Genomic DNA, 50,307 nt, shown 5'->3' with positions numbered 1-50,307 from the left:
GTGGGCCGCGGGTCCGAGAACCCGCGGCCCACCGGTGAGCCCGGAGAGGAAGGTGAGCGGCGGTCTGGTTGAGACTCGCCGCCCACCTCCGGTGACCTAGTTACGCACGCGGCTTCTCACGCATCTCGTAGGTCTCGATGACGTCGCCGATCTTGATGTCGTTGAAGCTACCGAGGTTGATACCGCACTCGTAGCCCTCGCGGACCTCGGTGACGTCGTCCTTGAACCGACGCAGACCGGTGATCTCGAGGTTCTCCGTGACGACGACGCCGTCGCGGGTGAGCCGGGCCCGGGTGCCGCGCTTGATCTCGCCGGAGCGGACCAGCGAGCCGGCCACGTTGCCGAACTTGCTCGAGCGGAACACCTCGCGCACCTCCGCGGTGCCGAGCTGGGCCTCCTCGAACTCCGGCTTGAGCATGCCCTTCAGGGCCGCCTCGATCTCCTCGATGGCCTGGTAGATCACCGAGTAGTAGCGGATCTCGACGCCCTCACGCTCGGCCACATCCGCGTTCTGGCCCTCGGCCCGCACGTTGAAGCCGATGATGATGGCGTCGGAGGCCATCGCCAGGTTGATGTTGTTGAGCGTGATCGCACCGACGCCGCGGTCGATGATGCGCAGGTCGACCTCGTCGCCCACGTCGATCTGGAGCAGGGCGTCCTCGAGCGCCTCGACCGAACCCGACACGTCACCCTTGAGGATGAGGTTGAGGGTCTCGACCTTGCCCGCCGCGAGGGCCTCGTTGAGGTCCTCGAGGCTGATGCGCTTGCGGGCCTTGGCCAGCGAGGCCTGGCGGTCGGCCGCCTCGCGCTTCTCGGCGATCTGGCGGGCCGTGCGGTCGTCGGGGGCCACCACGAAGGTGTCACCGGCGCGCGGCACGGAGGACAGACCGAGCACCTGGACCGGACGGGACGGACCCGCCTCGTCGATGTTCTTGCCGTGCTCGTCGAGCATGGCGCGAACGCGGCCGTAGGCGCTGCCGGTGACGATCGCGTCGCCGACACGCAGCGTGCCGGCCTGGACCAGCACCGTGGCGGTGGCGCCACGGCCCCGGTCGAGGTTGGCCTCGATCGCGACACCACGGGCGTCACGGTCGGGGTTGGCCCGCAGGTCGAGTGCCGCGTCGGCGGTCAGCAGGACCGCCTCGAGCAGGCCGTCGATGTTCTGGCCGGCCTTGGCCGAGACGTCGACGAACATCGTGTCGCCGCCGTACTCCTCCGCGATGAGGTTGTACTCGGTCAGCTGCTGGCGCACCTTCGAGGGGTTCGCGCCCTCGACGTCGATCTTGTTGACCGCGACCACGATCGGCACGTCGGCCGCCTGGGCGTGGTTGAGCGCCTCGATGGTCTGCGGCATCACGCCGTCGTCGGCAGCCACGACGAGGATCGCGATGTCCGTGACCTTGGCACCACGGGCACGCATGGCCGTGAAGGCTTCGTGACCCGGGGTGTCGATGAAGGTGATCGCCCGGTCGATGCCCTCGTGCTCCTTGTGCACCTGGTAGGCACCGATGTGCTGGGTGATGCCACCGGCCTCACCCGCGGCGACGTCCTCGTTGCGGATCGCGTCGAGCAGGCGGGTCTTGCCGTGGTCGACGTGACCCATGACGGTCACGACCGGCGGACGGGGCGCGAGGTCCTCGTCGTCCTCGGACGCGATACCGGTCTCGAGGTCGATGTTGAAGGAGTCGAAGAGCTCCTTCTCCTCCTCCTCCGGGGAGACGACCTGCACGTCGTAGCCGAGCTCGGCACCGAGCAGCTTGAACGTGTCCTCGTCGAGGGACTGGGTCGCCGTGGCCATCTCACCGAGGTGGAACAGCACGGTCACCAGGCTCGCCGGGTTGGCGTTGATCTTGTCCGCGAAGTCGGTCAGCGACGAGCCGCGACGCACGCGCACGACGGTCTTGCCGTCACCACGGGGGACGCTGACGCCACCGATGGTGGGCGCCTGCATCTGCTCGAACTCCTGGCGCTTCGCGCGCTTGGACTTGCGGCCACGGACCGGACGGCCGCCACCGCGACCGAACGCACCGGCGGTCGCACCGCGGCCACCGGGGCCACCACGGCCACCGCCGCCGGGACGACCGGCGAAGCCGCCGCCACCGCCACCGGGACCGCCGCCACCGGGACGACCGCCGAAGCCGCCGCCACCGGGACGACCACCCGGGCGGGCGGGACGCTCACCGGGGCGACCGACCGCAGCGCGGTCGGGCATCATGCCCGGGTTCGGGCGGGGACCACCGGGCCGCGGGGCCGCCGGACGCGGACCGCCGGGGCCGGCAGCGCCACCGGGGCGGTTGCCGCCCTGGGGACGGGGCATGCCCTGGCTGGAGGCGAAGGGGTTGTTGCCCGGACGCGGAGCGCCCTGGCCGCCACCCTCGCGACCACCGTCACGGCCACCGCGCTGGCCGCCGCTGCGGCCGTCACGCGGCATGCCCTGGCTGGGGGCGAAGGGGTTGTTGCCCGGACGCGGGGCGCCGGGACGCGGCGCCGGACGCGGGCCGGGGGTCGGCGCGCCACCCTCGCGGGCCGCCGGAGCGGCGGGAGCGGCCGGGGCCTCGGGGGCCGGGGTCGGCTTCGCGGCGGGCTTGGGGCCCGGCGTGGGCGCGGTGCGGGCCGCGGGGGCCTCGACCGGCTTGGCGGGTGCCGCCGGGGCGGACACCTCCGGCGCAGGCTTGGCCGGGGCGGCCGCAGCCGGCTTGGCCGGTGCAGCGGGAGCCGGCGCAGCCGGGGCGGGAGCAGCCGGCTTGGCAGCAGGGGCCGCCTTCTTGGCGGGGGCGGCCGGCTTGGCGGCGCCACCGCCCGCGAGCTCGGCGGGGAACGTCTCGCGAATCTTGCGCACAACAGGGGGCTCGATGGTCGACGACGCCGACCGGACGAACTCGCCCTGCTCCTTCAAATGGTTGAGCAGTGTCTTGCTCTCGACTCCGAGCTCCTTGGCGAGCTCGTAGACCCGGACCTTAGCCACGTTTCTCCTGTCCTCGGTCCGGACCATCGAGAGATCGACAGGCGCGGACCGTCGTTAAAGCTGGGGGGTGCTCATCGGTGAGTACTCATCGGGTGCTCATCAGCGTCTTACCCGCTTTCGGTTGCATGTTCCGACGGCTCCTGGGAGCCGCCGACGACGGCCTGCTGCTCCTCGAGCACGTGCGCCCTGACGCGGGAGGTGTCCAGCGGGGCCTTGACGCGCAAGGCCCGCGCGAACGCCCTGCGTCGCACGGCGAGCTCGAGACATTCGGGTGTCGGGTGCAGCCATGCGCCACGCCCGGGCAGCCGACGTCGGGGATCAGGATGGGCAACGAGCTGTTGCTCCTGCTCATTCCACACCGCGACGACTCGCAGCAGTGACGACCGGTCGTCGCGGGAACGGCAGCCCACACACGTGCGTGCCGTGGAGTGGGATCGCCGCACACGGACGTCTTGCGTCCGATCGGTCTGGACCACTCTACCGCCTAACGTCCGTCCTCCGCGCCAGCCGCCTCAGGCGTCACACTCGCACCGGCCGCCGGGGCGGTGTCGGAGCGGATGTCGATGCGCCACCCGGTCAGCTTGGCGGCCAGGCGGGCGTTCTGCCCCTCCTTGCCGATGGCGAGGGAGAGCTGGTAGTCGGGCACGACCACGCGGGCCGAGCGCAGCGTCGGGTCGACGATCTCGACCGACTGCACGCGCGAGGGTGACAGCGCCGCGGCGACGAACTCCTGCGGGTCGGCCGAGTAGTCGACGATGTCGATCTTCTCGCCGTGCAGCTCGGTCATGACCGCGCGCACCCGGGCGCCCATCGGGCCGATGCAGGCGCCCTTGGCGTTGACGCCGGGCACCTTGGAGTGGACGGCGATCTTGGTGCGGTGACCGGCCTCACGGGCCAGGGCCGCGATCTCGACGGTGCCGTCGGCGATCTCGGGCACCTCGAGGGCGAACAGCTTGCGCACCAGGTTGGGGTGGGTGCGCGACAGCCCGATCTGCGGTCCGCGCGGGCCGCGCTTGACGCTGACGACGTAGCAGCGCAGCCGCTCGCCGTGGACGTAGCGCTCCCCCGGCACCTGCTCGGCCAGCGGGAGGATGCCCTCCACGGTGCCGAAGTCGACCAGCACGTTGCGCGGGTCGCTGCTCTGCTGGATCACGCCGGCGACGACGTCGCCCTCACGCCCGCGGAAGTCCCCGAGGATCGCCTCGTCCTCGATGTCACGCAGCCGCTGGACGATGACCTGCCGCGCCGTCGAGGCGGCGATCCGGCCGAAGCCCTCGGGGGTGTCGTCGAACTCGGGCCCGGGGTCGCCGCGGGTGCCGTCCTCGGCGACCTCGCCCTCTTCGCGCGCCCACACCACGACGTGGCCGGTCTTGCGATCGAGCTCCACGCGGGCGAGGCGATAGGCGCCCTCGGTGCGGTGGTAGGCCACGAGCATCGCCTGCTCGATGGCGGGGATGATCACGGCCAGGGAGATGTCGCGCTCCCGCTCCAGCGCACGCAGCGCCGCCAGGTCGATGTCCATCAGTCGTCCTCCTCATCAGCGCCGCGGGTGAACTCCACCTGCACCAGGGCGCGCGCTATCTCGGCAAAGGCAAGCGTGTGGTCCGTGGCCGGAGCGCCCTTGGCGCCGTCCACGGACAGGGTGATCCCCTCGGGGCCGGCCGCGACCAGTCGCCCGGTCAGCACCGCGTCGTCGGTGCCGGTGACCTTGACCAGGCGGCCTACGTTGCGGCGGAAGTGCCGCGGCTCGGTGAGCGGCCGCTCGACGCCCGGGGAGGTGACCTCGAGGACGTAGGGCTGGGAACCCATCGCGTCGCTCTCGTCCAGCGCGGCGCTCACCGCACGGGTCGCGTCGGCGACCTCGTCGAGGGTGAGCGGCGGGACGGGGCTGCGGTCGTCGTCGGCCGCGAGGCCGGACAGGTCGCGGTCGAGGTAGACCCGCACGAGCCGGCGCTTGCCGGCCGGCGTCACGGCGACGTCCTCGATCACGAGCCCGAGCGCATGCAGCGGCGCCTCGATCGTGGGGCGAATCCGGTCCTTGGTGCTCAATGCCGCCTCCGCTCCCAGTGTTCTCGAGTCGTCCGACACGCGCGAGGCACCCACGCACGGCCGTCCGTGACCCCACTCTATCGGCTACGCGACGGGACGCATGCCGCCGGAGGGCGCCGGGCACCGCATGCCATGATCGGGCGCATGCCGGGGAGGGACCGTATGCCGCGTGCCTGGTCGCGACGCAGCGTCCTGGTCGCGCTGGGGGTCGCCTCCGCGACGGCGCTCACCGGCTGCGGTGTGCGTCTGGAGGACCGTGCCGGCTCGCTGCCGTTCGTGCCCGAGCGCAAGCCCGCGCCGGACGAGCGGACCCTCCTGGCGGCCCTGGCCGAAACCCGGTCGCTGGAGCGGGCCGCCGCTGCCGCGGGGGCAGCCGCCGGGCCCTGGCCTGCCCGGCTCGCCCCGGCCCACCACCAGCAGGCCGCCGTCCTGGAGCAGGTGCTGCGCCAGGCGGGGGCGCCCGTGCCCGCCGTGTCCCCGGCCGCCGGCGGCCCGTCCGGCACCGGATCCCCCACCACCTCGACCACGGCGCCCGGCCAGGCCCGGGCCGGCCTGGCGGCCCGGGAGCTGGTGGCCGTGCAGACGCCCGCGTTGATCACCCTGGCGGGGGTCAGCGCGGCGCACGTGACGCTGCTCGCGGCGCTGGCCGCCCACCACGGGGCCGCCGCGACGCTGCTCGGCGGGTCCGCGCAGTGGCCCGAGCCCAGCGCCCCCACCGGAAGCCCGGCCGCCCGGCTGCTGGCGGCCACGCGCTCGGCGGCCTACGGCTTCGAGGTGGTGCAGGCCCAGGGCGACCACGCCACGGCGGCGCTGGCGGCCGTCACCCTGGCCCAGCTGCGGCACCGCGAGACCGGGCTGGTGGCGTTGGCCGGGGACTCCGCGACGCCTCCCGCGCTCGGCTACCCGCTGCCGTTCCCGGTGACGACACCCGCCAGTGCCCGGCGCCTGGCCCGCGAGCTGGTGGCCGGGCTCCAGTCCGCCCTGGCGGCCGAGCTGCGCGGCGCCGCCGGCAACGAGCAGGCGCTCACCGGGCTGGTGCGATGGTCGGCCGAGACCGCGATGCTCGGCACCCGGTGGGGCTCGCCGCTTCCGGCCTTCCCCGGCCTGGGCACCCCGTGAGCGAGCTGGTCCCCGAGACCTTCCGCTCCGCCGTGGCCGGCCGCGCCGCCGAGGGCGACGGGGCCGGCGGGCCGGGCGAGGACGGCGACCGGTGGCTGCGCCGGCTGCCCCGGCTGGTCGCCGAGCTCCTGGAGCAGTGGCAGCTGGAGCCGGACGGCCCGAGCCGGCACGGGGTCTGCGCCCTTGTCGTCCCGGTGCGCCAGGGCGGCGCCGAGGCCGTGCTGAAGGTGATCTGGCCCCACGACGAAGCCCGGCACGAGCACCTCGCCCTGCGGGCGTGGGACGGGGACGGCGCGGTCCGCCTGCTGGCTGCCGACCCGGCCCGGTGGGGCCTGCTGCTCGAGCGGCTCGACGCCGAGCGCGACCTGCACACCCGCCCGCTGGACGAGGCCTGCGCGGTCGCCGGTGGCCTGCTCGCCCACCTCGACCGGCCCGCCCTGCCGCAGCTGCCGCGCCTCTCGGACTGGGCGAGGAACCTGGTGGCCCACCTCCCGAGCGGGCCGGAGGGCATCCCCCGCCGGTTCGTGGAGCAGGCCAGGTCGCTGGCCACCGACCTGGCCCAGGAGCCCGCCATCGACGCCCGGCTGGTGCACACCGATCTGCACTACGCCAACGTGCTCGCCGCCGGGCGCACGCCCTGGCTGGCGATCGACCCCAAGCCGATGGCCGCCGACCCCGGTTTCGCGGTGGCACCGCTGCTGTGGAACCGCTGGGACGAGGTGGTCGCCAGCCACGACGCACGCCGGCACCTGCGGCGCCGCCTGTCCCTCGTGTGCGAGCACGCCGGCCTCGACGAGGACCGCACCCGCGCGTGGACGCTGGTCCGTGAGGTCGCCCAGGCCCGGTGGGCGGCGCACTACGGCGACCATGCGGGGCTGACCACCGCGGTGACGGTCATCAAGGCCATGGCCGACTAGGCCGGTCGCGCCCCGTCTGCCAGCAGGGCGAAGGAGACGAGCCAGTGCGTTGACATGAAGTCCCCGTCGATGATCTCCTCCCCGACCGCCTTCGCCTGCGTGTCGGCGGCGGCCAACAGCCGGCTGCGACGGTCCACGTCCGCGACCAGCGGGGCGAGCTCGCGCAGCTGCCAGGCGCGCGAGAGGGACAGCCCGAAGAGGTGCACCATCTGGCCGTCCGTCCGGTCGCGCACCTCGGGCACGGTCAGCAGCGGGTCATCGGCGGCCCCCAGCCCGGGCAGAAAGGCCTCCAGCCATGCCGACCGCTCCCCCGCGGGCAGGACGCGACGCATGAGGTCTGCTTCGCACAGCGCCGGGGAGAGGAAGTCGTTGCCACTGGGCTCCCAGGACGCGGGGTATGCCGTGTCCGCACCGAACCAGTCGCTGGCCGCTGCGGTGAGCGCGGCGACGACGTCGTCGCGCCCCAGCGCCGAGTAGGCCTCGTGCATCAGCGCGCACCCGAACGCGGTGTTGCTGTGCACGCCGTGCCGGATGGGGTGGGTCAGCCGGGGCAGCCAGGCCAGGACGAGGTCCGCGACCGCGTCGGCCAGCGGCGCGGTGGCCCGCGCCCAGCTGGCGGCATGCGGGTGCGGGCAGTCACGCGTGGCGGCAGCCAGCATGGCCGCCCACGCCCAGCCGTACGGGCGCTCGAACGACGGTCGCTCCCGCAGGTAGGCGGCCTCCGCAGCACCGGCTTCGGGGGTCAGCCGGCTGTCGAGGACCGCCGCGAGGGCGTCGGCGGCGGCCGGGTCGAGCGGGCCGGCCGCCCCGGAGAGCAACCGCACCGCCGACCACTGCATGTGCGCCGAGGAGTGCCAGTCCAGGCTGCCGTGGAACGCTGGGTGCAGCCGCTGTGGGGTGACGTCCACGTCGTGCGGCCCCAACGAGCTGTGCGCGGCGTTGTAGGGCCACGGCGTGCCCAGGACGCGCATGATCGTCTGCGCCCAGTCGCCGGCGCTCATCGCGGGAAGGCGAACACGGCCATGACCGCCACGTTGCACGCCAGCAGAGGGATCGCGGTGGGCACCTGCGCCTTGATCGGGCCGTAGGTGTCCTTGAGCTCCAGCAGCGCGGCCGGGACGAGGTTGAAGTTGGCCGCCATGGGCGTGCACAGCGTGCCGCAGAAGCCGGCGAGCATGCCGACCGCGAAGACCACCGCCGGCTGGCCGTGGAACTGCTGGACCAGCAGCGGCCAGCCGACCGCCGCGGTCATCACCGGGAACGCGGCGAACGCGTTGCCCATGACCATGGTGAACAGCGCCATGCCCACGCAGTAGACGATGACGGCGGCGATGAGCGAGCCCTTGGGCAGGATGCCGTCGGTGATGCCCTTGACCGCGTCGCCGACCCCGGCCGCCTGGAACAGCAGGCCCAGGGTGGCGAGGAACTGCGGCAGGATCGCGGCCCAGCCGATGTGCCCGAGCAGGCGGTCGCCCTCCTGGAACGGCACGGCGACCGAGCCGGGGCGGAACATCAGCATCGCGACCACGAGGGCGACCACCGCGGCGACGCCGAGGCCGATGACCGTGGCCGACCCCTTCTCCAGCAACAGCCCGTCGCCGTGCTTGACGTTGGCCAGCCAGGCGCCGAACACCACCGCCACCGCCGGGACCACGAGGGCGGGGATGAACAGCTTCGGCCCGAACCGGGTGGCCAGCTGCTCGCGCTCGGCGTCGCTCGTGGTCCGCTCGGTCCCCTTGCGGGGCAGGCCGAAGCCGGCCAGGACGGCGAGGCCGATCACGGCCAGGCCCTCGACCCAGGCGGGTCCGGCCCCGGCGGTGACGGCGCTGCCGTAGACGAAGGTGAACGCCAGGAGCGCCCAGAACGCCGCACTGGCGTGCCGCCGAGGCGCCTTCCGGTCGGTGAGCCGCACGACCGCGACCACCAGGAAGAACGCGGCGACCAGCCAGTAGAACCACTCGACCTTGATCATCGACCTGCTCCCGTCGTCACGGCCTCGGCGTCGTCGGCGGGGGCGCCCGCCCCGGCCAGGCGTCCCAGGCTGCGGTCCAGCCAGAGCATCCGGGCGCCGTGGATGAGCAGCGCGCAGATGGCGGTGGGGATGGCCCACAGCGCGACCTGCAGCGCGTCGAGCTTGAGGTGGTAGGTCGTGTCGACGAAGCCGGTGATCAGCAGGATCGACCCGACCGCGACGAAGATGTCCTCCCCGAAGAACAGGCCCACGGTGTCCGCGGACGCGGCATACGAGCGGATCTTCTCCCGCATCGGCTCGCTGAGCGGGCCGTGGCGACGTTCCGCGGCCGCCTCCGACATCGGCGCGACGATCGGCCGGACCGCTTGGGCCGGGCCACCCACGGCCATCAGGCCCAGGGCGGCGGTGCCCTGCCGCACCAGCAGGTAGGCGGCGAGCAGCCGGCCCACGGTCAGGCCGGCGAGCCGCGAGATCATCCGCCGGGCCTGGTGCTGCAGGCCGTAGCGCTCGATCAGGCCGATCACCGGCAGGACCACGATGAAGACGGTCACGGAGCGGGAGCCGGCGAAGCCGGTGCCGAACGTGTCCAGGATCGTCATCGGGGTCATGCCGGAGATGAGTCCGGCCACGATGCCGGCGACGGTGACCACGAGCATCGCGTTGAGTCTGAGGGCGAAGCCGACGATGACGACGGCTACCGCGAGCAGCACCCACATGGGCAGCACCTCGGGTTTCGGGTCGGGGACGGGGCGCCCGCGACGGACACCCGTGGATGGCCCGTCACCCTAGAAGTCGTTCAACAATCACCACAAGGGGAAAGTCGACATTTCTCACGATTCGGAGAAATGGGACGCGTAGACCTCGATCAGGTGGGCCTCCGAGCCGAGCAGGTACTCCTCCAGCGCCACCGCCGCCCGGACCACCTCCCCGGCCGCCACGAGGTCGGCGATGCGCGCGTTGGCCTCCACGTAGCGCCCGTGCACCGAGCGCGGGTCGGCCACCACCACGAACAGCAGCCGCATCTCGGTGAGGATCGTGCGCAGCGTCCGGTCGAGCACCTCGTTGCCCGCCAGAGCGGCCAGGGCCAGGTGGAACCGCCCGTTAGCCGTGCCGACGGCCTCGTAGTCGCCGCGCCGCGCGGCCTCCCGGCCCTCGGCGGCGGCCTCCTCGACCTGCGTCACGGCCGTCGACCAGCGGCGTTCTGCGTCACGCCGGGAGCCCGGGTCCATCGCGGCGACGCCCCCGCGGGTCACGGCCGCCTCCCGCACGGCACCGACCTCGAGCAGCCTGCGGGTCTGGTAGAGATGGCGCGCCTCGTCCAGCGAGAGCCGGCGCACGAAGACCCCGCGGTTGGGCTGGTGCTCCACGACGTGCTCGTGCCCGAGCAGCCGGAACGCCTCCCGCAAGGTGTTGCGGCTGACCTGCAGGCGGGCGCCCAGGCCGGCCTCGTCGAGGCGCTGGCCCGGTCGCAGCTCACCTTCGAGCACGGCGGCACGCAAGCGGTCCGCGGCACGGGACGCGGCAGAGTCGGCCATCTCAGCTCCTGGGGTCGCACCTTGACACGGTCACGGGTTGTTGAACAATCTGGCGACATGGTGGACCAGAGAAGCGTGGATCTCAACGCCGACGTCGGCGAGTCGTTCGGCCGGTGGGAGCTCGGTGACGACGACGCCCTGCTGCACCTGGTCACCTCGGCCAACGTCGCCTGCGGGTTCCACGCCGGCGACCCGGCGACCCTGGTGGCCACGTGCTCGATCGCCGCCGAGCGCGGGGTGGCCGTGGGGGCGCAGGTGGGCTACGCCGACCTCGGCGGCTTCGGCCGCCGGTTCATCGACATGGCGCCCGAGGAGCTCTACGCCGACGTCCTCTACCAGCTCGGCGCCCTCGACGGCATCGCCCGCAGCCACGGGAGCGCCGTCTCCTACGTCAAGCCGCACGGGGCGCTCTACAACGCCGTCGTGCACCACGAGGAGCAGGCCGCGGCCGTGGTCCGGGCGGTCGCCGCCTACGACCCGGCCCTGCCGCTGCTCGGACTGCCCGGGTCGGTCCTGCTCGCCGCGGCCGCCGGGCGCGGGCTGCGCACCGTGCGCGAGGCGTTCGCCGACCGGGCCTACACGCCCGCCGGCACCCTGGTCTCCCGCCGCGAGCCCGGCGCGGTGATCCACGACCCCGCCGTCGTCGCCGAGCGCGTGGTGCGCATGGTCACCGCGGGTCAGGTCGAGGCGGTCGACGGCTCCGTGGTCACCCTGGAGGTCGACTCCGTCTGCGTCCACGGCGACTCCCCCGGCGCGGTCACCATCGCCCGGGCCGTCCGCGAACGCCTCGATGCCGCCGGCGTGACCGTGCGCGCGTTCACCGGCGGCTGACGTGCGCTTCCTGCCGTGCGGCCTCGGCGCCGTCCTCGTCGAGCTCGACGATTCCGCGACGCGCCGCCGCCTCGACGCGGCCCTGCGTGCCCACCCCCTGGACGGTGTGCGCGAGCACGTGCCCGCCGCCCGCACCGTGCTGCTCGTGCTCGAGCCCGGTGCCGACGCCCGGGCGGTCACGGCCCGGGTCCGGTCGCTGCCCCTGGCCGAGGACGCCGGCGCCGCCGACGGGGCCGAGCCGGTCGAGGTGCCGGTGCACTACGACGGGGAGGACCTCGCGGAGGTGGCCGCCACGCTCGGGATGACGCCCGCGGAGGTGGTCACCCGGCATACCGGGCAGGTCTGGACCGTCGAGTTCTGTGGATTCGCACCGGGATTCGGCTACCTCACCGGTGAGGCCGGTGACCTCGTCGTCCCCCGGCGGCGCGACCCCCGGCCGCGCATCCCGGCCGGCGCGGTGGCGCTGGCCGACCAGTACACCGGCGTCTACCCCCGCTCCTCCCCCGGCGGCTGGCAGCTCATCGGCACCACCACGGTGGCCATGTGGGACACCGCCCGCCCGACACCCGCCCTGCTCGCGCCCGGCACCCGGGTGCGCTTCTTCGACGAGGACCACGCATGAGCCGCCACGCCCTGACCGTCGAACGGGTCGGCCCGCTGGCCCTCCTGCAGGACCTCGGCCGCCCCGGGCACGCCCACCTCGGCGTCAGCCCCAGCGGCGCCGCCGACCGCGGGTCGCTGCGGACCGCGAACCGCCTCGTCGGCAACGCCGACGGTGCCCTGGCCGTCGAGGTGCTCGCCGGCGGCCTGGCGCTGCGCGCGTCCGCCGACGTCACCGTCGCCGTCACCGGGGCCCCGCTGCCGGTCCAGGTGGACGGGCGCGCGGTGGACTTCTGCGCCCCCGCCTTCGTCCCGGCCGGGTCGCTGCTGCGCCTCGGCACGCCGGTCACGGGCCTGCGCAGCTACCTCGCTGTCCGTGGCGGCCTGGCCGCGGAGCAGGTTTTCGGCAGCGGCAGCCGCGACACCCTCTCCGGCATCGGGCCGGAGCCGCTGGCCGTGGGCTCGGCGCTGCACGTCGCGGACGCCGATCCCGTTGCGGCGCCGCGCAGCTCGGACGTGCCGCGGCTGCACGGCGCCAGCCCGGGCGGCCTCGTGGTACGCGCCGTCCCCGGGCCGCGCGACGACTGGTTCGGGCCGGCCGGCGCCCGCGTCCTGACCGGCGTCAGCTGGACGGTCGCCGGCGACAGCGACCGCGTCGGCGTGCGCCTGTCCGGACCGGTGCTGGAGCGGCACCGGCGCGAGGAACTGGCCAGCGAGGGCGTGTTGCGCGGGGCCGTGCAGGTGCCACCATCCGGGCAGCCCCTGGTGTTCCTGGCCGACCACCCGACGACCGGCGGCTACCCGGTGGTCGCCGTGGTGGTCGAGGAGGATTGCGACCTGCTGGCCCAGGCCCGCCCCGGCGAGGGCGTCCGGGTCGAGCTCGTGCGCGGGCCCGAGCTCGGCTGAGCGGCCTCCCCACCACGCTCAGGTCAGCCGCCCCAGCGGTACTCCACCTCTGGACGACCCGGCCCCGCGTAGCGCGACCGGCGCAGCGCGAGCCCGCTGTCGCCGAGGTGCTCCAGGTAGCGGCGAGCGGTCACCCGGGAGATGCCCAGGCGCTCGGCCACCTCGCTGGCCGACGCCCCGGACGGCGACTCCCGCAGCACCCGCGCCACCTCGGCGAGCGACTCCTCGGCGATCCCCTTGGGCAGGTGGGCGGGGCCGCCGGCGCGCAGCCCGCCGAGCATCTGGTCGAGGTCGCGCTGGGTGGCCAGCGACCCGGCCGTGTCGACGTGGCTGCGGTAGTCCCGGTAGCGCTCGAGCCGCTCGCGAAGCGAGGCGAACGCGAACGGCTTGAGCAGGTACTGCACCACGCCCATCGACACGGCGCCCCGCACCGTCGGCAGGTCACGTGCGGACGTGACCGCGATGACGTCCGCCCGGTGCCCGGCGGCACGCATGGCCCGGACGACGTCCAGCCCGGCGATGTCGGGCAGGTGCATGTCGAGCAGCACGAGGTCGACCGGCCGGTCGCCCAGCACCTGCAAGGCAGCCTGGCCGGTCCGCGCGGTGCCCACCACGACGAACCCCGGCACGCGGCCAACGTAGGCGGTGTGGGCGTCGGCGGCCACCTGCTCGTCCTCGACCACCAGCACGCGCAGGTCTGCGCTCATGCGTCCTCCCCCACCCTCGCCGGGAGCCGCACGACGAACGTCGCCCCGGGCGGTCCCTCCACGGACAGGGTGCCCCCGAGGCGCAGCACGGACTGCCGGACGAGCGCCAGGCCCAGGCCCCGGCCGCCGGGGCCGCCGCCGGCCTTGGTCGACCAGCCGCGGGCGAAAGCGCGCTCGAGGTCCTCCGGCGGCAGGCCGGGCCCGGTGTCGCTGACGGTCAGCACCGCGCAGCCGTCCTGCCAGTCAGTGGCCACCCGGACGCGACGGGTGCCGGGTTGGCCGGTGACGGCCTCGAGCGCGTTGTCGACGAGGTTGCCGACGATGGTCACCAGATCCCGCGAGGGGACCACGCCCTCGGGCACGCCGCTGCCCTCGACCTCCAGCTCGATGCTCCGCTCGCTGGCCTGCGCGGCCTTGCCGAGCAGCAGCGCCGCGAGCGCCGGCTCCTGGACCGAGGCGACGACCTCGTCGGTGAGCCGCTGCGACACGGCCAGCTCGCCGGTCGCGAACGTCAGCGCCTCGTCGGCGCGGCCGAGCTCGATCAGCGACACCACGGTGTGCAGCCGGTTGGCCGACTCGTGGGCCTGCGAGCGCAGCGCCTCGGCCAGCCCCCGTGCGGAGTCCAGCTCGCCCGTCAGCGCCTCCAGGTCGGTGCGGTCGCGCAGGGTCGTCACCGTGCCGAGGTCCCGTCCCTGCCAGCTGGCGCGGGCCTGGTTGAGCACCAGCACGCGGGCGTCAGTGACGTGCAGCTCGTCCTCGCGCGGCTCCCCGGAGGCGAGCGTCCCGGTCAGGCTCGGCGTCAGCCCCGCCTCGGTGACCGGTCGCCCGACGACTGACTCGGGCAGCGAGAGCAGACGCCGCGCCTCGTCGTTGGCCAGGCGCAGCCGTCCCGCGCCGTCGATGAGCAGCAGCCCCTCGCGCACCGAGTGCAGCACGGCGTCGTAGTACTCGGCCATCTCCTGCAGCTCGGCCGCCCCCAGCCCTCCGGTCTGTCGGCGCAGCCTGCGGGCGACCAGCCAGCTGCCCGTGCCGAAGAGCACCGCGGCCAGGGCCGCCGCGCCGAGCAGCTCGGGCAGCTGGGAGGCGACGGCGGCCGCGACCGCCGTCTGCCGTATCCCCACCGACACCAGGCCGGTGACCGTGCCGGTGCTGTCACGCACCGGCACCACAGCGCGGACCGACGGGCCCAGCGTGCCGGTGTAGGTCTCGGTGAGGTCGCGCCCGCCGGCCGCAGCGGCGATGTGCCCGATGAACTGCCGCCCGATCTGCCGCGGGTCCGGGTGCGTCCAGCGCCGCCCGGCGGGGCTCATCACGACGACGAAGTCGGTGTCGGTCGAGCGTCGCACCTGCTCGGCCAGCGGCTGCAGCGTGGTCGTGGGGTCGGCGGTGCCCACCGCCTGCACGACCAGAGGCGTGGCCGCGACGGTGTGCGCCACGGCCAGCACCCGGGAGGTGGCCTGCTGCTCGCCGGCGTGCCGGGCCTGCACGTAGGCCCCGCCCAGCCCACCGGCCAGGACGAGCACGGCCACGAGCACCTGGGCGGCGAAGATCTGGCCGGCCAGGCTCCACCGGCGCGGGCTGGTCACGGCGCGGCCGGAGCGCAGCCCGCGACCCGGGCCACGAACTCAATGAACACAACGGTGACCCTAGCCACCGACCCTGCGCACCCTCGACCCCGACACGTCCGACCCCGGTGGCCACACGGCATACCGGGTCTGCCCGGGAGGAAGCATGTCCAGCACCCCCTCAGCGCCGACCGCGCCGGTCACCGGCCGGCGGCGCGACCGCACCCACTGGCTCTACGTCGCGGTGATCGTCGCCGTGGTCCTCGGCGTGGTCGTCGGGCTCGTGGCCCCCGACTTCGCGGTGGGCCTGAAGCCGATCGGCACCGGCTTCGTGAACCTGGTCAAGATGATGATCACCCCGGTCATCTTCTGCACCATCGTGCTCGGGGTCGGCTCGATCCGGAAGGCGACCCAGGTCGGCAAGGTCGGCGGCCTGGCGATCGGCTACTTCCTGGTGATGTCGACCGTCGCCCTCGCGATCGGCCTGGTCGTCGGCAACCTCATCCACCCCGGGTCGGGGCTGCACCTGACCAAGGCGCTGGCCGCGACCGGGCAGAAGCAGGTCAGCGGCGAGGCCGGCACGACCACCGACTTCGTCCTCGGGATCATCCCGACCACGCTGTTCTCCTCGCTCACCGAGGGCCAGGTGCTGCAGGCGTTGTTCGTCGCCCTGCTGGTGGGGTTCGCGATCCAGTCCCTCGGCGCCAAGGGGGCGCCCGCGCTCGCGGCGATCGAGAGCCTGCAGAAGGTCGTCTTCCGGGTGCTGGCCATGGTGATGTGGGCCGCCCCGGTCGGCGCGTTCGGCGCGATGGCCGCGCTCGTCGGCGCGACCGGCGCGAAGGCGCTGGTCTCCCTGGCCCAGGTCATGCTCGGCTTCTACGCCACCTGCGCGATCTTCGTGATCGTCGTGCTCGGCACCCTGCTGCGCCTCGTCGCCGGCGTCTCGATCTTCCGGCTGCTGCGCTACCTCGGCCGCGAGTTCCTGCTGATCCTGTCCACGTCCTCCTCGGAGACGGCGCTGCCGCGGCTGATCGCCAAGATGGAGCACCTGGGTATCTCCCGGCCCGTCGTGGGCATCACCGTGCCGACCGGCTACTCCTTCAACCTCGACGGCACCGCGATCTACCTGACCATGGCGTCACTGTTCGTCGCCGACGCGCTCGGCAAGCCCATGTCGATCGGCGAGCAGGTCTCGCTGCTGGTCTTCATGGTCATCGCGTCCAAGGGCGCGGCCGGGGTCACCGGCGCCGGGCTGGCCACGCTCGCCGGCGGCCTGCAGTCGCACCGCCCCGATCTGGTCGACGGCGTCGGGATCATCGTCGGCATCGACCGCTTCATGTCCGAGGCGCGGGCGCTGACCAACTTCGCCGGCAACGCGGTGGCCACCGTCCTCATCGGCACGTGGACCGGTGAGATCGACAAGGGCCGCACCGAGGAGGTGCTCAGCGGCCTGGTCCCGTTCGACGAGACCGCCGCCGACGACCACGGCGGTGGCCGCGAGGTCGAGCGCGAGCGGGAGCTCACCACCGTCTGAACCACCACGGCAGGTATGCCGCGCCCCTCACCGGGGGCGCGGCATACCCGCGTCCGGGGCCGGGCTGGGAGGCTGGGGGCATGCGCCTGGAGGAGTCGGAGTGCCGCGAGCGGTTCGGCGCCGCCCGCCGGGTGGTGCTGGCCACCTGCGGCGTGGACCGGCAGCCGCACCTCGTGCCGGTCACCTTTGCCCTGGTCGGCAACGTCGTGGTGAGCGCGGTGGACCACAAGCCCAAGACGACGACCCGGCTGCGCCGGCTGGCGAACATCGCCGAGAACCCTTCTGTCGCCTTGCTGCTCGACCACTACGAGGACGACTGGGACCGGCTCTGGTGGGTGCGTGCGGACGCCCATGCGACGGTCGTCACGGGCGGCCCGGAGTGGTCGCAGGCCCTCGCGTGGCTGGTGGAGCGCTACCCGGCGTACGCCACCACCCCGCCGACCGGCCCGGTGGTCCGGGCGGAGGTCACGCGCTGGTCGGGCTGGGCGGCCGCCCCCACGTCATGACGGCGGTCGCGACGGCGGATCCGTCGCGCCCGCACCCGTTCTGGCGTCCCGAGCGCCGTCACGGCAAGGTCAGCGCAGCGGGTGCGCCCGGTAGTGCCGGCGCCAGATGATCCGGTAGACCCCGAGGTACTTCGGCAGCGAGCGCAGCCCCGGGATGAACGGCAGGAGCAGCAGCCCCAGCGACAGCAGCGCCATGAGGGCCCAGACCTGGGCGTCGGCGTTGTCGGAGGTGTTGAACGGGGGCACCTGGTACCAGAAGGTGTAGAGCCACAGCCAGGGCTGGCCGGGGTAGTTGCCCGTCTCGTTCATCATGCCCCACTGGTCACCGCCGAGGTTGCGGGCACGGGCCTGGTCCTCGAGGTAGGTCCCGTCGGCCAGCAGCAGCAACGCCTTCGTGGAGTTGCCGCCGTAGAAGCCCGGTTCGGCCAACGCCCCGTCGAGGCCGCCGGCCTGGGCCTGCTGCAGGTAGGCGGTGGTCATCACGGGCACCGGCCCGTAGCTGCCCCGGGCCACCGCGGCGGGGTTGCCGTCGGGGGCCTTGCCCAGCGCGTCGGAGTACGCCGTCGCCCACTTCGTGCGCTGGTCCGGGGTGGCCGCACGCCAGGTGGCCAGGGCCAGGCTGAGCAACGGCGAGCCCTGCAGCTGGGACAACGGCTTGATGACCAGGTCGTTGGCCGAGTCCACTGGCGTGGTCACGCCGGCCCACTTCTGGAGCTTGAGCGGGCCGAGGGTCTGGCCAACCGCGTTGGTGTTGTACGGCCCGCCGTACCCGGCGCTGGTGCTCGTGCCGGCGAGCTCGGCCGCCGCGGTGGCGACGACGTCGTTGGGCGCCGACGTGGCCCAGCTCTGCAGCGTGATCGCCTTCTCGTCGGGGGAGGAGAAGACGGCGGCGAGGCCGACCGTCAGCAGGGCCACCACCGCGAGGGCGATGACGAACTCCTTGACCAGGTCGTAGGGCCGCGTGGCCTTGGTCGCGATGGCGGTCATGCGCCTTCCTCCTCACCGATCGGCGGGACGACGCCGTGACGACGCACCAGCACCAGGTGCAGCACGGTGATGATCCCGACGACGACCGGCAGCAGCACGACGTGCCACAGCAGCATTTGCGCGGGGTTGAGCACGTTGAAGAACGCGCCGACCCCGACGGAGTTCAGCCCGTCCTTGGCCTGCGTGCTGATCCACTGGGAGTCGAAGTTGCTCTGGACGAGGTAGCCGGTGAAGGCCGTGCCGATCGAACCGAGGAAGCAGACCACGCCGGTCATCCACGTCAGCGCGCGCTTGCCTCGCCAGGCCGCCATGAAGAACTTGCCCCAGAGGTGGATCACCATGAACGCGAAGAAGAGCTCGACGCTCCACAGGTGCGTCGAGTTGGTGAAGTGGCCCAGGCCTGAGGTGTGCCACCACACCGAGCCGCCGATGGCGAGCACTCCGCCGGTGACGAGGACCACGACGAACGCGGCCAGGGTCAGCACGCCGAAGACGTAGATGGCAGAGGCGACGTAGGCCGGCTGACGGTCCGGGAGCGCCTGTCCCGGCGGCACCGTGCGGGCGACCCGACCCCGGAAGCGGGCGGTCCAGCTCGGTCCGGAGGGACCACTGACGCGGGCCAGCCCGCCTTGCGCGGTGGTCACGGCTGGTCCTCGGTCTCGTAGCGCTCGGGGTGACGCCCGAGCGGCAGGAACACAGCGGCGGCGAACACGACGAGCATCAGCCCGATGACCACGAGGTTGGCCACGGAGATCTGGATCCACCCCCAGTGGACGTAGGTTCCGGCAGTGTCTGCCGCGACGGCGCTCACCATGGGACACCTCCAGTTGGTCCGGTCACCCTCAGTGGACGCCGAACCGTACGTGGCGGGACAGGGACCAAGGACACCGAGCGAAGGGCCGTGCTACCCGGTCGTGTTGGATGGCGGGATGGTGCCCCTTGACCTCGACGTCATCCGGCTGACCCTGCACGTGCTCGCCGCAACGGTGTGGGTTGGCGGGCAGATCGTGCTGGGCGCGCTCGTCGGCCCGCTGCGCCGGGCCGCTCCGGCGACGACAGCAGTCGCCGCGAACGCGTTTGCGCGCGTGGCGTGGCCGGCGTTCGCCGTCCTGCTGCTCACCGGCATGTGGAACCTGGCCGTCGAGCACACCCAGGGCAAGCACCCCGGCGCGCTGGGCGTGAAGCTCGTCCTCGTGGTCCTCTCCGGCCTCGGTGCCGCCCTGCACTCGGCGGCGAAGACCCCTGCGGCGCGGGGAGTCTGGGGCGCGGTCGGCCTGCTCGGGGCACTGGGTGCGGTGCTGATGGGTGTCGCCATCACCGAGGCCGGCTGACGGCGGCCGGCCCCGAGGCCGGGTCAGAGCAGCTGGGGCACGCTGCGGGCCGCGGTGTAGAGGGCCACGAGCACCAGCAGCACGGTGAACGCCCGCGACAGCGTCCGCGGGGGAACCCGTGAGGCGACGCGACCGCCGAGGACGCTGCCGACGATGGCGACCAGGGTGAACGTGCCCAGCAGGAGCCAGTCCGGGTGCATTCCCTGGCCGGCCCGGGCCAGCAGCGCCGAGGCGCTGTTGACGGCGATGACCAGCAGTGAGGTGCCCACGGCCACCGGCATGGCGAAGCCGAGGGAGATCACCAGCGCGGGGACGACGGCGAAGCCGCCCCCGACGCCGAAGAACCCGGTCAGCAGGCCGACCGCGGTGGCGGTGAGCAGCACCCGGGCGGCGCGGGGACAGTCGCAGGTCCAGGGCGCCAGGGTCAGGACCGGCTGCCGGCTGAGGTCCGTGGCGTCGGAGGCGTTGGCAGGCGTATGCCGGGCGGTGCGGCTGCGCGCGTACATCCCCATGGCCACGACGAGCATGAGCGCCGAGAACGCGGTGAGCAGCAGGTTGGGCGGGATGCCGGTGGACAGGCGCGAGCCCGCCCAGGAGCCGGCGACCCCGAGCACGCCGAAGACCAGGCCCTGCGCGACCCGGACGCGTCCCTGGCGGGCGTGCGCGGCCAGCCCGGCCAGGGCGGTGACGCCGACGATGAGCAGCGAGCCGGTGGTGGCGCTCCTGGTGTCCTGGCCCAGCAGGTAGACCAGGGCCGGGACGGTCAGGATCGAACCGCCTCCGCCGAGGGCGCCGAGGCTCAGGCCGATGAGCAGGCCGACCGGGAGGGCCAGAGCGAGCACGTCAGCTGATGGAGACGCGCGGTTGGGCGCTCACGATGGGCAGCCCGGCGGCCGCGGCCTGCTCGTCGAAGGAGTCGTCGACCGCGACGACGGGGTGGCCGGCACGAGCCAGGACCGACGCGGCGATGGAGGCGCGGTAGCCGGCGCCGCAGTGCACCCAGACCTCGCCGCCGGGCACCTCGTCCAGCCGGTCGAGGAGCTCGTGCAGCGGGAGGTGAACCGCACCGTCGATGTGCGCCTCGTCCCACTCGGGGATGCGCCGCACGTCCACGACGGCGACGCTGCGGTGGTGGCGCACCTGGGCCAGGTCGGCGAACGTCGCGGTGCGGAAGCTGCCGAGCCGGTCGGCGGTCCACTGCCCCGGGGAGCCGGTGGCGGCCGCCGCCGGCCGGTCGATGCCGATGCGGGCCAGCTCGCGCTGGGCCTCGGCCACCTGCTCGGCGGTCTCCCCGAGCAGCGTCACGGGGGTGCCCCACGGGATGAGCCAGCCGAGGTAGGTGGCGAGCTGCCCGTCGATACCGAAGTTGAAGGTGCCGCGGACGTGCCCGGCAGCGAAGGCGGTCCGGCTGCGCAGGTCGACGAGCCACTCCCCCGCCTCGAGCCGGCGGCGCAGCTCGTCCTTGTCGGCGGTCCTGGGGGCGCTCAGGTCGGCTGCGTCCGGCCCGGCGGCGTTGGCGGGGGCCATGTGGGCGTAGTAGGCGGGCCAGGTGTCGAGGGCGGCGAGCAGCTCGTCGACCCATTCCTGCTCGGCCTGGGTCAGGGCCGGGTTGGTGCGCTTCTCCTGGCCGATCGTCGAGGACGTCGCCTCGGACTGGGTGGCCGAGCAGAAGCTGCCGAAGCCGTGCGTGGGCAGCACCTGCGCCTGCTCGGGCAGCTCGGCGGCGAGCCGGTTCGCCGAGTGGTACTGGTGATGCACCAGCGCATGGGTGTGCTCCGGGCCGAGCAGGTCTGGGCGGCCGGTGGAGCCGAACAGCAGCGACCCGCCGGAGAAGACCCCGACCTGCTCGCCGTCCGCCTCCAGGGCGTAGGACAGGTGGGTCCAGGTGTGCCCGGGGGTGGCGATGGCGCGGACCCGCAGCGCCGGGCTGACCTCGACCACGTCCCCGTCGCGGACGGGAACCCGGTCGTAGGAGACCTGGTCGTCCGCGTTCAGGTGGTATGCCGCGCCGGTCACCTTCGCCAGGGCCAGCCCGCCGGTGACGTAGTCGTTGTGGAGGTGGGTCTCGAACACGTGGGTGATCCGCACCCCCGCCTCGTGCACGACGTCGAGGACGCGGTCGATGTCGCGCTGGGGGTCGACGACGAGGGCGACATCGCCGTCATGGGCGACGTAGCTGCGGTCCCCCAGGGTCGGGGTCTCGACCGGGATGATGGTCACCATCGGGTGGGCCGTCCTTTCGGGAGTCGCGCCTGTCTCCGGCTCCGTACCGACCAGAGTACGGCATACCCCAGGGGGTATCGTTGACTCAGCCCGAACGCCACAGCACGACGGACCCGAGGAGCACCGATGGTCGAGCTCAACCCGGACGAGATGACCCCCGTCCTCAACCGCCTGCGGCGCGCCCAGGGCCAGCTCGGCGGCGTGCTGCGGATGATCGAGGAGGGCCGCGACTGCAAGGACGTCGTGACCCAGCTCGCCGCGGTCAACCGTGCCCTCGACCGGGCCGGCTTCGCCATCATCTCCAGCGGGCTCAAGCAGTGCCTGGCCGACCCCGACAGCGCCGACTCGATGGACACCGAGGCGCTGGAGAAGCTCTTCCTGTCCCTGGCCTAGGTGGTGTGCCCGGGCAGACCCGCGCGCGCCTCGCGTCGGGCCTCACCCTGCCCTCGGCGCCGCCCGGACGCCGGGTTGAGCAGGAGCATCCCCGCGGCGGCCGCCGCGACCGCCTCGGCGACGAGGCTGAACGTCTTCTGCGGGTACCAGGTCGGGTCGAACATGTCGGGCAGCGGCCCGACGGCCCCGATGTCGACATACCGGTAGAGCAGGACCGCAGCCACCCCCGCGAGGGCGACCACGAAGGCGACCAGGACCGCCCACCGGCGGCGTACCAGGAGCACCAGGAGCGCTGCCACCAGGGCCAGGAGCGCCTCCAGGCGGAACAGCTGCCCCTCGCTGACCCGCACCGGCCCGCTGCCGACCACGGGGTCGAACTGCGCCGCCAGGTTCCAGTGCACGTAGGCGTCCACGGCCAGGCCGGCCGCGGTCACGAGCCTGAGCATCATCCCGACCATGCCGCTCAGCCGACCTTCAGCGTCAGGTCCATGCCGCGCTCCTTGTGGCTGTCGACCGAGCACCACAGCTCATACGACCCCTGCTGCAGGGTCACCGTGAGGTCCCCGGTTTGCCCCGGGGACACGGTGGCGGACGACTGCTGGGCGACACCCGGCCCCTTGATGTTGAGGTTGTGCGGGAACGTGCCGGCGTTGTGGATGGTGAAGGTGTAGGTGCCGGCCTTCACGGGCTTCGGGGTCAGCACGATCGAGAACTCCTTCTCGACGACGCTGACCGGCTGTCCCGTCGCCGTGGCCTTGGCACTCGTTGACGGCGCCGCCGCGGAGCCGCCACCGCCGCTCGTCCCGCCGCAGGCGGCGAAGGTGAGGAGCGCGGCAACCACACCCACCATCACCGCGCGGTCCCTTGCTGTCCGTCCCATCACGCACCTCCCGTCAGGGCCTTCGTGGAGACCACGGTCCAGCACCCCGTCCGGGTTCACCGGCAGCGGGCGACGGGAGCCTCCGGGGGTGATCCGGGGGCTCGGCGGCGCGCCTACGAGTCGCGCAGCGCGAACCAGACGGCAGTGGCCGGGTCGGAGGTCTCGTTGGCCCACTGGTGCGGCTGCTCCCCGACGAAGTGCAGGGAGTCCCCCGGGCCGAGCTCGAACCGCGTGCCCGCGATGGTGAAGACCAGTGCCCCCTCGGTCAGCAGGACGAGCTCCTCCCCCGGGTGCAGCATCGGCTTGTCCCCGCTGCACGCCCCGGGTTCGACGGTGGCCATCGCGGCCGCTCCCCTGAAGTGCGCGTAGCCGCCGGAGAGGCCGTCGAGGTGCAGGCCCCGGTGGGGAGTGAACACGCCCTGACGCTCCTCGGCGCGGGTCAGGGTCGCCAGCTCGGGCTCCCCCTCGTCGACCTCGGTGAAGTAGCTGACCGGGCGCTCGAGCGCGGCGCAGATCTTCAGCAGGGTCGTGATGGTGGGCACCATGTCGTTGCGCTCGATCTTGTGGATCGCGGCGGCGGACACCTCGGCACGGACCGCCAGCTGCTGCAGGGACAGGCGCTGCTCCTGCCGGAGCCGCTGGAGCTTGGGCCCGATGGCGCCGACGATGCCCTCGACGTGCTCGCCGACCCGAGCCGGGCGCGTCGGACGCTTCCGGACCTCTGTTGCGCGTCTGCGCTCGGCCATGCCCGCTCCTCCGAACGGCACCATCAGATCCACTGTGGTGAATCCCTGTGCACCTAAAAGTCGTGCCCGACGGTCGGCAACCGTACACGTCAGGCAACGCCACGGCTCACGCTCGCCGGCTAGCCCGAACCGTCGCGCCTGTCGCCCTCCGTCGCACCCACGAACGCCTCCCGGCCGACGTCTCGAGGTACAGCTGCCAGTGCGCCCGGGCGGCGCGCTCCCAGCTGAACCGCGTCACCAGCGAGCGGCCTGCCTCGACCAGCCGGGACCTCAGCGCGGAGTCGGTCGCCACCGCCCGCATCCCCTCGGCCAGCGACCACGGATCGCCGACCCGGGTCAGGACGGCGGTATCGCGGTCGGTCAGGTACTCGCGCAGCACGGCGATGTCGCTGGCCACCACGGGCAGCCCGGCGGTCATGGCCTCCAGGACGGCCAGCCCCCAGCCCTCCTTGACGGAGGGGAAGGCCAGCGCGTCGGCGCTGCGGTAGTGGAGGTTCAGCGCCGCCTCGCTCACCGTGCCCCCGAGGATGACGTCGCGGCCGAGCTCCAGGCCGAGACCCGGCAGCATGCCCAGTGCCTGCTCACGGTAGGCGGCGTAGTCCTGGAACGAGTGCCCGCCCACGACGACCAGGGCGGGACGGGGCTCCAGCTCCCGGGCCAGGATCGCCAGGGCCTGCAGCAGGTGCACGCTGCCCTTGCGCGGCTCGATCCCGCCCACGGCGAGGAAGACGAACCGGTCCGCCAGCCCCAGCTCCTGCCGCAGCGCGGTCCGCTCCGCGGGCTCGACGGCCGGGAAACGGCGCGCGTCCACACCGTTGTGGATCACCCGGGCCGACCTGCCGAACTCGGCCTGCAGCCGGGCCCGCCAGTCCTCGCTGACGACCACCAGCCGGTCCGGCTCGAGGATCGCCTGGCGCTGGCACTCGACCAGCGCCGGAGTGGTGAAGTCGTCGACGTGGTGGACCGTGCGCAGCACCTGCACGTCAGCGCCGGAGTCGCGCACGCGGGCCGCCGCACGCGCGGAGATGCAGTCCTGGGTGTGCAGGATGTCGACCTCGTCGGCCACCGCCCGCAGGCCCTCCTCGAGGGCGTCGACCGAGGCGAACACCCTCTCCTCCAGCGTCGGCCGTTGCTCGGGGGCCGGGACCAGGGTGTACGGCGCACGGACCGGTCGATGGAACCCCTGCTCCTGGTCGCCGAGCGAGACGACGCGGACCGGCAGGCCCAGGTCGACCATCGCCTCGGCCAGGGACAGGGTGTGCACCACGCCGCCGCGCGGTTTGGTCGAGTAGCTGACCAGCGCGACCCGGGGCCGGGAGGCTCGGCTCACAGCGCCCGCCCCGCCAGGTCCAGGTCCCCGGTGGCGACCGCGGCGGCGACCAGGGAGGCCCGCGCCGCGGTCTCGGTGACGATGCAGCCCGCCCGCTGGAGCCGCTCCCGCTGCGCGGCAAGGCCTTGCGGATCTGCTTCGGTGCCGAGGACGTAGGACACGACCTGCGGACCCCCGCCCGCCATGGCCGCCTCGCACGCGGGTGCCAGCACGCCGGCAGGGTCGGGGTGGGCGCCGAGACCGAGCACGACGTCCACGACGATCGCCGCCACCTGCTCGTCGGCGGCATGCTCGGCCAGCACGTCCAGCCGGGCCTCGGCGTCGATCATCGGGTGGGGCCGGCCGCGGGTGAACTCCTCCTCACCGAGGTCGAGGCACTGGTGCGACCCCGGAGGGGCCGGCAGGCCCCAGCGCGGGTTGATCGGCACGTTCGACCTGACCTCGCCCAGCACCCGGCTCAGGAGGACCAGGGACTCGTAGCAAAGGGTCCCGCCGGAGAACAGGCCTCGGACCAGGGTCCGCTGCGGCGCGAGCCGGCGACGGGCCTGCGCCACCGAGGGCCCGGCGGTCGCGGTCGTGGCCGGTGCCGAACGGCCGAGGACGTCCAGCGTGGCCACCACGCCGCCCTCGAGCGTGTCGGCGAGCCGGACCCCTGCCGGGGCGACGAAGCCCGGGTCCAGCCCGATGAGCGCGGCCACCACCGGGGTGCCACCACCGGCACCCAGGACGGTGGCCGCGACGTCCGGCGCCGGCGGCTTCGAGACGAGGAGGATGACGTCGGTGCCCGGGTCGTCCCGCAGGGCCGCGAGCGCCTGGAGGCTGGTCCGCCCGGCGACCGCACGGGACAGGTCGCGGCCGCCGACCCCGATGACCTGGCTGACGCCGGCACCCCACCGGTCGAGCAGGGACATGACCTCCTGGGCGCCGGTGCCCGCGGCCGCCACCACGCCGACACGACCGGGCCTGACGACGTTGGCGAAGCCGAGCCCCACCCCGCCCACCATCGCCGTGCCGGCGCCGGGCCCCATGACCAGCAACCCCCTGGCCCGGGCGAGGTCCTTGAGGCGCACCTCCTCGTGGACGGGCACGTTGTCGCTGAACAGCAGCACGTGCAGGCCCGCCGACAACGCCTCGCAGGTGACGAGCGGGGCGTACTCCCCCGGCACCGAGACGACCGCCACGGTCGACCCCGGTTGGGCCTGCACCGCCTGGCGCACCGTCCTCGGCTCCGGCTCCGCGGTCCGCTCGCCGGAGGCGGGTCGGGCCGCAAAGGCGGCCCGCTCCCCCGCGTCGAGGGCCTCCTCGGCCGCCCCGGGCGTCGCGGCCCGGACCGCGATGACGAAGTCGTTCGGGTCGGCCCCGGCCACCGCGGAGGGGTCGACCTGCTCGTCGCGCAAGGCCTGCAGATTGGCCGGGGTCCCCATCGCGGCGCTCGCCCAGTCGACGCCCGCGGTCTGGCGCATGGCCCTCATCGCCTCGAGCTGGACGACCGAGTCCACGTAGGTGTCCGTGAACGTCCGGACCTCGACCGTCACGCCGAAGCCTCCTCCCGGTCGAGCGCGGCCACGATCCGGGTGCCGGCGGTGGGGTCGTCCCCGCGGGCGCGCAGGGTCGGCGCGGCGAGTGACGCCGTGGTGATGACGGCCAGCGCTCCCCCGCCTCGCAGGAACCGGGTCGCGGCCCGCACCTTCGGGCCCATGCTCCCCTCGGGGAACTGCCCCGCGGAGAGGTGGCGCTCAGCGTCCGCCACGTCGATGCGACCCAACCGGCGCTGGGTGGGCGTCCCGAAGTCGACCATCACGGCCTCGACCCCGGTGACCAGCACGAGGGCGTCGGCCCCGAGCTGGCGGGCGAGCTCGGCGGCGGCGTAGTCCTTGTCGATGACCGCGTCGACCCCGTCCCAGACGGCGCCGCGGCGGGCCACGGGGATGCCTCCCCCGCCGTCGGCCACCACCACGTGCCCGGCGTCGAGCAGGCACCGCAGGGCCCGGATCTCGACGAAGCCGAGGGGCTGCGGTGACGGGACGACGCGGCGGTACCCGCGGCCGCTGTCCTCGACGAGCACCCAGCCACGGGTCGCGGCCAGCCCAGCTGCCTCGGACCGGGAGTAGAAGGGACCGATGGGCTTGGAGGGATGCTCGAACGCGGGGTCGGCGAGGTCGACGATCACGTGGCTGAGGATGCCCACCACGGGGTGGCGGCCGCCGCAGGCCCGGTAGACCGCGATCGCGATGAGGGACCCCAGCTGGCCCTGCGTCATGGCGTCCAGGGCGAACAGCGGCATCTCCGGCACGGCGTCGCGCGCCCTCTCCTGCTGGATCGCGAGGTTGCCCACCTGGGGACCGTTGCCGTGCACGATGACGACCCGCCACCCGTCGTCGAGCAGCTCGCGGATCGACGCGGCCATCGCGTCGGCGTGCTCGCGCTGCTGCTCGTAGGTGCCCGCCTCACCCGCAGGGATGATGGCGTTACCGCCCAAGGCGACCACCGCGATACCCGTCACGGCGCCTCGATTCCTCAAGGGATGTCGGTCCTGGACCGGTCGCGGCCAGGTGCGTACATCATACGATGTGGGTATGGCCGATGGTGTATGCAGCACGGCCGGCCCGGAGGGGATGCCATCGGGGTCCGGCGCTCCCGAGCTCCCGGCGGAGGCGGTGGCCCGGTTCTCCGCCGCCGAGACCCGCCTCTACCCCCTGGTCCTGGTCGACCCGGCCGGCTACGAACGGGCCGTCGCGGCAACGGGCAGGCTGCTGGCGGGGCTGCGCGCCGACTGCCTGGACATCGCGGCGGTGCTGGCCCGGCGCGACCCGCTGGTCACCTCCCTGGCCACCACGTCCAGTGCAGACATGGCCGGGCTCGGCGGGCTCTCGCCCGAGACCGTGGTGGACGCGGCCTGCGCCGTGCGGTGCCGGGAGCTGTGGGCGCAGGAGCGGGCCCGCAGGGCGCAGAACCGTGTCGCGGCGGCGCGGGCGGCGGGGCAGGAGTGGCTGGTCGAGGAGCCGGACGCCGACGCCGTGATGACCGGCGAGCTCCGCCAGGTCCAGATCCACGTGCCGACCGGCACCGTGCTCGTCGGCGTGGTGGGGGCCGGCGGCGCGGGGAGCACGGCATACGAGGTGCAGGTGATCCCGGCACCGGCGGCCGACGGGACGTCGCCCCCGGAGGTGAGCGAGACCTACAGCGACCGGGCCTCCTGGCTCGAGGCCCTCCAGAGGCACCGGGAGGCGCTGTCGTCGCGCCGGTGACCGTCCTTCGGCACCTTGACAGGGCCAACGGCCGAAACGTTTGCTAAGGGATACGGTTCGTTTCGCTCAGTGAACGACTGGGGAGAGCCATGAGCGTCCACCCCGCACCCCATGCACCGTCACCAGATGCATCCGCTGCCGCGCTGGCCTCCCTCGTGGTGGACCTGCAGGCCCGCGGGCTGAGGGTGGAGGTCCCCCTCGAGCGGCGGCGCGGGGGCGCGGGACCGACGGACTCCGGGATGCTCTGGGTCGGCGGGGTCCCCCTCACCGTGCCGATGGACAACGCCTCCGCCGCCGGCTCGCCCTACGTGCTCCGGGCCGAGGACGAGGGTTACGCGATCTTCCGGGACGGCGAGCGGCTGGCCGGCGCCTCCGCCCAACGCCGCCCGCGCTTCTACGACCTGTCCACCGCCGACGGCGTCCCGTACTGGAAGATCGGCCTGCTCCACCTCGACTCGTTCGCGAGCACGGTGGTGCAGACCTGCGCCTACTGGGGCCACGCGGACCAGTGCCGCTTCTGCGGGATCGAGGTGTCGCTCGACGCGGGGCGCACCATCGTCAAGAAGACCCCCGAGCAGCTGGCGGAGGTCGCGGTTGCGGCCCGGGAGCTGGACGGGGCGGTCGACGCCACGCTGACGACGGGCAGCTCCAACGGGGTCGACCGCGGGGCGCGCTACGTGGCCCGGTGCGCCCAGGCGGTCAAGGAGGCCGCCGGGCTGCCGGTCGAGATCCAGTTCGAGCCTCCGCGCGACCTCGACGTCATCGACGAGGTGGGCGAGATGGGGGTCGACTCGGTGGGCATCCACGTCGAGTCCTTCGACCCGGACGTGCTGGCCAGCGTCGCGCCGGCCAAGGCCCGCACCGGGATCGAGCGCTACTTCGAGGCGTGGACCCGTGCGGTCGACGTCTTCGGCCGGGGCCAGGTCTCCACCTACGTCATCCTCGGCATGGGCGAGGACCCCGACGTGACCCTCGACGGCTGCCGGCGGGCGGTGGACCTGGGCGTGTTCCCCTTCGTCGTCCCGCTGCGGCCCGTCGCCGGGAGCCTGATGGAGGACGCCCTGCCCCCCGACGGGGCCTACACCGAGCGGATGTACCGGGCGGTCGCCGGCTACATGGCCGCACGGGGCATGCACTCGTCCATCGCCAAGGCGGGCTGCGCCCGGTGCCAGGCCTGCTCCGGGCTCACCCCCGTCGCCTCGGCCCTGCGATCCTCGCCGTTGCTGCAGATCGGCCGGCCACCGCAGGCTGGGTGACCGAGCGGGGCATGCCGTGACCGCCGCCGACGCCTCCGCCACCCGGCCGGGCCGGGCCACCGGCGTCCGCCCCGCCCATGCCGCGCCTTCGCCCGTCGTGTGCCGGGAGGCGGGCTCACCCGGGGATCTGGTCGCACACTTCGCGGTGCGGCACGAGGTCTTCGTCGTGGAGCAGGCGGTCTTCGCCGGCTCGGACCGGGACGAGCGCGATGCCCGGTCCTCGACGGTCCACGTCGTCGGGTGCTGCGACGGCGTCGTCGTGGGCAGCGTCCGGCTCTACGAGCTCGACGCCCGGACCGGCCTCTGGCAGGGAGACCGGCTCGCCGTCCTGGCGCCGTTCCGGGTCCACGGCCTGGGCGCGCCGCTGGTCCGCTGCGCGGTCGCCCTCGCCGGGGCGCGCGGCGGCCGGGCGATGGTGGCGCACATCCAGCTGCCCAACGTCGCGTTCTTCACCCGGCTCGGGTGGGAGCCGGTGGGCGGCCCGGAGACGTACGTCGGGCTTCCCCACCAGCAGATGCGTGTCGCGCTGCCCTCACCGGAGCGCGGCGCCTCCCTCGCCCGCGCCCTCGCCGAGGGCACGGACGCCTGAGGTCGTGCCCCGGGCAGGGTCAGCGCTGCAGGCCGGTCACCGGGGTGAGGGCCAGGTCGAGCACCGTCGCCCGCCGGTCACCGGAGGCCAGCCGGAGCAGCCCGGTGTCGTCGATGACACCGACGACCGCGGCGTCCAGACCGCGCGCATGGAAGGCCGACACACACTCCCCCGCGCGGCCCGGCGGTGCGCAGAGCAGGAAGGCGTATGCCGGGAAGCAGCTCAGCCACGCGGCCATCGGCACCCCGGGCGGCCGGGGCAGGCGGTCGAGGTCGACCGTGACGCCGAACCGGCCCCACTCCAGCAGCATGGCCAGCGAGCCCACCAGGCCGGCCATGCTCACGTCCTTCGCCGCGACGGCGGCGCCCGACCCGGCGATCCGGGCCAGCAGCCGGACGTCCCCGGCCAACTCGGCGCCCCGCTCGTCGAAGGACCTGAAGAAGGGGAAGTCCTCGCGCATCGTGCCGTCGGTGCAGCACGCGACCACGAGTGACTGTCCCGCCGCGACGTGGGTCAGTGACAGCACCTTCTCGGCCCTTCCGACGCCGAACGCGGACACGGCAGGCGACCCATCGTGCAGGGTGAGGTGCCCACCCACGACCGGCACGTCATACAGCCGGCTCGCCGCCTGCATGCCGCGCAGCGCCTCCCGGGCCAGGTCGACGGTGCCGACGATGGTGTCGACGATCGCGCACGGCATGGCCCCCATCGCGGCCAGGTCGTTGACGTTGGTCAGGACTGCGGCGAAGCCGGCGCCGTAGGGGTCGCGGGCCACGAAGGCGGGCAGCAGCGCCTCCCCGCAGGCGATCACCTGGCCGTCAGGGGAGCCGGCCACGCCCGCGGCGCCCATCCGGACCACCGCTCCGTCGTCACCGGGGCCGTGGACCCAGCTCGCCGCGCCCATCACCTCGCTGACCAGGCCGATCTCCGCCTTGGCCCGCAGGGCGGCGTGGGTGCGCAGGTGGGCCGCCAGCTGCTCCAGGTCGCCGAGCCCACCGGCTCCGCCCGGGGTCGCGTCCATGACGCCCTCCCTCCCGCGCCCTGTCGGAAAGTGTATGAGCCTTTTAACATAGAGAACGTGTCGCTGCCGACCTTTCTGAGTCTGCCGGAGCGAGGGAGCAAGCCACGCGTCGCGGGACTGACCCACGTCCTCGACAAGGGGGCCAGCGTCGCCACGACCGAGGCGGTGCTGGCGTCGGGCGCAGCGCACCTCGACCTCTGGAAGCTCGGCTGGGGCATCGCCTACGTCGACCCCGGGCTCCCGGCCAAGCTGTCGCTGCTCGCCGCGGCCGACGTGCGGGCCTGCCTCGGGGGCACCCTGATGGAGATCGCCTGGTGCCAGGGCAAGGTCGACGAGTGCCTGGACTGGGCGTCCGGGGCCGGCCTCTCCTGCGTCGAGGTCTCCCGGGGCGTGGCGCCCATGCCGGTGGCGGACAAGCGGGACCTCATCCGGCGCGCGGTCGGGCGGTTCGTCGTGCTCTCCGAGGTGGGCAGCAAGGACCCGCAGGAGCAGGCGAGCCCCGCGGAGTGGGCCGCGGAGGTCGCCGGTGACCTCGACGCCGGGGCGAGCTGGGTGATCGCGGAGGGCCGGGAGAGCGGCACCGTCGGCCTCTACCGCCCCGACGGCACCGTGCGGGAGGAGCTCGCGCAGGCCGCCCTTCGCGGCGGCGGCCGGGACCGGGTGTTCTTCGAGGCGCCGCGCAAGGACCAGCAGGCCTGGTTCATCCGCGAGTACGGCCCCGAGGTGAACCTGGCCAACATCGCCCTCGAGGACGTCCTGGCCCTCGAGACGCTGCGGCTCGGGCTCCGCGCGGACACCTGCGCCGTCCACGCCCCCTGGGTGCCGACGTGAGCCGGACGCCGGTGGCGCGGCGACCCAACCTGGTGCCCGGCGCCTACCGGGGCGTCGCCGTCTCGGACGTCACCTGCGAGCTCGACGAGGGTTCGCTGGCGGCGCACTTCGTCGGTCTGGAGGCCTACCGGCGGACCCGGTTCATCGTGGTCCGGCGCGGTGACCAGACCGCGGTCGTGTCGGTGGAGAAGGCGTCCGCCGCGGACGGGGAGGACCCGCTGTTCGTGCCAATCACCGGCGTCGCCCTGCTCACCGGACCGCAGGAGTGCGCCTTCCTGGTCCGCCCCGACCTGGACGCGGCGGTGCCTACGATGCTGGCGCGCGCCGCCCGGGAGGGCGCGCCCGGCAAGCGGGGTGTGGTCATGCAGGACGGCTACGGCCACATCAGCTTCATCGTGGACCCCGCGCCGCTGCGGCTCACCGTCCGCGAGGTCGTCCCGCCCCATCCCGCGAAGCTCTTCGACCAGACCCGACGGCTGCTCGACGTCGCCGAGCACCTGCCCCCCATCGAGCTGGTCGCCGAGGTCGTCGACCTGACCGAGCTGGCGCGCACCCACCCCGCCGAGACCTACCTGCTGCCCTGCCGGGGCGCCGGGGTCACGGTCGAGGGCAGCGCGACCTGCTACCTGGACCAGCGTCCGGAGCACCGGGCCTGGACCCTGCTCGGCTGTGAGCGCTCGCAGCAGATCCACGAGTGGATCTACGGCGAGCGGGCCGAGCAGGTCGACACCTGCCCCCGGCGGGCCGGGCCGACCCCCGGCGCGGTACTGACCCGGTGCTGCCTGCTGGAGCACGAGGTGGTCACCGAGCCCGGCCAGGTCGTCGTGCCGTGGGGCGCCACCCTCGCCCAGGTCTCCGAGGCGCTGGTGCGGGTCGTGCGCGAGTGGGAGCCCTCGTGGTCGCCCGGCTGACCGACTCCCGGCAGTACGCCCACCTGTGGGGGACGGCCGAGCTCGCGTCGCTGTTCGAGGAACCGGCCAGGCTGCAGGCGTGGCTGGACGTGCTCACCGCGCTGGCGACCGCGCAGGCCCGGCTGGGGATGATCCCGGCCGGGGCCGCAGCCGACATCGCGACCCACGCGCGGGTCGACTCCCTCGACCTCGACCTGGTGGCCGAGCAGACCCGGCTGACCTCGCACTCGATGCTCGGCCTGATCCGGGCGCTGCAGCAGGTGCTGCCGGAGGCGGCACGAGAGCACGTCTACGCGGGCGCCACCGTGCAGGACGTCACCGACACGTGGTTCGCCCTGGCCATGCGCGAGGTCGGTGCGCTGCTCTGGCGCGACCTGCACGAGATCGAGGGCTCCCTGCTCGGGCTCGCCGTCACCCACCGCGACACCGTGATGGCCGGGCGGACCCACGGCCAGCCGGGGGCGCCGATCACGTTCGGCTTCAAGGCGGCGTCCTGGGCCGACGAGGTGCGCCGCCACCTGGACCGGTTGCGGGAGGGTCGGCCCCGGTGGCTGGTCGGGCAGCTGGGCGGGGCCGTCGGCGTGCTGGGCTTCTTCGAGCCGCAAGGCCTGGCGCTGCGGGCGCAGTTCTGCGCGGAGCTGGGCCTGGACGACCCGGGGATCTCGTGGCTGAGCTCCCGCGACCGGGTCGCGGAGTTCGCTGGCCTCCTGTCCATGGTGTGCGGGACGCTGGCGCGGATCGGGACCGAGGTCTTCGAGCTGCAGCGACCCGAGATCGGCGAGCTGCGCGAACCGACCACGCCCGAGGCGGTCAGCAGCATCACGATGCCGCACAAGCGCAACCCCGAGGGCAGTGAGCACCTCGACACCGTGGCCCGGCTGGTCCGCGCCAACGCCAGTGTCCTGGTCGAGGGGATGGTCGCGGTCCACGAGCGCGACGGCCGCGGGTGGAAGGCGGAGTGGTCGGCCTTCCCCGAGGTCTGCCTGCTGACCGGGGTGGCGCTCCAGGTCGGCCGCCGGCTGGTCTCCGGCCTCGAGGTGGACGTCGAGGCGATGCGGGCCAACGTCGAGCGGCACGGCGACCGGATCGCCTCCGAGCGCCTGCTCGCCGGGTTGGCCGGGAAGGTCGGGAAGCACACGGCGCAGCGGCTGATGCACGAGGTGCTCAGCCCCGGGACCACGGAGGTCGCGCACGTCGTCGATGCCCTCGTCGCCGCCGGCGCCGCCACGGAGCAGGAGTGCCGCCGCTGGCTGGCCGTGCCCGCAACCGGCGCCGCCGGCGCGATGGTGGACACGGTCGTCAGCCGGGCCCGCGCCGCCCGCGACGCGGAGCCGGACACATGGCCGTGACCCTGGCCCGCGCCGGACTGGCGAGCCTGCCCACCCCGCTGGTCCGGGCACACGGGCTGGAAGAGGCGCTGGCCGCCGGGCCGATCTACCTCAAGCGTGACGACCTGACCGGGTTCGGCGTCGCCGGCAACAAGGCACGCGCCCTGGAGTTCCTCATCGGCGACGCGGTCGCGCGCCGGGCCGACGTCCTGGTCTCGGCGGGCAGCCCCTCCTCGAGCTTCTGCGCCGCGGCGGCAATGGCCGCCTGCACCGCGGGCCTGGCGTGCGACCTGCTGTTCAGCGGGCCGGCACCCACCACCCCGGCGGTGAACCTCGCCCTGGCACGGGCGGCCGGCGCGCGATTGCACTTCGACGCCGCCCCGACCCGCGAGCAGCTCGACGACGCGGTCGCCGCACACTCGGCGCGGCTGGCGGCCGGGGGCCACCGACCGTATGCCGTGCCCCGCGGCGGTGCCACCGGGGTCGGCGCCGCCGGATACGCCTGCGCCGCGAGGGAGCTCGCGGACCAGTGTGCCGCCGCGGGGGTCTCGCCCACGGTCGTCGTGGTGGCCACCGGATCCGGGGGCACGCAGGCCGGCCTGGTGGCCGGGCAGGTCGGTTTCGAGCTGCCGTGGCGGGTGCTCGGCGCCTCGGTCAGCCGCGAGCCCGAGGAGGCGCGCGCGCAGGTGCTGGGCGTCGCCCGCGAGTGCGCGCGGCTGCTGGGGCTGGCTCCCCCGGCCGCGACCGACGTCGACCTGCGCGACTGCCGCGGCCCCGGCTTCGGCGTGCCCTCGGAGGACGACCGGACCAGCGCGGTCATCGCCCTACGCCACGAGGGGCTGCTGCTGGACCCCTGCTACGGGGCCAAGGCGATGAGCCTGCTGCGCCGGGAGATCCGCGAGGGCACACCTTCACCGGTCGTGTTCTGGCACACCGGGGGCGTCGCCGCCGCCCTGTCCGCCCTCGTCCAGGGAGCACAGCCATGAACGCTCGCCCACGCCGCAGCGGTCCCCCCGTCGGCTCGGCAGCCCCCGAGCTGGTCGAGAGCGGCTTCACCCTCGAGAACGCCGACGCGCCGTTCCTGCACGACGGGCTCAACCTGGCCGACATCGCCCACGTGCTCGACCTGCGCCGGCGGGGCGTCATCCCGGAGGCGGCGGCGCGGGACCTGCAGCGTGTCCTGCTGGAGGTCCACGACACCGACGCAGCGCACTTCCCCTACGACCCGGCCCTCGGCGAGCCGTACAACTCGCGGGAGCACTTCTTCGTCGAGCGCCTCGGGGACGTGGCCGGCTGGTTGCACGCCGGACGGCCCCGGCGGGAGGCGGCGCGCATCGCGCTGCGGCTCTACGTCCGGCGCCAGCTGCTCGACCTCGTCGACGAGGTGGCCGCGTTCGCCCGCGAGGCCACCGACCTGGCGGACCGGCACGTCGCGACGCTGATGCCGGACCAGACGTACCTGCAGCAGGCGCAGCCCTCGACGTTCGGCCACTACGTCCTCTCGTTCGCCTACCCGGCGCTGAGGGACGGCCAGCGGCTGCTGGACGCCCTGGGGTGGGTCAACCGCAGCCCCGGCGGCGCCGGCTGCGTGAACGGCACCCGGCTGCTCGACGACCGTTCCTTCATCGCCGCCGCGTTGGGCTTCGACGACGTCATCGAGCACACGCGCGACGCGATGTGGCAGGTCGACGGGCTCATCCACGTGCTGGCCACCGCCGCCAGCCTCCTCTCGACCCTGAGCAAGCTGGCCGAGGACCTGGAGATCTGGTCGAGCAGCGAGTTCGACTTCGTCGACCTCGACGACGGCTACACCCGCGCGAGCATCCTGATGCCGCAGAAGCGCAACCCCTACGCGCTGTCGATCGTGCGCGGCGCCTCCGGGGTGGTCATCGGCCGGCTCACCGGCTTCCTCGCCGTGGCCAAGAGCCCCTCCGCGCGCAGCGACAACCTGATCTTCGCGTACGGCGAGGTGCCGCGAGCCCTGGACCTGTCCACGCGCGTGACGCGGCTGATGGGCGGTGTCGTCCGCACGCTGCAGGTCAACGCCGGGCGCATGGCCCAGGAGCTGGACGCCGGGTACACCCAGGCCACGGACCTGTGCGAGCACATCGTCCAGACCTGCGGGGTCGACTACCGCAGCGCCTACGTGGTCGTGGGCCGGACCGTCCGCGAGGCCAGCCGTCGGGGCGTCCCGGGCCGGGCCATCACCGGCGAGATGCTCGACCAGGTCGCCCTCGCCGAGACGGGACGCGCGTGGGGCCTGACCGGGCGCGACCTGGCCCGGGTCCTCGACCCGGCGGCCATCGTGGCCTCCCGGACCGGGACCGGAGGGGCAGCACCGGCTGCCGTCCGGGCCATGGTGGCGCAGTGCCGGCAGCAGGCGCGCGAGCTGGAGGACACGGTCCGCGGTCGGCGGCAGGACCTCGACGGGGCCACCGCCCTGCTGCTGGAACGGGCCCGCGACCTGGTCGGGACGGGGGTGGCGTGATGACCACGCCCGAGCCCGGGGTCCGGCTGCCGGAGGAGGTCGCCGTGGTCAACGTCGGGCTCACGCTGTTCGCCGACGCGGTGCGTGACCAGGCCGTGCCGGTGCAGCAGGTCGACTGGCGCATCCCGGACGGCGGCGACCCGGAGATGGTCGAGGCGTTGGAGCGGCTGTACGGCGAGCGGGGCGAGGCGATCGACCGGGCCAACGACGAGGTGGTGCGCCGCCTCGACCAGGGCGTGCCCCAGCTGGTTGGCTGCGAGCCGGCGGAGGCGCTCCTCCCCGACGTCTCGGGCCGGGTGCTCCTGCACTGCGGGCCGGACCTCGCCTGGGCAGACGCGTGTGACCCGCTGCGCCGCTCCCTGCGGGCTGCCGCGGTAGCCGAGGGCTGGGCACCGGACGTGGCCGGCGCCGACCGCCTGCTGGAGGCGGGCGGGGTCGCCCTGGAACCGGCATACCGGCATGACGTGGTCCTGCCGATGGCCACGGCCATCGGCCCCACGCAGCCGTTGTTCGCCGTGGACAACCCCCACGGCGGCACCCGCGCGTTCGCACCGCTGAACCAGGGCTCGGGCGACACGGCCTGGTTCGGCCGGGATACGCCGGGCGCGGTCGAGCGGCTGGTCTTCCTCCGCGACGTCGCCGGACCCCTGCTGCGCGAGGTGCTGGTGCACTCCGGGCCCGTCGACCTGTTCGCCCTCGCGGCGCAGGGGCTCCAGATGGGCGACGACGTCCACCTGCGCACCCAGGCCTCGACCAACCTGCTGATCCGCACCCTGCTGCCCCACCTCGTGGCGTTGCCCGGCGACGACCGGGTCGAGCTGGCCCGCTTCCTGTCCGGCAACCACCTGTTCTTCCTCAACCTGGCGATGGCGGCGGCCAAGGCCGTCGCGGTGTGGGCCGATCAGGTCGAGGGGTCGAGCGTCGTCACGATGATGTGCCGCAACGGGACGACGTTCGGCATCCGCCTCGCCGGCTCGGCGACCGTGCACCTCGCGCCCGCGCCACCGGTGTCCGACGCCCTGTACTACCCCGGCCACGGACCGGAGGACAGCGCGCCGGACATCGGCGACAGCGCCGTGCTCGAGCTGGTCGGCCTCGGGGCGGCGGCCGCCGCGGGCTCGCCTGCGGTCGCCGGCTTCCTCGGCGGCACCATGGCCGCCGCGGCGGCGCTGACCCGGCAGATGCAGGCCGTCTGCGTCACGCAGAGCACCCGCTTCAAGCTCCCGACGTGGCACAACGCGGGGACCCCGCTGGGCGTGGACGTGCGGCCCGTCGTGGAGCTCGAGACGACGCCCCGGGTCACCACCGGCATCCTGGACGCCACCTCCGGGGCCGGACAGGTGGGTGCGGGCGTCGCGACGGCTCCCCTGGGCTGCTTCCGCGCCGCCGTGGCCGCCCTGGCGCGACCGTGAGCGGGCCGCAGCGGTCCGTGGCTGCCCGGTGGGACGGCGGCCTGCGTGCGGTGGTCCGGGCCGGGGAGTTCGACATCGTCGTCGACGAGCCACTGACGGCCGGCGGCAGTGGCTCGGGCCCCCAGCCCACCGACCTCTTCCTCGCCTCCGTCGCCTCGTGCTTCCTGCTCGCACTCCTGTATGCGGCGGGCAAGGCCGGGATCGACCTGCCCGGGCTCGAGGTCCGGGCGACGGGGACCTACGCCGGCCTGCAGTTCGACCGGGTCGACCTCGTCATCTCCTCCGCGATCCCGGCCAAGCTTCTGGAACCGCTCGTCCCCGTCGCCGAACGCGTCTGCTACGTGACCAACACGCTGCGGCAGGTGCCCTCGCTCGGCATCAGGCTGGCCGGTCCCGACCTGCCGCCGCTGCTCTGACCGGACCACCCGGGGCTCGTCCTGACGGCTCTTCCGCTATGCGGAGGTTGACACTATCGTGACCAGAAGTTGCCGATACTAAACGGCAACCATCCTCCGGACGTTGGCCGAGGGGAGCGCTCGTGCCACACAGGATCCTGGTCATCGGAGGCGGGGCCGCGGGGATCGGCGCCGCCGGTGGCGTCAAGGCCGCAGACCCGCGCAACGAGGTCACCGTCTACACCGAGTTCGAGGACGTGGGCTACAGCCCGTGCGGCATCCCCTACGTCCACGGCAAGGAGATCGACAGCTTCGAGCGCCTCTTCCTTGCCCAGAAGGAGGCCTACGTCCAGGCCGGCATCGACGTGCACTACGAGACCTGGGTCAGCTCGATCGACCTGCACCGCAAGGTGGTCGACGTGGTCGGTGAGGGCGAGGTCCCCTGGGACCGGCTGGTGGTCGCCACCGGCTTCGAGTACTCCGACCCGGGCGTGCCCGGGGGCCGGCTCGACGGGCTCTACTACGTCAAGAACATCCGGCGCGCGATGGAGTGGGACAAGGTGCTGGACACCGTCCGCTCGGCTGTCGTGGTGCATGCCACGCCGCTGGGCCTGGAGATGACCACGGCCCTCGCCCACCGGGGCATCGACACCCACCTCGTCGACCCCCAGCCCTGGGCGCTGGCCGACGTGGTGGACCCGGACATCATCGCGCCGGTGCAGGACTCCTGGCAGGAGATGGGCGTCCACCTGCACTTCAACACCACCCTCACCTCGTTCAACGGGACCCAGAGGCTTCAGTCCGTCGGCACGACCGCCGGTGAGATCCCGGCGGACCTCGCCGTCCTGTCCACCCACAAGCAGCCCAACGTGACCCTCGCCGCCCGGGCCGGCCTGAGGACCGGGCCCACGGGCGGCCTGGTCGTCAACGAGCGCATGGCCACGTCGGCGCCCGGCGTCTACGCCGCCGGGGACTGCGCCGAGCTGCCGCACGGCGTGACCCGGGTGGGCGTGACCGGGCTGACCGGCAGCCATGCCTACGCCCAGGGCAAGGTCGCGGGGTTCAACGCCGGCGGCGGGACGAAGCGCTACCAGCCGGTCTACGTGCCGTGGGGGACGCCGGCGGGCAAGTGGGTCATCGGGGGCGCCTCGTTCGGCGAGACCCTGGCCACCGCGCTCGGCCTCCCCTTCGTCGTGGGCCGCGCGGAGGGGATCTCGCGGGCCCGCTACTACCCGGGTGTGCGCCCCGTCAGGGTCAAGCTGCTCGCGGAGCCCGAGCAGCTGCGCCTCATCGGTGCCCAGATGGTCGGCCAGGAAGGGATCAAGGAACGCGCGGACTTCCTCGCGACGGCGGTGAAGTTCGGGCTGACCCTGCGCGACCTCGCGGCCATGGAGAACGTCTACTCCCCCGCCATCGGGGCGCTCAACGAGCCCATCGTGCTGGCGGCACAGAACGGCCTCGACAGCCTCGCCGGCGGAGGATGACGTGCCCGTCTCCCGGTGGCTGCGCCAGCACGCCGAGCACCAGCTCCTGGTCGTCGCCCAGGACCGGGTCGGGCGGCAGTACGGCGGGGCCCGGCCCCGCCCTCCCCACGGACCCGGCGAGCTGTTCTGGCAACGGGTCTTCGCCCCCGTCTACCAGCGCGTCCCCTGGTCGCTCCGGAGGCGGGTGCTGTGGGCGATGCCCGGCAGCCACCGGCAGCAGTGGACCTCCTGGGCGCACCCTCCGGGGCGCCGGCCGCCGGGGGTTTAGCCCCTCGCCGGCACCCGTGGTCCTCCCCCGTGAGGACACCCGCACCACCGCAAGAATGGAGAAGCGCCATGGCACAGATCGTCGGAGAACGGGTCAAGATCGGTGACGCCATCGTCGACTACGAGGACAAGGTCTTCGAGGACATCCAGGCCGAACCGGGCGAGCAGGCCTGGATCATGATGCACACGGTGCCGTTCGAGGGCTCGGTCGGGCTGGTCAACATGCTCACCGCGACCCGCATCCGCCGGAAGGGCTTCGACACCCACCTGGTGCTCTACGGGCCCGGCTCCCTCATGGCCGCCGCCACGCGCGGGTACCCCCGGGTCGGCGACGAGGCGTTCCCCGGCGAGCAGCAGTACAACAAGCAGCTGCGCACGTTCATGGACGAGGGTGGCCATGTCTACGCGTGCCGGTTCTCGGCGGCAGCCCTCTACGGGATGCGCGAGATCGACATGATGGAAGGCGTCCGGCCGATCAACCCGCTCGACGTCCTCGACGCCGTGCTCACCGCCCGCCGGGCGGGTGCGCTGCTCATGCAGACCTGGACCGTGTGACCGGTCGCAGGCTTTCCCGGCAGGCGGGCTGGGGCCGCCTGCCCACCACCTGTCTCGACCTGGGCCGGCGCTCGGACCCGGCCGGTTGAGCCGCACGGAAGGGGCGGACCATGGCCTCTGCTGATCGGGTCACGCGCCGCGTGATCGACGCGCACAGCCACATCGGGGAGCTGGCGGCGTGGAAGTTCTACAACCTGCCCACCCCCGTGAAACCCACGGTCTACGACTTCGCGGGCCTGGACGACTACCTCAAGCACCACCTGGACCTCCGGGGGCTCGAGCGCGGCCTGGTCCTGCCCAACTACGGCATACCGGTGCAGGAACAGCCGTTCTCGCTCAACGACCTGGTGCTCGACGCGGTGGCCCGGGACGACCGGCTGAGCGGGGGCCTGTGGGTCTCGTTCCTGCCCGCCAACCGGGAGCTGACCATGCGGGCCCTGGAGAAGGCCGGCGAGGCGCGCATCGTCGCGCTCAAGACGACCTTCCTCCTGGGAGGCAACCCGAACCCGGAGACCTGGGACGCGGACACGCGCGAGGTCGCGGAGGCCTGCTTCGCGGCCGCGGAGCAGCACGACCTCGTGTTCCACTTCCACACCAGCGCGGGCGGCGCCTCGGACATCAACAACTTCATCCCGATGATCGAGGAGTTCGGCAAGCGGGTGAAGATCCACATCGTGCACTTCGGGGGCGGGGTCAGCGGTCACATCAAGCTGGTCCCCCAGTTCCTGGACTGGGTGGAACAGGGCTACAAGGTCTACACCGACACGACCTGGGCGATCGGGTTCGGTCCGCGGTGGCTGATGACCGAGATCGAGAAGCGCGGCGTCGGGGCGGACCGGGTGCTCTTCGCGTCGGACGAGCCGTGGAGCGACTTCTGGGGCGAGTACTGGAAGATCGCGGGCGCGGACGTGGGTGAGGAGCTCAAGGAGCGCATCCTCCACGGGAACTTCGAGGCGCTCTACGGGACGGGCTAGGGCATCCCCCGCGACGGCGGCGAGGTGCGTCACGTCGCGGCGTGCTGCAGCGTGGCCCAGATGCCGTAGCCGGCGAACGCACAGGCGCCGAGCGCGAGCGCCGCGCTCAGGAGCGGGTTGCTCCCCCGGCGCACCGCGAAACGGGGGTAGACCGCGAAGACCACCAGCTGGCTGAGCCACAGGGCCACGAGGGAGGGCTTGAGCAGGGCGTTGTAGAAGCCCTCCGGGTCGATGAGGCTGATCGGCCCGGCGGCCACCAGTGGCACGGCGAGCACGCCGATGACGGTCCCGGTGGGGCACCTGGTGACGACGTGCAGCAGCCGGCTCAGCGCGAGGAACTCCACCAGCATCACCCCGGCGATGCTGGCAGCGACGCCGAGACCCACGGCGACGGCCAGCCCCGGTCCGCCGAAGACCCGGGCCACCGCCACGCCGGGGATCGGCGCGCGGGTGAAGGCGGGGTTGGCGGCCAGCGGCGCCACGGTCGCGACGACGCCGACCGCGACGAGGAGGTAGCCCCCGACCAGCCCGCGCCGCATGGTCCTGGTGGGAGCGGCGAGCTCCCCTCCGAGGAACAGCGGAAGGCTGCCGCAGACATACAGCAGGGCGGTCTGCGCGGTCGCGGTGCGGACCGCCCCGACCGGCGCCTGGAGGGTGAACGACCCGGCGGCAGCACCGTGACCCAACGTCACCGCGGCCAGGGCCGCGACGAGCACCACCTGGCCGACGGCCAGGAGGCCGGTGACGGCCAGGGTGACGGCACGGCCCGCGAGCATGACCGCCGCGAGGACGATCGGCAGCGCGACCTCGACCAGCGGGCGGTAGGGCTGGACCCCCGGCAGCACCGCGGGCAGCGTGTCGTACGCGATCGAGGCCGTCGTGTAGAGCAGGTAGAGCAGGTAGCTCGCGGTCCACAGGCCCGCCTGCACGAGCGCGACCCGCCGGCCGGCAGCGGCCTCGACGAACCCGAAGAGGCCGCCGGAGCCGGCCACGTGGCGGGAGTAGCGCAGCCACACCAGCAGGGGTATGGCGAACACGACCGTCGCGCTGACGGTCACCAGTCCCGCCGAGGCACTGGCGTCGGCCACGATCGTGGGCGCGTAGAGGGCCGCCAGGGCCAGGGGGCCGCCGAGCGAGACGAGGACGACACCGAGGAAGGCCGGCGACCTGATCGGCTCGCCGGGCTGGGCCCGCCGCTGGTAGCCGGGCGGCCCGACTCCGGGGACACCCGGAGCCGCGCGCTCGGCCGGCGCCGTGGACGTCATGCCCAGCCGCCACCGCCACCGGAGGTCTTGGTGGTCTTCGACGGGGACGAGCCGCTGGCCCCGGCCATCATGGTGATCGACGCACCGGCCGGAGACACCACCCACCACTTGGCGCCGAACCCGTTGGTGCCCTGCCCCTTGAGGTCACCCGCGGCGGCGTCGCCGGCGAAGTAGTACAGCGGGTGGCCGCTGTAGGTCACCTGCTTCGAGCCGTCCGCACGCGTGATCGTGGACAGCATGGCGGCCTTGGCCGTTCCCGCTGCGGTCGGGGACCCCGTGGTCGTCAGCGGCGGCCAGTACTTCGCGCAGGCGGTGGAGCAGGCGGACTTGCCGCCGGTGTCGGCGACGAACAGGTAGAGCGTGCGCCCCGAGCCGTCGGTCAGGTAGGTGCCGACCGGGCCGCTGTGGGTCTCGACCGTCACCGTGGCGGCCGCCATGCTGCTCGGGCTGCCGGTGGCCGGTGAGCTCGAGCCTGCGCTGGAGGTCGAGGAGGACGTGCCGCAGGCGGCCAGCAGGAGGGCCGGCACCGCGACCGCGACACCCAGAAGTGCGCCGGTCCGCGTCCTGGCAGGAAGGGTCGTCATGGCTGCTCATCTCCTTCGGGGACCGGTTCCCCGGGTGGGTGCCGGGTCCGCGTTGTGGCTTCAGTCCACACACGACATCCGGCGCTGCCACGGTTCACCGCGGCCGCCGAGAGGACGGCTCAGGCCTGCCCCTCCTGGAGGGCGCGCAGCACCCCGGCCGACCGCTCGTCGGTGGGGTAGAACGTCTCGATCGCCAGCTCGGAGACCGTCACGTCCAGCGGTGTCCCGAACACCGTGGTGGTGCTGAACATCGAGAGCTCGTGACCGCGGACGCGGCACCGCATCGGGACCACCAGCGCGTCGTGGTACTCGCTGCCGTCGTCGTCTCCCGGCAGCTCGCGGAGCTCGTCCAGCAGCGTGGCGAGCACGGGGTCGCCGGTGGCCTGCACCTGCCGCTCGAGCCGTCCCAGCAGGTGCGCCCGCCAGGCCGCGAGGTTGACGATCCGGGGCGCGAGCCCGTCCGGGTGCAGGCTGAGCCGCAGGACGTTCGCCGGTGGCTCCAGCAGGTGCGCGGCCACGCCCTCCATGAGGATCCCCGCTGCCCGGTTCGCCGCGACCAGCTCCCAGTGCCGGTCGACGACGACGGCGGGATAGGGGTCGTGGGCGTCGAGGATCCGGTTGATCGCGTCGCTGATGGCCGACATCGGGGCGTCGGTGAGCTGGTGCTCGGGGAACGCCGGCGCGAAGCCCCCGGCCAGGAGCAGCTCGTTGCGCTGGCGCAGCGGCACGTCCAGGCTCTCCGACAGGTGCAGGATCATCTCGCGGGTCGGCTTCGCGCGGCCGGTCTCCACGAAGCTGAGGTGGCGCGTGGACACCTGCGAGCTGCTGGCCAGGTCGAGCTGGGTCAGGCGTCGTCGCTGACGCCAGGTCCGGAGGAGGTGCCCGACGGTCGGGTGCGGTGCGGTCGCGGTCGTCATGGCGGCATTCCATCGTCCTGCCCGCGGTCGTGCCATGACCTTTGAGGTAATCGACTGGCGTCGCGCCGCGCCCGAGGATCGTCTCCATGACCCGCCGCAGCCCGCGGCGGACCGACCGAGGACGGGACGATGACCGACTTCACCCAGCTGGCCCAGAGCTACATCGAGACGTGGAACGAGACCGACGCGACCGCCCGCCGTGCGGCGGTCGAGCGCCTGTGGGCGCCGACCGGGCGCTACGTCGACCCGATCGTCGACGTGCAGGGCCACGAGCAGATCGCCGCCACCATCGGCGCCGTCCAGGAGCAGTTCGCGGGGATGGCCTTCGAGCTGCTCGGCGGGGTCGACTCCCACCACGCCCAGGCCCGCTTCCAGTGGGGACTCGGCCCGGCGGGCCAGGAGCCGCTCGTCGTCGGGTTCGACGTGCTGGAGGTCGGGCAGGACGGCCGCGTCGCGACCGTGCTTGGCTTCCTCGATCGCGTCCCGGCCGGGGCGTGAGCGCCGTGCCCACGCCCAGCTATGCCGTCGGGATCCTGACCCGGGTCGACCTCAACGACGAGGTGGTGGAGTACCTGCGCCGGATCGACGACACCCTGGCTCCCTACGGCGGCCGGTTCCTGGTCCACGGCGCCCGGGCGCAGGAGCGGGAAGGCACCTGGCCGGGAGACCTCATCGTCATCGAGTTCCCCGAAGCCGACGCGGCGGCCGCCTGGTACGCCTCGGACGCCTACCAGGCGATCATCCCGCTGCGGGCCGCCAACGCCGACGGGTGGATCGCGCTCTTCGACGGCGTCGTGCAGCCCCACCGTGGCATCGACGTCCTGCAGGACGCCCACGCCTGAAGCAGTCCGCGATGCCCGGGGAAGGCCCCACCGCGTGGGGCCTGCCTCGTGCCCTGTATCGCGCGCCTCACCAGTCGTGCACCGTGCCGTCGGTGAGCCCGTTCACCGGGAGGTAGGCGGGGCGGTAGGGGAAGGCTGCGGCGGCGTCCTGACCCACCTCGACCCCGAGGCCCGGCGTGCTCCCGGGGTGGAGCAGCCTGGGGAAGCAGACCCGGCAGCCGTTGGGGGGAAGATGTCACCGTGCTGTCCGCGTTGGCGCCGGCCCGACGGCGCCTCCTCATCGGCCTTGTCGTCCTCGTCGGGCTGGTTCTTGCCGCTGTCGTGTTGCCGGCTCTCCCGCGGCCCGGCACCCATCAGTCGGCCGGACGGCCCCGGCAGGACCGGCCAGGACCGGTGCTCCTGGTCCCCGGCTACGGGGGGGCGAGCTCGTCACTGGACGGTCTCGCGGCTGCGTTGCGACGCCAAGGCAAGGACGTCACGGTCCTGCGGCTCCCCGGCAACGGAACAGGTGACCTCCGGCAGCAGGCCAGGGTGCTCGGCCGGGCCGCCCAGGAGGTACGCGCCCGGACCGGTGCCCCGTCGGTCGATGTGGTCGGCTACTCCGCGGGCGGAGTCGTCGCGCGGTACTGGCTGGAGGAGCTCGGAGGAGCACAGCTGACGCGCCGGCTGGTCACCGTGGGGTCCCCGCACCACGGGACCGAGCTGGCCGAGCTGGGCACCTTGGCCGGCAGCTGCCCGGCGGCCTGCCAGCAGCTGCAACCGGACAGTCCGCTGCTCACCGAGCTCGACCGGCTGGCGGCCCGTGAGCACGGCGGTCCCCGCGTGGTGTCCATCTGGACTACCTTCGACGACGTGGTCGTCCCACCGGACTCCGCCCGGCTGGCGGGAGCGCTCAACCTCACGGTCCAGGGGGTCTGCTCCGCTTCGCGGGTGGGGCACTCGGCGTTGCCGTCCGACCCGGTCGTCCAGGCCATGGTCAGCGCCCAGCTCGGGCCGGGCCCGCCCGGGCAGGTGGGTCCGCAGGACTGCCGGCGGTTGCTGCCGTGACCGGGGGCTGCACGGGATGCTCCGGGTGGTCGTGGCACGGACCGCGACGCCGCTCGCTCAGCTGGTGACGTCCTTGGTGAGGAAGTTCGCCCAGGCGGCGCCGAGCAGCACCACCACGTAGGCGGCCTGCAGCGCGGTACCCCGCTGCAGGTCGCTCCACAGGATCGGGTCCCGGAACAGGTCGAGGAACGAGAGCCAGTACCGGGTGGGCAGGTAGGGCTGCAGGCTCCGCGCCGCGTCGACGGTCAGGAGCAGGGAGGACCCGATGAGGAAGGCGAGCGCACCGAGGCTCGCCGCCAGCGGGGAGTCACTGAGGGTGGAGAGCAGCACGGCCATCGCGGCCACGCCCAGCATGGAGAAGGCGATGTAGCCGATGGTGAGGGCGATGCGCCAGACGAGCTGCGCCGGCGACAGCGAGGTGCCTGACACGCTGACCACCGCCTCGGACAGTGGTTGGTGCCCCAGCAGCAGCCGCCCGACGAGAAAACCGACCAGTGCCACCGTGACCACCGCGACGAGCACGAACACCACGGTGCTGACCAGCTTGGCGACGAGCAGCCGCGTGCGGCCGACCGGTCGGATCAGCAGGTATCGCAGGGTGCCGTTCTGGGCCTCACCGGCGATCGAGTCCCCCGCCATGACCGACACGGCCACGGGCAGGAACACGGGCAGGACGATGGCCAGGGCGGCCACGGCGAAGAGCGAGCCGTTGGTGAGCACGGCCGACAGGAACGCCGGCCCCTCCCCCGGTGGCACCGTGACGCCGGTGACCGCGACCAGCACCGCCACCAGGGTGGGCAGGGCGTTCAGCAGCAGGATCGTCAGCCAGGTCCGCGGTCGGCGCACCAGCTTGGCCAGCTCGACCCGGATCATCGACGTCCGCCGCCCTCGGGGGCGCCGAGCCGCTCGTGGAGGACCTCCTCGAGCGAGCGGCGCTCCGGGCCGAGCTCCCGCACGCGGATGCCCTCGCCCACCAGCCTGGCGTTCAGGGCCGCCGGGTCAGCGGCACGGACGACGAGCCGCTCGCCGTCCCGGCGCTCCACCCCGCCGTTGAGCAGGGCAGCGGCCGCGGCCGCATCCGGGGTGGACACGACCGTGCGGCCGGTGGGTGCCCGAAGTACCTCGAGGGGCTCCTGCACCACGAGTCGTCCACGGTCGAGCACGCCCACGCGAGTGCACAGCTGCTCCACCTCGGCCAGCAGGTGGCTGGAGAGGAAGACCGTGGTGCCGGCTGCGTTCAGGCGCCTGAGCAGCTCCCGAACCTCGCGGATGCCTTGGGGGTCAAGGCCGTTGGTCGGCTCGTCCAGGATCAGGAGCTCGGGCTGGCGCAGCAGCGCACCGGCAAGGCCCAGCCGCTGCTTCATGCCGAGCGAGTACGCCCGCACCACGCGGCTGCCGACATCGGCGAGGCCGACCTGCTCCAGGGCAGAGTCCACGCGCCTGCGCCGGGTCCGCGCGCCGCCGGGGGCGGGGCCGCTCGCGTCCAGCAGGCGCAGGTTCGTTCGCCCCGAGAGATGGCCGTAGGCCGCCGGCCCCTCGACGAACGCCCCCACCGCCGGAAGCACCGCAGGCGCCTCCCGCGGCATGGCCCGGCCGAGCAGCTCGATCGAGCCGGAGGTGGGCAGGACGAGCCCGAGCAACATCCTGACGGTGGTCGTCTTGCCCGAGCCGTTGGCGCCGAGGAAGCCGTAGATGTCACCGCTGCGGACGTCCAGGGCCACGTCGCCCACCGCGGTCAGGCGGCCGAACCGCTTGGTGAGCCCGTGCGTGCGGATCATCGCCCGGCCCGCCGCAGCTCCTCGGCAGCGGTCGCCATGGTGGCCGGCGTGACGGTGCCGCTGAGCAGCCAGGCGTCGGCGTCCTCGCCCGGCGCGGTGAGCAGCAGCCCGACCGGGCCGACCGACAGCGCCAGGCCGCCGGCGGTCGACGTCGTGCCTGGTGCCCGTGACAGCTCGCGGCGCAGGCCGACTGCCTGTTCCGGCCACAAGGGCACGGCCACCAGCTCGGTCACTCCCCGGCCATAGACGGGCACCCCGCTGGACCCGGCGACGGCCAGGTTGCGGGGCAGGCCGGCGAGCACGACCGGACCCGACGCATCGGCGAACCGCGAGACCATGGCCACCAGGTCGGGCCGGCTGCGCCCGCTCACCCGCACGGCTGCCGCTGGGGCGAACGCCGTCTCACGCGCGGTCGGGGTCCTGGTGCTGAAGTCGGTGAAGTCCGAGACCATGACTGGAGCGCCGACACCACCGGCCGCTGCGACGACCTCGACCTGCAGCGGGATCGCCGAAGCGCGGTCAGCCCAGACATCGACGTGGCCGATCGTCGACCGGGGGTCGCTCGGCCGCAGCCGCAGGCCCTGGGCCTCTCGGCCGGCAACCCACCGGGACGGCAGGGAGCTGACCTCGGAGGGCCGTGCCCCGCTCAGCAGCCGGTGCGCCAGGGCTGGCGGGAGCAGGTCGGCCGCGGCGGGGAGTCGCACCGCCGGGTCCTCACCGGGACCCCCGGTCTCGAGCGTCGCCCGGTTGTGCTCGTAGTCCCACGTCCACAGGCCGATCGCGGTCCGGTGCTGTCCGACCTCCCCGGTCGCGGTGACGCTGTCGACGCGCCAGTCCCGGGCGCCCCTGAACCAGACGCGCAGGCGTGTCGTGCCGCGCAGCAGCTTCACCACCGAGTCCCACTGACCCGACTGTGGCAGCGCAAGGCCTCCGGTGGCTGACGCATATCCGGAGTACGGGGTCGTGGCCGTGTCGTCGATGCGTTCGAGGAGCAGGGCAGCCGGCATCGGGCCAGCCAGCTGCAGGTGCACGTGACCGGACACCGTCGGCAGGGCAACCAGCACGGCAGCCGACAGGAGGACGACAAGCCAGCGCCAATGCCGGACCATGTCTCACCGTACGCCCGGCTCACGAAGCCTGGTCCAGACCTCAGCCCGCGGCGGTGACCTCCACCCCACGCCACGACCGGACGGCGCCGCCAGCCAAGCCACCGCCAACAGCCCGACGAGGAAGCCGGGGAAGGTGTCTCACGGGCCGGGCTGTGCAAGTGTGGTTGGCACCAGACAGCCGGCATGGCTCGTTCCGTGACGACGGGAGGCCCGGATGGTGAACCGACTCGCCACCGCCACCAGCCCTTACCTGCTCCAGCACGCGGACAACCCCGTCGACTGGTGGCCGTGGTCCGAGGAGGCCTTCGCCGAGGCCCGGCGCCGCGACGTGCCGGTGCTGCTCAGCGTCGGCTACGCCGCGTGCCACTGGTGCCACGTGATGGCGCACCAGTCCTTCGAGGACGAGGAGGTCGCCGCCCTCGTCAACGAGGGGTTCGTCGCGGTCAAGGTCGACCGTGAGGAGCGGCCCGACGTCGACGCCGTCTACATGACCGCCACCACGGCGATGAACGGCCAGGGCGGCTGGCCGATGACCGCGCTGCTGACCCCCACCGGGGAGCCGTTCTTCACGGGCACCTACTTCCCCAGGTCCGGGTTCCTCCAGCTGCTCGCCGCGGTCCAGGACGCGTGGCTGACCCGGCGCGAGGAGGTCGTGGCGGCCGGCGACAGGATCGCGGGAGCGCTGCGGGAGGCGGTCGCCCGGTCGACACCCCCGGCGCCCCTGGACGCCGCGGCCCTGGACCAGGCCGAGGAGCAGCTCGCGGGCGCTTTCGACCACCAGCACGGCGGGTTCGGCCGGGCGCCGAAGTTCCCCCCGTCGATGGTCCTGGAGGCGCTCCTGCGCCACCACGCCCGCACCGGTTCGACCCGCGCGCTGGACATGGTCGAGCGCACCTGCGAGGCGATGGCC

The 50,307-nt window shown here is 73.6% G+C and carries 55 protein-coding genes and 1 pseudogene; 27 read left to right on the top strand and 29 right to left on the bottom strand.

All coding sequences use genetic code 11. The features are described 5' to 3' along the window. Positions 1–100: 100 nt before the first annotated feature. The 4 genes from infB to rimP all read right to left on the bottom strand — a co-directional run bounded on the left by infB (position 101) and on the right by rimP (position 5,014). Positions 101–2,965: a translation initiation factor IF-2 gene (gene infB, locus ACXVGS_RS08185; protein WP_458530594.1), complete on the bottom strand. Its 2,865-nt coding sequence runs from the start codon at positions 2,963–2,965 to the stop codon at positions 101–103. A 107-nt stretch (positions 2,966–3,072) separates the two neighbouring features. Further along, positions 3,073–3,375, bottom strand: a complete 303-nt coding sequence (locus ACXVGS_RS08180) for a YlxR family protein (protein ID WP_458530595.1) — start codon at positions 3,373–3,375, stop codon at positions 3,073–3,075. 74 nt (positions 3,376–3,449) lie between these two features. Continuing rightward, positions 3,450–4,487, bottom strand: coding sequence for a transcription termination factor NusA (gene nusA, locus ACXVGS_RS08175; RefSeq protein WP_458536826.1), 1,038 nt, complete (start codon positions 4,485–4,487; stop codon positions 3,450–3,452). Further along, complete coding sequence (gene rimP, locus ACXVGS_RS08170; protein ID WP_458530593.1) at positions 4,487–5,014, bottom strand: ribosome maturation factor RimP; 528 nt, start codon at positions 5,012–5,014, stop codon at positions 4,487–4,489. Before rimP ends, nusA begins: the two co-directional genes overlap by 1 nt. Positions 5,015–5,158: 144 nt before the next feature. On the opposite strand from rimP, the gene ACXVGS_RS08165 reads away from it, so the two are divergent. After that, the gene (locus ACXVGS_RS08165; RefSeq protein WP_458536825.1) at positions 5,159–6,133 is read left to right on the top strand and encodes a DUF4439 domain-containing protein; all 975 of its coding nucleotides are present in this window, start codon (positions 5,159–5,161) and stop codon (positions 6,131–6,133) included. Then, a complete protein-coding gene (locus ACXVGS_RS08160) occupies positions 6,130–7,050 on the top strand; it encodes an aminoglycoside phosphotransferase family protein (RefSeq protein WP_458536824.1) in 921 nt (306 codons plus the stop codon). Before ACXVGS_RS08165 ends, ACXVGS_RS08160 begins: the two co-directional genes overlap by 4 nt. Here ACXVGS_RS08160 and ACXVGS_RS08155 read toward each other — a convergent pair. From ACXVGS_RS08155 to ACXVGS_RS08140, 4 genes are all read right to left on the bottom strand, one after another. After that, positions 7,047–8,051, bottom strand: a complete 1,005-nt coding sequence (locus ACXVGS_RS08155) for a DUF2891 family protein (RefSeq protein ID WP_458536823.1) — start codon at positions 8,049–8,051, stop codon at positions 7,047–7,049. The two genes, ACXVGS_RS08160 and ACXVGS_RS08155, sit on opposite strands and share 4 nt — an antisense overlap. Next, positions 8,048–9,022 carry a DUF979 domain-containing protein gene (locus ACXVGS_RS08150; RefSeq protein WP_458530589.1) on the bottom strand — a complete coding sequence of 325 codons (975 nt, stop codon included), beginning with the start codon at positions 9,020–9,022 and terminating at the stop codon, positions 8,048–8,050. The genes ACXVGS_RS08155 and ACXVGS_RS08150 overlap by 4 nt, the downstream gene beginning before the upstream one ends. Beyond that, positions 9,019–9,738, bottom strand: a complete 720-nt coding sequence (locus ACXVGS_RS08145; RefSeq protein WP_458530588.1) for a DUF969 domain-containing protein — start codon at positions 9,736–9,738, stop codon at positions 9,019–9,021. Before ACXVGS_RS08145 ends, ACXVGS_RS08150 begins: the two co-directional genes overlap by 4 nt. 114 nt (positions 9,739–9,852) lie before the next feature. Next, entirely contained in the window at positions 9,853–10,557 is a 705-nt protein-coding gene (locus tag ACXVGS_RS08140; RefSeq protein WP_458531919.1) for a GntR family transcriptional regulator, read from the bottom strand. A gap of 57 nt (positions 10,558–10,614) precedes the next feature. Between ACXVGS_RS08140 and ACXVGS_RS08135 the strand changes: the two genes are divergently transcribed. The 3 genes from ACXVGS_RS08135 to ACXVGS_RS08125 are packed head-to-tail and all read left to right on the top strand — an operon-like array spanning position 10,615 to position 12,894. After that, on the top strand, positions 10,615–11,388 hold the full coding sequence (locus tag ACXVGS_RS08135) for a LamB/YcsF family protein (RefSeq protein ID WP_458530586.1): 774 nt from the start codon (positions 10,615–10,617) through the stop codon (positions 11,386–11,388). 1 nt (position 11,389) lies between these two features. Then, positions 11,390–12,010 carry a 5-oxoprolinase subunit B family protein gene (locus tag ACXVGS_RS08130; RefSeq protein WP_458530585.1) on the top strand — a complete coding sequence of 207 codons (621 nt, stop codon included), beginning with the start codon at positions 11,390–11,392 and terminating at the stop codon, positions 12,008–12,010. Further along, positions 12,007–12,894 carry a 5-oxoprolinase subunit C family protein gene (locus ACXVGS_RS08125; RefSeq protein WP_458536822.1) on the top strand — a complete coding sequence of 296 codons (888 nt, stop codon included), beginning with the start codon at positions 12,007–12,009 and terminating at the stop codon, positions 12,892–12,894. Before ACXVGS_RS08130 ends, ACXVGS_RS08125 begins: the two co-directional genes overlap by 4 nt. A 23-nt stretch (positions 12,895–12,917) precedes the next feature. Here ACXVGS_RS08125 and ACXVGS_RS08120 read toward each other — a convergent pair whose 3' ends face one another. Both ACXVGS_RS08120 and ACXVGS_RS08115 read right to left on the bottom strand, forming a co-directional pair. Continuing rightward, entirely contained in the window at positions 12,918–13,601 is a 684-nt protein-coding gene (locus ACXVGS_RS08120; RefSeq protein WP_458530583.1) for a response regulator, read from the bottom strand. Further along, positions 13,598–15,187 carry an ATP-binding protein gene (locus ACXVGS_RS08115; protein WP_458536821.1) on the bottom strand — a complete coding sequence of 530 codons (1,590 nt, stop codon included), beginning with the start codon at positions 15,185–15,187 and terminating at the stop codon, positions 13,598–13,600. Before ACXVGS_RS08115 ends, ACXVGS_RS08120 begins: the two co-directional genes overlap by 4 nt. Positions 15,188–15,332: 145 nt before the next feature. Between ACXVGS_RS08115 and ACXVGS_RS08110 the strand changes: the two genes are divergently transcribed. Next, the gene (locus ACXVGS_RS08110; RefSeq protein WP_458530581.1) at positions 15,333–16,700 is read left to right on the top strand and encodes a cation:dicarboxylate symporter family transporter; all 1,368 of its coding nucleotides are present in this window, start codon (positions 15,333–15,335) and stop codon (positions 16,698–16,700) included. Positions 16,701–16,780: 80 nt separating this feature from the next. After that, the gene (locus ACXVGS_RS08105; protein ID WP_458536820.1) at positions 16,781–17,206 is read left to right on the top strand and encodes a TIGR03668 family PPOX class F420-dependent oxidoreductase; all 426 of its coding nucleotides are present in this window, start codon (positions 16,781–16,783) and stop codon (positions 17,204–17,206) included. Positions 17,207–17,275: 69 nt separating this feature from the next. On the opposite strand, the gene ACXVGS_RS08100 is transcribed toward ACXVGS_RS08105, so the two are convergent. The 3 genes from ACXVGS_RS08100 to ACXVGS_RS08090 are packed head-to-tail and all read right to left on the bottom strand — an operon-like array spanning position 17,276 to position 19,007. Further along, a complete protein-coding gene (locus ACXVGS_RS08100; protein ID WP_458529722.1) occupies positions 17,276–18,193 on the bottom strand; it encodes a hypothetical protein in 918 nt (305 codons plus the stop codon). Next, positions 18,190–18,837 (bottom strand): cytochrome b N-terminal domain-containing protein, encoded by a 648-nt coding sequence (locus ACXVGS_RS08095; protein ID WP_458529723.1) that lies wholly within the window; start codon positions 18,835–18,837, stop codon positions 18,190–18,192. Before ACXVGS_RS08095 ends, ACXVGS_RS08100 begins: the two co-directional genes overlap by 4 nt. Beyond that, positions 18,834–19,007 carry a hypothetical protein gene (locus ACXVGS_RS08090; protein WP_458535712.1) on the bottom strand — a complete coding sequence of 58 codons (174 nt, stop codon included), beginning with the start codon at positions 19,005–19,007 and terminating at the stop codon, positions 18,834–18,836. The genes ACXVGS_RS08095 and ACXVGS_RS08090 overlap by 4 nt, the downstream gene beginning before the upstream one ends. A 115-nt stretch (positions 19,008–19,122) precedes the next feature. Between ACXVGS_RS08090 and ACXVGS_RS08085 the strand changes: the two genes are divergently transcribed. Then, a complete protein-coding gene (locus ACXVGS_RS08085) occupies positions 19,123–19,524 on the top strand; it encodes a hypothetical protein (protein WP_141788884.1) in 402 nt (133 codons plus the stop codon). A gap of 23 nt (positions 19,525–19,547) precedes the next feature. Here the strand turns inward: ACXVGS_RS08085 and ACXVGS_RS08080 are convergent, their stop codons facing one another. Next, positions 19,548–20,366 (bottom strand): sulfite exporter TauE/SafE family protein, encoded by an 819-nt coding sequence (locus tag ACXVGS_RS08080; RefSeq protein ID WP_458536819.1) that lies wholly within the window; start codon positions 20,364–20,366, stop codon positions 19,548–19,550. A 1-nt stretch (position 20,367) separates the two neighbouring features. Further along, a complete protein-coding gene (locus tag ACXVGS_RS08075; RefSeq protein WP_458534303.1) occupies positions 20,368–21,747 on the bottom strand; it encodes an MBL fold metallo-hydrolase in 1,380 nt (459 codons plus the stop codon). Between the two features lie 126 nt (positions 21,748–21,873). Between ACXVGS_RS08075 and ACXVGS_RS08070 the strand changes: the two genes are divergently transcribed. Further along, complete coding sequence (locus ACXVGS_RS08070; RefSeq protein ID WP_458529727.1) at positions 21,874–22,140, top strand: metal-sensitive transcriptional regulator; 267 nt, start codon at positions 21,874–21,876, stop codon at positions 22,138–22,140. On the opposite strand, the gene ACXVGS_RS08065 is transcribed toward ACXVGS_RS08070, so the two are convergent. From ACXVGS_RS08065 to ACXVGS_RS08040, 6 genes are all read right to left on the bottom strand, one after another. Beyond that, the gene (locus ACXVGS_RS08065; protein ID WP_458529728.1) at positions 22,137–22,586 is read right to left on the bottom strand and encodes a hypothetical protein; all 450 of its coding nucleotides are present in this window, start codon (positions 22,584–22,586) and stop codon (positions 22,137–22,139) included. The genes ACXVGS_RS08070 and ACXVGS_RS08065 overlap by 4 nt on opposite strands. A 17-nt stretch (positions 22,587–22,603) precedes the next feature. Continuing rightward, entirely contained in the window at positions 22,604–22,990 is a 387-nt protein-coding gene (locus ACXVGS_RS08060) for a plastocyanin/azurin family copper-binding protein (protein ID WP_458538172.1), read from the bottom strand. A gap of 143 nt (positions 22,991–23,133) precedes the next feature. Further along, positions 23,134–23,766, bottom strand: a complete 633-nt coding sequence (locus ACXVGS_RS08055) for a helix-turn-helix domain-containing protein (RefSeq protein ID WP_141788892.1) — start codon at positions 23,764–23,766, stop codon at positions 23,134–23,136. A gap of 106 nt (positions 23,767–23,872) precedes the next feature. Further along, entirely contained in the window at positions 23,873–25,096 is a 1,224-nt protein-coding gene (locus ACXVGS_RS08050) for an MSMEG_0565 family glycosyltransferase (RefSeq protein ID WP_458536817.1), read from the bottom strand. Next, the gene (locus tag ACXVGS_RS08045; RefSeq protein WP_458536816.1) at positions 25,093–26,631 is read right to left on the bottom strand and encodes a hypothetical protein; all 1,539 of its coding nucleotides are present in this window, start codon (positions 26,629–26,631) and stop codon (positions 25,093–25,095) included. The genes ACXVGS_RS08050 and ACXVGS_RS08045 overlap by 4 nt, the downstream gene beginning before the upstream one ends. Beyond that, positions 26,628–27,599 carry a carbamate kinase gene (locus ACXVGS_RS08040; protein ID WP_458529732.1) on the bottom strand — a complete coding sequence of 324 codons (972 nt, stop codon included), beginning with the start codon at positions 27,597–27,599 and terminating at the stop codon, positions 26,628–26,630. Before ACXVGS_RS08040 ends, ACXVGS_RS08045 begins: the two co-directional genes overlap by 4 nt. A 73-nt stretch (positions 27,600–27,672) precedes the next feature. Between ACXVGS_RS08040 and ACXVGS_RS08035 the strand changes: the two genes are divergently transcribed. The 3 genes from ACXVGS_RS08035 to ACXVGS_RS08025 all read left to right on the top strand — a co-directional run bounded on the left by ACXVGS_RS08035 (position 27,673) and on the right by ACXVGS_RS08025 (position 30,189). Then, entirely contained in the window at positions 27,673–28,344 is a 672-nt protein-coding gene (locus tag ACXVGS_RS08035) for a hypothetical protein (RefSeq protein ID WP_458529733.1), read from the top strand. Positions 28,345–28,433: 89 nt separating this feature from the next. Then, positions 28,434–29,600, top strand: coding sequence for an MSMEG_0568 family radical SAM protein (locus ACXVGS_RS08030; protein WP_458529734.1), 1,167 nt, complete (start codon positions 28,434–28,436; stop codon positions 29,598–29,600). Positions 29,601–29,616: 16 nt separating this feature from the next. Continuing rightward, positions 29,617–30,189 (top strand): MSMEG_0567/Sll0786 family nitrogen starvation N-acetyltransferase, encoded by a 573-nt coding sequence (locus tag ACXVGS_RS08025; protein WP_458529735.1) that lies wholly within the window; start codon positions 29,617–29,619, stop codon positions 30,187–30,189. Between the two features lie 19 nt (positions 30,190–30,208). On the opposite strand, the gene ACXVGS_RS08020 is transcribed toward ACXVGS_RS08025, so the two are convergent. Then, complete coding sequence (locus ACXVGS_RS08020; protein ID WP_458529736.1) at positions 30,209–31,210, bottom strand: AIR synthase related protein; 1,002 nt, start codon at positions 31,208–31,210, stop codon at positions 30,209–30,211. A gap of 57 nt (positions 31,211–31,267) precedes the next feature. On the opposite strand from ACXVGS_RS08020, the gene ACXVGS_RS08015 reads away from it, so the two are divergent. From ACXVGS_RS08015 to ACXVGS_RS07965, 11 genes are all read left to right on the top strand, one after another. Beyond that, positions 31,268–32,041 (top strand): phosphosulfolactate synthase, encoded by a 774-nt coding sequence (locus tag ACXVGS_RS08015; RefSeq protein ID WP_458533640.1) that lies wholly within the window; start codon positions 31,268–31,270, stop codon positions 32,039–32,041. Continuing rightward, a complete protein-coding gene (locus tag ACXVGS_RS08010; RefSeq protein WP_458536815.1) occupies positions 32,038–32,952 on the top strand; it encodes a DUF7714 family protein in 915 nt (304 codons plus the stop codon). Before ACXVGS_RS08015 ends, ACXVGS_RS08010 begins: the two co-directional genes overlap by 4 nt. Further along, positions 32,925–34,301 carry a class-II fumarase/aspartase family protein gene (locus ACXVGS_RS08005; protein ID WP_458531926.1) on the top strand — a complete coding sequence of 459 codons (1,377 nt, stop codon included), beginning with the start codon at positions 32,925–32,927 and terminating at the stop codon, positions 34,299–34,301. Before ACXVGS_RS08010 ends, ACXVGS_RS08005 begins: the two co-directional genes overlap by 28 nt. After that, positions 34,292–35,266 carry a 1-aminocyclopropane-1-carboxylate deaminase/D-cysteine desulfhydrase gene (locus ACXVGS_RS08000; protein WP_458529740.1) on the top strand — a complete coding sequence of 325 codons (975 nt, stop codon included), beginning with the start codon at positions 34,292–34,294 and terminating at the stop codon, positions 35,264–35,266. Before ACXVGS_RS08005 ends, ACXVGS_RS08000 begins: the two co-directional genes overlap by 10 nt. Beyond that, complete coding sequence (gene argH / locus ACXVGS_RS07995; protein ID WP_458529741.1) at positions 35,263–36,768, top strand: argininosuccinate lyase; 1,506 nt, start codon at positions 35,263–35,265, stop codon at positions 36,766–36,768. The genes ACXVGS_RS08000 and argH overlap by 4 nt, the downstream gene beginning before the upstream one ends. Next, positions 36,768–38,180: an oxamate carbamoyltransferase subunit AllG family protein gene (locus tag ACXVGS_RS07990; protein WP_458536814.1), complete on the top strand. Its 1,413-nt coding sequence runs from the start codon at positions 36,768–36,770 to the stop codon at positions 38,178–38,180. The genes argH and ACXVGS_RS07990 overlap by 1 nt, the downstream gene beginning before the upstream one ends. 17 nt (positions 38,181–38,197) lie before the next feature. After that, positions 38,198–38,596 (top strand): OsmC family protein, encoded by a 399-nt coding sequence (locus ACXVGS_RS07985; RefSeq protein ID WP_458531205.1) that lies wholly within the window; start codon positions 38,198–38,200, stop codon positions 38,594–38,596. Between the two features lie 122 nt (positions 38,597–38,718). After that, the gene (locus tag ACXVGS_RS07980; protein ID WP_458529744.1) at positions 38,719–40,059 is read left to right on the top strand and encodes an FAD-dependent oxidoreductase; all 1,341 of its coding nucleotides are present in this window, start codon (positions 38,719–38,721) and stop codon (positions 40,057–40,059) included. Between the two features lies 1 nt (position 40,060). Then, on the top strand, positions 40,061–40,327 hold the full coding sequence (locus ACXVGS_RS07975) for a hypothetical protein (RefSeq protein WP_458529745.1): 267 nt from the start codon (positions 40,061–40,063) through the stop codon (positions 40,325–40,327). 68 nt (positions 40,328–40,395) lie between these two features. Then, positions 40,396–40,881: an MSMEG_0572/Sll0783 family nitrogen starvation response protein gene (locus tag ACXVGS_RS07970; RefSeq protein ID WP_141788909.1), complete on the top strand. Its 486-nt coding sequence runs from the start codon at positions 40,396–40,398 to the stop codon at positions 40,879–40,881. Positions 40,882–40,991: 110 nt separating this feature from the next. Then, positions 40,992–41,855 (top strand): amidohydrolase family protein, encoded by an 864-nt coding sequence (locus tag ACXVGS_RS07965; RefSeq protein WP_458529746.1) that lies wholly within the window; start codon positions 40,992–40,994, stop codon positions 41,853–41,855. A gap of 29 nt (positions 41,856–41,884) precedes the next feature. On the opposite strand, the gene ACXVGS_RS07960 is transcribed toward ACXVGS_RS07965, so the two are convergent. The 3 genes from ACXVGS_RS07960 to ACXVGS_RS07950 form a co-directional block, all read right to left on the bottom strand. Continuing rightward, complete coding sequence (locus ACXVGS_RS07960; RefSeq protein WP_458533611.1) at positions 41,885–43,120, bottom strand: hypothetical protein; 1,236 nt, start codon at positions 43,118–43,120, stop codon at positions 41,885–41,887. Then, positions 43,117–43,704 carry a COG4315 family predicted lipoprotein gene (locus ACXVGS_RS07955; RefSeq protein WP_458529748.1) on the bottom strand — a complete coding sequence of 196 codons (588 nt, stop codon included), beginning with the start codon at positions 43,702–43,704 and terminating at the stop codon, positions 43,117–43,119. The genes ACXVGS_RS07960 and ACXVGS_RS07955 overlap by 4 nt, the downstream gene beginning before the upstream one ends. Before the next feature lie 119 nt (positions 43,705–43,823). Then, positions 43,824–44,621 carry a helix-turn-helix domain-containing protein gene (locus ACXVGS_RS07950; RefSeq protein ID WP_458531203.1) on the bottom strand — a complete coding sequence of 266 codons (798 nt, stop codon included), beginning with the start codon at positions 44,619–44,621 and terminating at the stop codon, positions 43,824–43,826. A gap of 129 nt (positions 44,622–44,750) precedes the next feature. Between ACXVGS_RS07950 and ACXVGS_RS07945 the strand changes: the two genes are divergently transcribed. Together ACXVGS_RS07945 and ACXVGS_RS07940 are read left to right on the top strand one after the other, a co-directional pair. Further along, entirely contained in the window at positions 44,751–45,119 is a 369-nt protein-coding gene (locus tag ACXVGS_RS07945; RefSeq protein ID WP_141788914.1) for a nuclear transport factor 2 family protein, read from the top strand. Positions 45,120–45,124: 5 nt separating this feature from the next. Next, positions 45,125–45,463, top strand: coding sequence for a DUF1330 domain-containing protein (locus ACXVGS_RS07940; protein WP_458529751.1), 339 nt, complete (start codon positions 45,125–45,127; stop codon positions 45,461–45,463). Between the two features lie 67 nt (positions 45,464–45,530). On the opposite strand, the pseudogene ACXVGS_RS07935 reads toward ACXVGS_RS07940, so the two are convergent. Continuing rightward, positions 45,531–45,656: pseudogene (locus tag ACXVGS_RS07935) on the bottom strand (bifunctional D-altronate/D-mannonate dehydratase); the annotation flags it as partial. Between the two features lie 47 nt (positions 45,657–45,703). Here ACXVGS_RS07935 and ACXVGS_RS07930 point away from each other — a divergent pair. Further along, positions 45,704–46,510: a lipase family alpha/beta hydrolase gene (locus ACXVGS_RS07930; RefSeq protein WP_458536813.1), complete on the top strand. Its 807-nt coding sequence runs from the start codon at positions 45,704–45,706 to the stop codon at positions 46,508–46,510. A 57-nt stretch (positions 46,511–46,567) separates the two neighbouring features. Here ACXVGS_RS07930 and ACXVGS_RS07925 read toward each other — a convergent pair whose 3' ends face one another. Genes ACXVGS_RS07925 through ACXVGS_RS07915 form a run of 3 tightly spaced genes read right to left on the bottom strand, consistent with a single transcriptional unit; the run spans position 46,568 to position 49,397 of the window. Next, entirely contained in the window at positions 46,568–47,383 is an 816-nt protein-coding gene (locus tag ACXVGS_RS07925) for an ABC transporter permease (protein ID WP_458536812.1), read from the bottom strand. Next, on the bottom strand, positions 47,380–48,288 hold the full coding sequence (locus tag ACXVGS_RS07920; RefSeq protein WP_458529754.1) for an ABC transporter ATP-binding protein: 909 nt from the start codon (positions 48,286–48,288) through the stop codon (positions 47,380–47,382). The genes ACXVGS_RS07925 and ACXVGS_RS07920 overlap by 4 nt, the downstream gene beginning before the upstream one ends. Beyond that, positions 48,285–49,397 (bottom strand): hypothetical protein, encoded by a 1,113-nt coding sequence (locus ACXVGS_RS07915; RefSeq protein WP_458529755.1) that lies wholly within the window; start codon positions 49,395–49,397, stop codon positions 48,285–48,287. The genes ACXVGS_RS07920 and ACXVGS_RS07915 overlap by 4 nt, the downstream gene beginning before the upstream one ends. A 214-nt stretch (positions 49,398–49,611) precedes the next feature. On the opposite strand from ACXVGS_RS07915, the gene ACXVGS_RS07910 reads away from it, so the two are divergent. Next, on the top strand, positions 49,612–50,307 hold a 696-nt coding region (locus tag ACXVGS_RS07910; protein ID WP_458536811.1), incomplete at its 3' end, for a thioredoxin domain-containing protein.

The organism is Oryzihumus sp. (genome assembly GCF_054325275.1).
The sequence above is the reverse complement of the archived record's forward strand: the minus strand, read 5'-3'. Positions and strand labels throughout refer to the sequence as shown.

Excerpts from the sequence above, each read along its gene's own strand:
- nusA (WP_458536826.1), bottom strand. The coding sequence starts at position 4,487 with ATGGACATCGACCTGGCGGCGCTGCGTGCGCTGGAGCGGGAGCGCGAC.
- ACXVGS_RS08165 (WP_458536825.1), top strand. The coding sequence starts at position 5,159 with ATGCCGGGGAGGGACCGTATGCCGCGTGCCTGGTCGCGACGCAGCGTC.
- ACXVGS_RS08155 (WP_458536823.1), bottom strand. The coding sequence starts at position 8,051 with ATGAGCGCCGGCGACTGGGCGCAGACGATCATGCGCGTCCTGGGCACG.
- ACXVGS_RS08150 (WP_458530589.1), bottom strand. The coding sequence starts at position 9,022 with ATGATCAAGGTCGAGTGGTTCTACTGGCTGGTCGCCGCGTTCTTCCTG.
- ACXVGS_RS08145 (WP_458530588.1), bottom strand. The coding sequence starts at position 9,738 with ATGTGGGTGCTGCTCGCGGTAGCCGTCGTCATCGTCGGCTTCGCCCTC.
- ACXVGS_RS08140 (WP_458531919.1), bottom strand. The coding sequence starts at position 10,557 with ATGGCCGACTCTGCCGCGTCCCGTGCCGCGGACCGCTTGCGTGCCGCC.
- ACXVGS_RS08135 (WP_458530586.1), top strand. The coding sequence starts at position 10,615 with ATGGTGGACCAGAGAAGCGTGGATCTCAACGCCGACGTCGGCGAGTCG.
- ACXVGS_RS08125 (WP_458536822.1), top strand. The coding sequence starts at position 12,007 with ATGAGCCGCCACGCCCTGACCGTCGAACGGGTCGGCCCGCTGGCCCTC.
- ACXVGS_RS08120 (WP_458530583.1), bottom strand. The coding sequence starts at position 13,601 with ATGAGCGCAGACCTGCGCGTGCTGGTGGTCGAGGACGAGCAGGTGGCC.
- ACXVGS_RS08110 (WP_458530581.1), top strand. The coding sequence starts at position 15,333 with ATGTCCAGCACCCCCTCAGCGCCGACCGCGCCGGTCACCGGCCGGCGG.
- ACXVGS_RS08105 (WP_458536820.1), top strand. The coding sequence starts at position 16,781 with ATGCGCCTGGAGGAGTCGGAGTGCCGCGAGCGGTTCGGCGCCGCCCGC.
- ACXVGS_RS08100 (WP_458529722.1), bottom strand. The coding sequence starts at position 18,193 with ATGACCGCCATCGCGACCAAGGCCACGCGGCCCTACGACCTGGTCAAG.
- ACXVGS_RS08090 (WP_458535712.1), bottom strand. The coding sequence starts at position 19,007 with ATGGTGAGCGCCGTCGCGGCAGACACTGCCGGAACCTACGTCCACTGG.
- ACXVGS_RS08085 (WP_141788884.1), top strand. The coding sequence starts at position 19,123 with ATGGTGCCCCTTGACCTCGACGTCATCCGGCTGACCCTGCACGTGCTC.
- ACXVGS_RS08075 (WP_458534303.1), bottom strand. The coding sequence starts at position 21,747 with ATGGTGACCATCATCCCGGTCGAGACCCCGACCCTGGGGGACCGCAGC.
- ACXVGS_RS08070 (WP_458529727.1), top strand. The coding sequence starts at position 21,874 with ATGGTCGAGCTCAACCCGGACGAGATGACCCCCGTCCTCAACCGCCTG.
- ACXVGS_RS08065 (WP_458529728.1), bottom strand. The coding sequence starts at position 22,586 with ATGCTCAGGCTCGTGACCGCGGCCGGCCTGGCCGTGGACGCCTACGTG.
- ACXVGS_RS08060 (WP_458538172.1), bottom strand. The coding sequence starts at position 22,990 with ATGGTGGGTGTGGTTGCCGCGCTCCTCACCTTCGCCGCCTGCGGCGGG.
- ACXVGS_RS08055 (WP_141788892.1), bottom strand. The coding sequence starts at position 23,766 with ATGGCCGAGCGCAGACGCGCAACAGAGGTCCGGAAGCGTCCGACGCGC.
- ACXVGS_RS08035 (WP_458529733.1), top strand. The coding sequence starts at position 27,673 with ATGGCCGATGGTGTATGCAGCACGGCCGGCCCGGAGGGGATGCCATCG.
- ACXVGS_RS08030 (WP_458529734.1), top strand. The coding sequence starts at position 28,434 with ATGAGCGTCCACCCCGCACCCCATGCACCGTCACCAGATGCATCCGCT.
- ACXVGS_RS08020 (WP_458529736.1), bottom strand. The coding sequence starts at position 31,210 with ATGGACGCGACCCCGGGCGGAGCCGGTGGGCTCGGCGACCTGGAGCAG.
- ACXVGS_RS08000 (WP_458529740.1), top strand. The coding sequence starts at position 34,292 with ATGGCCGTGACCCTGGCCCGCGCCGGACTGGCGAGCCTGCCCACCCCG.
- argH (WP_458529741.1), top strand. The coding sequence starts at position 35,263 with ATGAACGCTCGCCCACGCCGCAGCGGTCCCCCCGTCGGCTCGGCAGCC.
- ACXVGS_RS07990 (WP_458536814.1), top strand. The coding sequence starts at position 36,768 with ATGACCACGCCCGAGCCCGGGGTCCGGCTGCCGGAGGAGGTCGCCGTG.
- ACXVGS_RS07970 (WP_141788909.1), top strand. The coding sequence starts at position 40,396 with ATGGCACAGATCGTCGGAGAACGGGTCAAGATCGGTGACGCCATCGTC.
- ACXVGS_RS07965 (WP_458529746.1), top strand. The coding sequence starts at position 40,992 with ATGGCCTCTGCTGATCGGGTCACGCGCCGCGTGATCGACGCGCACAGC.
- ACXVGS_RS07960 (WP_458533611.1), bottom strand. The coding sequence starts at position 43,120 with ATGACGTCCACGGCGCCGGCCGAGCGCGCGGCTCCGGGTGTCCCCGGA.
- ACXVGS_RS07955 (WP_458529748.1), bottom strand. The coding sequence starts at position 43,704 with ATGACGACCCTTCCTGCCAGGACGCGGACCGGCGCACTTCTGGGTGTC.
- ACXVGS_RS07950 (WP_458531203.1), bottom strand. The coding sequence starts at position 44,621 with ATGACGACCGCGACCGCACCGCACCCGACCGTCGGGCACCTCCTCCGG.
- ACXVGS_RS07945 (WP_141788914.1), top strand. The coding sequence starts at position 44,751 with ATGACCGACTTCACCCAGCTGGCCCAGAGCTACATCGAGACGTGGAAC.
- ACXVGS_RS07925 (WP_458536812.1), bottom strand. The coding sequence starts at position 47,383 with ATGATCCGGGTCGAGCTGGCCAAGCTGGTGCGCCGACCGCGGACCTGG.
- ACXVGS_RS07920 (WP_458529754.1), bottom strand. The coding sequence starts at position 48,288 with ATGATCCGCACGCACGGGCTCACCAAGCGGTTCGGCCGCCTGACCGCG.
- ACXVGS_RS07915 (WP_458529755.1), bottom strand. The coding sequence starts at position 49,397 with ATGGTCCGGCATTGGCGCTGGCTTGTCGTCCTCCTGTCGGCTGCCGTG.